The organism is Geodermatophilus sp. SYSU D00965 (genome assembly GCF_054050075.1).
Genome location: NZ_JBJGYQ010000031.1, coordinates 1 through 46,375 on the forward strand (window position 1 = coordinate 1; position 46,375 = coordinate 46,375).

The window sequence follows — 46,375 nt, forward strand, 5'->3', positions numbered from 1 at the left end:
CCCCCCCCCGCCCCCCCCCCCCCCCCCGCCCCGCCGCCCCCGCCCCCCCCCCCCCCCCCCCCCCCCCCCCCCCCCCCCCCCCCCCCCCCCCCGCGACCGCACATCCGCGTCGCGTGCACACCCCGTCGCCGCCGCAGCCCTCGTGACACGTCTCCGGGCGCGATTGCGCCGTCAGGTTGTTGCGTAGAGCGCGACGCGCTCTGTAATGTGCAACACACCGGTCGTCCTGAGCTCGCTGGCGGACGACGACCGTGGCTAGTCGCAGACCTGTGTTGTCCGACTTCCGGCGTCCCGCAGATCGCCGACGGAACCCCGAGGTGCCGTATGACCACCACCGAACAGCCCGCGAGCCTCATCTCCACGCTGCCGGGCCACTACTACACCGACCCCACCGTCTTCGCGCTGGAGCAGTCGCACGTCTTCGAGGACATGTGGTTCTGCGTGGTGCGGTCCAGCGACCTGGCCAAGCCCGGTTCGTTCAAGAAGGTCCAGGTGGGCAGCGAGAGCGTCCTCGTCGTCCGCGGCCGGGACGGGCAACTGCGCGCGTTCCTCAACATCTGCCGGCACCGCGGTGCGCAGATCTGCACGGAGGACTCGGGCGCGACCAACCGCGCCTTCCGGTGCCCGTACCACGCGTGGACCTACGACCTCGAGGGCAAGCTCATCGCGGCCCCCAACCTGACCAAGATGCCCGACATCGACCGGGTCGAGTACGGCCTGGTCACGGTGGCGCTGCGGGAGTGGCTGGGCTACGCGTGGGTGTGCCTGGCCAAGGAGCCCCCGTCCTTCGAGGACAGCGTCATGGGCGAGATCGTCGAGCGCCTCGGCAGCGTGGAGGCGATCGACCACTACGACCTCGACTCGCTGTCCGTGGGCCGCCGCGTCACCTACGACGTCAAGGCCAACTGGAAGCTGATCATCGAGAACTTCATGGAGTGCTACCACTGCGCGACGATCCACCCCGAGCTCACCGAGGTGCTGCCCGAGTTCGCCGACGGCTACGCGGCGCAGTACTTCGTCGGGCACGGCGCGGAGTTCGGCGACGACGTCAAGGGCTTCACCGTCGACGGCAGCGAGGGCTTCGACCGGCTGCCGGGCGTCGACGAGGACCAGGACCGCCGTTACTACGCCATCACGGTCAAGCCGACGGTCTTCGTCAACCTGGTGCCCGACCACGTCATCTTCCACCGCATGTTCCCGGTCTCGGTCGACCGGACGATCGTGGAGTGCGACTGGCTGTACACCCACGAGGTCGTCGAGTCGGGCCGGGACGTGTCGCGGTCGGTGGAGCTGTTCCACCGCGTGAACGAGCAGGACTTCGCCGCCTGCGAGCGGACCCAGCCGGCCATGTCCTCCCGGGCCTACGCCAAGGGCGGCGTGCTGGTGCCCTCCGAGCACCACATCGGCGCCTTCCACGACTGGCTGACGCAGCGCCTGGCCCGCTGATGGGAGGGCCTCCTGCCCCCGCCGGGGGCGGGAGTGCCCCCGTCCACCCGGTCCCGCGGCGCGCTCACCGGCGCGCCGCGGGACCGCGTCGCTCAGACGGCGAGGTAGCCGTCGTCGGTGACGACGACGGCGCCCAGGCGCACCAGCCGCTCCAGGTGCAGGCGGGCGGTGCGCCGTTCCACCGCGTCGACCAGCGGCAGCTGCACGTGTGGCCGGTACACCAGCCGGTGGGCGACGACGTCCTCGAGGGTCCGCGGCTGCCGGAGCAGCTCCAGGAGCACGTCGTCCCGACGGCGGATGACCGCCGCGAACCGGTCCAGCGCGGCGAGGAAGGCCGGGCGGCCCTCGACCACGCCGACGTGGTGGGAGGTCCCGTACCAGCGGGCCTCGACGTCGCGCAGGCGCGCGATCGAGGCCGCGAAGTCCTCCAGGTTGCTCGACAGGTCGCCGTAGTAGGGGCCGAACGACGTGAGGTCGACGTCCCCGAGGAACAGGAAGCCGTCGGGCTCGACGAGGAAGCCGCAGTGGCCCGCTGTGTGCCCCGGCAGGTGCAGGACCGTCACGGTCCGGCCGCCGAGGTCCAGGACGTCGCCGTCGTCGAACGTGCTGACGTCCCGGCGCTCGGCGAGGTGGAAGGTCTCGCGGAGCCCCTCCGCGACGTCCCCTGACTCGCGGGGCCCCATCCCGAACCCGGCCAGCAGGACGTCGGGGGAGCGGACGGCGCCGACCTCGGCCGGGTGGGCGAGGACCGGGGAGTCCGGGAACAGGTGCAGCCCGGCCAGGTGGTCCTCGTGGGCGTGGCTGACGGCGACCAGGTCCACGTTGCCGGGCGCCCCGCCGCGCCGGTGGACCTCGAGCGAGGGGTCCACCAGCACGGTGCCCCGCGTCCCGCGGATCAGCAGGGAGTTGCCGGCGGGGTAGCGGCCTGCCTCCGGGGAGCCGAGGACGGTGACGGCCCCGTACGACACGTCCAGGTCGGATCCGGCCGCGCTGCGCTCACCGGTCATCGCACCCGGCGTCCGACAGGCGGGCCAGCCACGCCCGCCGCCAGGCCTCGGTCCGCGCCACCTCGTTGAACGTGAAGAAGTGCAGGCCCTGCAGGCCGTGCCCGGGCTGCCCGAGGGCGGGCGCGAGGCGCTCGACCAGGCGGTCGGGCCGGTAGCCGTGCGGGAGGAAGAAGCGCCAGAAGAGGCTGTGCTGCTTGGCGAGGAAGCGGGCGGACTGGCCGAGACCGAGCCCGGCCGAGATGCGCACCAGCTTCTGCCGCGTCACCGCGCCGGGGAGTCCGACCCGGATCGGCAGGGCGACGCCGCGCTCGTGCACCTGGCGCGCCCAGGCCGTCGTCGTCGCGGGGTGGAAGCACAGCTGGGTGATGACGTGGGTCGCGTGCGGCGCCTTCCGTTCCAGCGCCCGCTCGATCAGCTCCGCGCTGATGTGCCCGTGGCCCTCGGGGTAGCCACCGATCCCCACGTGCCGGAAGGGGCGGCCGGCGGTCTCCAGCTCCTCGAGCAGGCTGAGCGCGTCGGGGAACGACCCGGCGGGCTCGGCGGCGTCACCCCCGACGACGAACACGCCGTCGACGCCGGCGTCGCGGAGCCGTGCCACGACGTCGGTCAGGTGCGCCGCGTCGCGGACCAGCCGAGCGGCCAGGTGGGGGCTGACCGCGAACCCCTGGCGGGAAAGCCGCTCGGCCAGCTCCAGCGTGGGCGTCAGGCCCTTGGCCTCGGTCACCGTCACGGTGAGGGGCACGGTCCGGGGGACGTGCTCGACGACCGACTCCTCGGCGCCGCGCAGCGGCAGCACCTCGTAGCTGGCCTCGCGCAGCGCCCGGGCCAGCGCGGCCCGGGCCCGCCCCCGGGCCGGCCGGCCGTCGTCCGGGGTCACCCGGCTCGGGCCGGGGACCTCAACGCACACGGGACGCCTCCGCGGCGATGGTGGTGTCCTCGCCCTGACCGGGCATGACCACCGTGTCCGCAGGGAGGGTCAGCAGGCACGAGCGGACCGAGCTGCGCAGGGTCGGCGCGTCGGTGGCGGAGTGCCCGGCGGCCCCGGGCAGGGTGCCGCCGGTGAAGACGGTGCCCAGGTCCCGCGAGTAGAGCGAGGTGCCCCCCGGGCTGTGGCCCGGGGTGTGCATCGAGAGCAGGAGCGTCCCGGCCACGGAGAAGGGCGTGCAGTGGCCGACCGCGGAGTCGGGCAGCGCACCCGGGTGGACGGCGCTCCAGAGCTCGAGGTCGGCGGGGTTGAGCCAGATCGGCGCGCCGGTGGCCTCGCGCAGGGCCACGGCGCCGCTGGCCTGCGCGCCGTGCCCGGAGGTGAGCACGATCGCCGTCACCGTCCGCCCGCCGACCGCCTCGAGGATCGGGGCGGCGTCGTGCGGGGCATCGATGACGAGCACCTCGTCATCGTCCCCGACCAGCCAGACGTTGGTCTCGGCCTGCCCGTCGGCACCGGAAGTGACCAGTCGGTCGACTCGCGCAGCCGTGCTGTACCTCGGTGAGCTCGCACGCTCGCTCACTTGTCCAACACCACCACGGAACGCAGCACCTCGCCCCGGCGCAGGTTGTCGAACGCCTCCTCGACGTCGTCCAGGCCGATGGCCTCGGTGACGAACTGGTCCAGCGGGAAGCGGCCCTGAAGGTACAGGTCGACCAGCATGGGGAAGTCGCGGCTGGGCAGGCAGTCGCCGTACCAGGAGGACTTCGTCGCGCCGCCGCGGCCGAAGACCTCGATGAGCGGCAGCTCGATCGTCATGTCCGGGGTCGGGACGCCGACCAGCACGACGCGGCCGGCCAGGTCGCGGGCGTAGAAGGCCTGCTCGAACACCGCTGGGTGGCCGACGGCGTCGATCGCGACGTCCACGCCGAAGCCGTTCGTGTGGCCCTTGATCGCCTCGACCGCGTCCGTCTGCCGCGAGTTGACCGTGTGGGTGGCACCGAACTGCCTCGCCCACTCCAGCTTCCGGTCCTCGATGTCGACGGCGACGATCGTGGTCGCGCCGGCCAGCTTGGCCCCGGCGATCGCGGCGTTCCCGACGCCGCCGCAGCCGAACACGGCGACGCTCTCGCCGCGGCGGACCGCGCCGGTGTTCATCGCCGCCCCGGCCCCGGCCATCACCCCGCAGCCCAGGAGCCCCGCGGCGGTCGCCGGGGCGGCCGGGTCGACCTTGGTGCACTGGCCGGAGTGGACCAGCGTCTTCTCCACGAACGCGCCGATGCCCAGCGCCGGGGACAGCTCCGTGCCGTCGGTGAGGGTCATCTTCTGCGCCGCGTTGTGGGTGTCGAAGCAGTACTGCGGCTGGCCCTTGAGGCAGGCGCGACACTGGCCGCAGACCGCCCGCCAGTTGAGGACCACGAAGTCGCCGACCGCGACGTCGGTGACCCCCTTCCCGACGGCGGAGACCACGCCGGCGGCCTCGTGGCCGAGCAGGAACGGGAACTCGTCGTTGATCCCGCCCTCGCGGTAGTGCAGGTCGGTGGCGCAGACCCCGCAGGCCTGCACGTCGACGACGGCCTCGCCCGGACCGGGGTCGGGGACGACGATCGTCTCGACGGCCACCGGGGCGCCCTTGCTGCGGGCGACGACGCCCTTCACCTCGTAGGCCATGGCGACGGATCTCCTCTCGTGGGGGATGTGTGGGACGGCGCGCGGCCGGGGTCCGGGGGACCGGTGCCGACCCCGGGGAGACCCGGGTCACATCGCTTCCGCTGAACCCTTGACCCCCGCCCGAGCGCCACCCTACGGTGTTGCACGACTGATATACCAGTCCCACGCACTGATTCATGACAGAAGGGACCCCGGCATGGTCGTCCAGGTTGAAGCCGTCGCGGACCGCGTGCTCGACCGATCGCTGGGAGACACCGACCCGGAGGTCTTCGACGCGATCGCCGCCGAGCTGACCCGGCAGCAGACCACGCTGGAGATGATCGCCAGCGAGAACTTCGCCCCCGTGGCGGTCATGCAGGCCCAGGGCTCGGTGCTGACCAACAAGTACGCCGAGGGCTACCCGGGCCGGCGGTACTACGGCGGCTGCGAGCACGTCGACGTGATCGAGCAACTGGCCATCGACCGGCTGAAGGCCCTGTTCGGCGCCGAGTACGCCAACGTCCAGCCGCACTCGGGTGCCCAGGCCAACGCCGCGGCGATGTCCGCCCTGCTCGACCCCGGCGACACCATCCTGGGCCTGGACCTGGCCCACGGGGGTCACCTGACCCACGGCATGAAGCTCAACTTCTCCGGCAAGCTCTACGACGTCGCCGCCTACCACGTGGGCCGCGAGGACCACCGGGTCGACATGGCCGAGGTGGAGAAGCTGGCGCAGGAGCGGCGGCCCAAGCTCATCGTCGCGGGCTGGTCGGCCTACCCCCGCCAGCTGGACTTCGCCGAGTTCCGGCGGATCGCCGACGAGGCCGGGGCCTACCTGATGGTCGACATGGCCCACTTCGCCGGGCTGGTGGCCGCCGGGCTGCACCCGTCGCCCGTGCCGCACGCGCACGTGGTCACCTCGACCACCCACAAGACGCTGGGCGGCCCGCGCGGCGGCGTCATCCTCGCGACGGCGGAGCTGGCCAAGAAGTTCAACTCGTCGGTCTTCCCCGGCCAGCAGGGGGGCCCGCTCGAGCACGTGATCGCCGCCAAGGCCGTCGCCTTCAAGCTGGCCGGCGAGCCCGCGTTCCGCGAGCGCCAGGAGCGCACCCTGGCCGGCGCCCGAATCCTGGCCGAGCGCCTGCTGGCCCCCGACTCCCGCGAGGCCGGCATCGACGTGGTCAGCGGCGGCACCGACGTGCACCTCGTCCTGGTGGACCTGCGCGAGTCGGCCCTCGACGGCCGGCAGGCCGAGGACCGGCTGCACTCCATCGGCATCACCGTCAACCGCAACGCGGTGCCCTTCGACCCCCGCCCGCCGATGGTCAGCTCCGGCGTCCGCATCGGCACCCCCGCGCTGGCGGCGCGCGGCTTCGACCTCGACGACTTCGCCGAGGTGGCCGACGTCATCGCCACGGCGCTCCGGCCCTCGACCGGGGACGACGAGCTCGCCGAGCTCCGCGCGCGGGTCACCCGGCTCGCCGACCGCCACCCGCTCTACCCCGACCTGACGGAGGTCCCCCGATGAGCCTCGGTTCCTCCCACGCCCCCCGCACCCCGCGCACCCCCGGCGCGGACCTGCCGGAGCACCCCGACGCCCTCTGGCGCGACGCGGAGCCGAAGCGCTCCTACGACGTGGTGATCGTCGGCGGCGGCGGACACGGCCTGGCCACCGCGCACTACCTCGCGAAGAACCACGGCATCACGAACGTCGCCGTCCTGGAGAAGGGCTGGCTGGCCGGCGGCAACATGGCCCGCAACACCACGATCATCCGGTCCAACTACCTGTGGGACGAGAGCTCGGCCATCTACGAGCACGCGCTCAAGCTGTGGGAGGGGCTCGAGGAGGACCTCGGCTACCCGATCCTGTTCAGCCAGCGCGGCGTGCTCAACCTCGCCCACACCCTGCAGGACGTCCGCGACAGCGTGCGCCGGGTCGAGGCCAACAAGCTCAACGGCGTCGACGCGGAGTGGCTGGAGCCCGACGAGGTCCGCAAGGTCTGCCCGGTCGTGAACACCTCGACCGACATCCGCTACCCGGTCCTGGGCGCGACGTACCAGCCGCGCGCCGGGATCGCCAAGCACGACTACGTGGCCTGGGGCTTCGCCCGCCGGGCCGACGAGGCGGGCATCGACCTCATCCAGGACTGCGAGGTCACCGGCTTCGCCACCGACGGCAACCGGGTCACCGGGGTGCAGACGACCCGCGGCACGATCGCCGCCGGCCGGGTCGCCCTGTGCGCGGCCGGCCACACCTCCGTGCTCACCGACATGCTCGGCATCCGGGTGCCGGTGCAGAGCCACCCGCTGCAGGCCCTGGTCTCCGAGCTGCTCGAGCCGGTGCACCCCACGGTGGTCATGTCCAACGCCGTCCACGTGTACGTCTCCCAGGCGCACAAGGGCGAGCTGGTCATGGGCGCCGGCGTCGACTCCTACAACGGCTACGGCCAGCGCGGCGCGTTCCACGTCATCGAGCGGCAGATGGCCGCCGCCGTCGAGCTGTTCCCGGTGTTCGCGCGGGCGCACCTGCTGCGCACCTGGGGCGGCATCGTCGACACCAGCCCCGACGCCTCGCCCATCGTGGGCCGCACCCCCTACGACAACCTCTACCTCAACTGCGGCTGGGGCACCGGCGGGTTCAAGGCCACCCCCGGCATCGGCTGGGCCCTGGCGCACACCATCGCCCACGACGAACCGCACCCGACCGTGGCGCCGTTCAGCCTCGACCGCTTCGTGACCGGCGCGCTCGTCGACGAGCACGGCGCGGCCGCCGTCGCCCACTGACCCAGGGAGTCCCCGTGCAACTCATCGCATGCCCGTGGTGCGGCCCCCGCGAGGAGGTCGAGTTCTCCTACGGCGGCCAGGCCCACGTCCCCTACCCGGAGAACCCGGCGGAGCTCTCCGACGAGGAGTGGGCGCACTACGTCTTCTTCCGCGCCAACCCCAAGGGCCGCTTCGCCGAGCGCTGGAACCACAGCGCCGGCTGCCGCCGCTGGTTCAACGCCGTCCGCGACACCGCCACCTACCGCTTCGAGCGCGTCTACCGCCTCGACGACCCCAAGCCGGTGACCCCATGACGAGCCCGTTCCGCACCGCCGAGGGCGGCCGCATCGACCGCACCACCACCGTCGAGTTCACCTTCGACGGGCAGACCCTCCCCGGCCACCCCGGCGACACGCTGGCCTCGGCGCTGCTCGCCAACGGCCGGCACCAGGTCGCCACGAGCATCAAGCTCGGCCGCCCCCGGGGCATCGCCGCGGCGTGGGCCGAGGACCCGGGCGGCCTCGTGCAGATCGAGGAGCCCTTCCCCGAGCCGATGCTGCTGGCCTCCACCGTCGAGCTCGCCGACGGGCTGGTCGCCCACGGCCTGCCGGGCCAGGGCCGGCTGGCCGACGTCCCCGACTCCGCGCGCTACGACGCCGTCCACGCCCACGTCGACGTCCTGGTCGTGGGGGCCGGGCCCGCGGGCCTGGCCGCCGCGCTCAGCGCCGCCCGGGCCGGGGCGCGCGTCGCCCTCGTCGACGAGCAGTCCGAGGCCGGTGGCTCGCTGCTCTCGGGCACCGACCGGCTCGACGGCGCTCCGGCGCTGCAGTGGGTCGCCGCGGCGGTCGCCGAGCTGGCCGCCTGCCCGGAGGTGCTGCACCTGCAGCGCACCACCGCCTTCGGCAGCTACGACGACGGCTTCGTCCTGGCGCTGGAGCGGCGGACCGACCACCTCGGCGCGTCCGCGCCCAAGCACCTGTCCCGCCAGCGGGTGTGGCGCATCCGGGCCCGCTCCGTCGTCGTGGCGACCGGAGCGCACGAGCGCCCGGTCGTGTTCGCCGACAACGACCGCCCGGGCACTCTGCTCGCCGGCGCCGCCCGGACGTTCCTGCACCGCTACGGCGTGCTGCCCGGTCGCGAGGCCGTCGTCTTCACCACCAACGACAGCGCCTACGACGCCGCCCTCGACCTCTTCCGCGCCGGGGTGCGGGTGCAGGCGGTGGTCGACGCCCGGCCGGAGGGCTCGCCGCGCCGGCGCGAGGAGTGCGAGCAGGCCGGCATCCGCGTCCTGTCCGGAGCCGTCGTGACCGGCACGCATGGCGTCGAGCGGGTCACGCACGCCCTGGTCGCGCCGTTCGCGGGCGGGGAGGTCGGCGCCGCGAGCGCGATCGCCTGCGACCTGCTCCTGGTGAGCGGGGGCTGGAACCCCGCGGTGCACCTGTTCAGCCAGGCCCGCGGCCGGCTGCGCTACGACGAGGGCCTCGGCGCGTTCGTGCCCGGCGAGGAGCTCGACGGCCTGTCGGTGGCCGGCTCGGCCGCCGGCGTGCTCGACCTGGCCGGGTGCCTGGCCGACGGGCAGCGCGCGGCTCGCGCGGCGTTGTCCGCGCTGGCGATCGCGCCGGCGGACGACGACCGGCTGCCCGCCGCCCCGGAGCCCGTCGTCCCGACCCCGCCGCTGGTGCTGTGGCGGGTGCCGGACACCACCGGCGCCGAGGGGAGCACCTCGTTCGTCGACCTGCAGCGCGACGCGACGGTCGCCGACATCGTCCGCGCGGTCGGCGCCGGCCTGCGGTCCATCGAGCACGTCAAGCGGTACACGACGATCGGCACCGCGCACGACCAGGGCAAGACCTCCGGCGTCCTCACCTCGGGGATCGTGGCCGAGCTGCTGGGGGTGCCGGTGCAGGACACCGGGACGACGACGTTCCGGCCGCCCTACACCCCCGTCGCCTTCGCTGCCCTGGCCGGCCGCGACCGCGGCCGGCTCTTCGACCCCGAGCGGGTCACCGCCCTGCACGAGTGGCACGTCGCGGCCGGGGCGGTCTTCGAGGACGTCGGCCAGTGGAAGCGGCCCCGCTACTACCCGCGGCCCGGCGAGGACATGGAGACCGCGGTCCTCCGCGAGTGCGCCGCGGCCCGCACCGGCGTCGGGATCCTCGACGGCTCCACCCTCGGCAAGATCGACGTCCAGGGCCCGGACGCCGCCGTCCTGCTCGACCGGCTCTACACCAACCTGATGAGCAGCCTGAAGGTCGGGTCGGTCCGCTACGGCGTCATGTGCGGCGTCGACGGCATGGTCATCGACGACGGCACGGTGCTGCGCCTGGCCGAGGACCGCTTCCTGGTCCTCACCACCACCGGCGGCGCGGCGAAGATCCTCGACTGGATGGAGGAGTGGGTCCAGACCGAGTGGCCGGACCTGCGGGTCCACTGCACCTCGGTCACCGAGCAGTGGGTCACCTTCCCGGTCGTCGGCCCCCGCTCCCGCGACGTCGTCGGCGCGGTGTTCCCCGGCGTGGACGTCGCCAACGAGGCGTTCCCCTTCATGACCTGGCGGGACACCACCCTGGACGGCGTGCCGGTCCGGCTGGCCCGGATCAGCTTCTCCGGCGAGCTCGCGTACGAGGTCTACGTCAACCCCTGGTACGCGGTCGCGGTGTGGCAGCGGCTGCTCGAGGCCGGCCGCCCGTACGGCATCACGCCGTACGGCACCGAGACGATGCACGTCCTCCGCGCGGAGAAGGGCTACCCGATCATCGGGCAGGACACCGACGGCACGGTCACCCCGCAGGACCTCGGCATGGGCTGGGCGGTGTCGAAGAAGAAGCCCGACTTCATCGGCAAGCGCAGCTTCTCGCGGCCGGCCAACTCCGACCCGCTGCGCAAGCAGCTGGTCGGGCTGCTGCCCGTCGACCGGCGGACCGTGCTGCCGGAGGGCTCGCAGATCGTCGAGTACCGCGCGGACGGCCAGCTGCCGCCCCCGCCGGTCCCGATGCTGGGCCACGTCACCTCCAGCTACCGCAGCGCCGAGCTCGCCCGCCCCTTCGCCCTGGCGCTGGTCAAGGGCGGCCGGGAGCGCATCGGCGAGACCGTCCACGTCCCCGTCAACGGCACCCTCGTCCCGGTCGAGGTCACCGGGTCGGTGCTGGTCGATCCCGAAGGAGCCCGTCGCGATGGCTGAGCTGCTGCGCACGCACCCGCTCGAGGCGTGGAGCAGCGCCTTCGAGCGCCTGCCCGACACCGTCGGCATCGCCGCCGAGCCGTACGTGGCGATGGTCGACGTCCGGCTCGGCTCGGTCGGCCCCGAGGCGTCGGCGGCGCTGGGCGTCGACCTGCCGACGGCGCCCAACACCTGGGTGCCGGCCGGGTCGGGGCGGGCGGTCTGGCTCGGCCCGGACGAGTGGCTGCTCACCAGCACCACCGAGGCTCCCGAGGAGCTCGAGGCCCGGGTGCGCGCGGCCGTCCTCCCGCTCGGCGGGTCCGCGACCGACGTCTCGGCGCAGCGGATCGGCCTCCGCCTGACGGGGGCCCGGGTGCGCGACGTCCTTGCCAAGGGCTGCTCCATCGACCTGCACCCGCGGGTGGCCGGCCGGGGGAGCAGCGCGCAGACCACGCTCGGCCAGGCCGGCGTCGTCCTGCTGGTCCTCTCCGACACCGGCGACGACGTCGTCGTCCTCGTCCGGTCGTCCTTCGCCGGCTACCTGGCCGAGTGGCTGCTCGACGCGGCCCTCGAGTTCACCCCCGTTCCCACCCACGACCGCTGACGGTCCGTCAGTCAGGAGCAGAGCAATGTCCAGCACCCCTCGTGTGGTCATCATCGGAGCGGGGATCGTCGGGGCCAACCTGGCCGACGAACTGACCGCCCGTGGCTGGGACCGCGTCACCGTCGTCGACCAGGGACCCCTCCCGCTGACCGGGGGCTCCACGTCGCACGCACCCGGGCTGGTCTTCCAGACCAACGCCTCCAAGACGATGACCGCGTTCGCCAGCTACACCGTCGAGAAGCTGCTGAGCATCGACGTCGACGGCGCCTGGTGCTTCAACCAGGTCGGCGGGCTCGAGGTCGCCACCACGCCCGAGCGGCTCGCGGACCTGCACCGCAAGCAGGGCTGGGCCACCTCGTGGGGCGTCGAGGCTCAGGTGGTCGACGTCGACGAGTGCGTGCGGCTGCACCCGCTGGTCGACCGCGACCGCATCCTCGGCGGCCTGCACATCCCCAGTGACGGCCTGGCCAAGGCGTCCCGGGCGGTCGTCGCCCTGGCCCGCCGCGCCGAGGCCCGGGGTGCCCGCTTCCAGGGCTCGACCCGGGTCACCGGCATCGAGCAGTCCGGCGGGCGGGTCACCGGCGTCCGGACGCCGGACGGCGTCATCCCCGCCGACCTCGTCGTCTCCTGCGCCGGCTTCTGGGGCCAGGAGCTCGGCGCGATGGTCGGCATGGACGTGCCGCTGCTGCCGCTGGCCCACCAGTTCGTCTGGACCGGCCAGGTGCCCGACCTGGTCGGCCGCAACACCGAGCTCGGCGAGGCGAGCCTGCCGATCCTGCGGCACCAGGACCAGGACCTCTACTACCGGGAGCGCGGCGACACCCTGGGCATCGGCTCCTACGCCCACCGGCCGATGCCGGTCGACCTGCGGGAGCTGCCCCAGGGGGACGGCGTCGGGGAGGAGTCGATGCCCTCGATGCTGCCGTTCACCGAGGAGGACTTCGCCGCCCAGTGGGAGGAGAGCCAGCTGCTGCTGCCCTCGCTGCGCGCCTCGAAGATCGACTCGGGCTTCAACGGCGTCTTCTCGTTCACGCCGGACGGCGGCCCGCTGATCGGGGAGTCGCGGGACGTGGCCGGCTTCTGGATCGCCGAGGCGGTCTGGGTCACGCACTCCGCCGGGGTCGGCCGGGCGGTGGCCCAGCTGCTCGTCGACGGCCGCAGCAAGGTCGACCTGCACGGCTGCGACGTGCACCGGTTCGAGGACGTCCAGCTCGCCCCGGAGTACGTCAGCGAGACCTCGCAGCAGAACTTCGTCGAGATCTACGACGTGATCCACCCGCTGCAGCCCCGCCTGTCCCCGCGCGACCTGCGGGTCAGCCCCTTCCACGCCCGGCAGCAGGAGCTCGGCGCGGTCTTCCTCGAGGCCGGCGGCTGGGAGCGGCCGCACTGGTACGAGGCCAACGCCGGCCTGCTCGACGAGCTGCCCGCGGAGTGGGTGCCGCCGGAGCGCGACGCGTGGGCGGGGCAGTTCTGGTCCCCGATCGCGGCGGCCGAGGCGTGGAAGACCCGCACCGCCGTGGCGATGTACGACATGACGCCGCTCAAGCGGCTCGAGGTCAGCGGCCCCGGGGCCCTCGCGCTCCTGCAGCGGCTGACGACGGGGGAGATGGACAAGTCCGTCGGGTCGGTGACCTACACCCTCGCCCTCGACGAGGCCGGCGGCATCCGCAGCGACCTCACCGTCGCCCGGCTCGGCGAGCAGCTGTTCCAGGTCGGCGCCAACGGCCCGCTCGACCTCGACCACCTCCTGCGCGAGGCGCCGGACGACGGCAGCGTCCAGGTCCGTGACATCACCGGCGGCACCTGCTGCATCGGGCTGTGGGGCCCGCGGGCCCGGGACCTGGTCGCGCGGGTCAGCGCCGACGACTTCTCCAACGACGGGCTGAAGTACTTCCGCGCCAAGCGGGCGCGGATCGGCGGGGTGCCGGTGACGGCGATGCGGCTGTCCTACGTGGGCGAGCTCGGCTGGGAGATCTACACCAGCGCCGACACCGGCCGGCGGCTGTGGGACGTGCTGTGGCGCGCAGGCCAGGACCTCGGCGTGATCGCCGCGGGCCGTGCCGCCTTCAACAGCCTCCGGCTGGAGAAGGGCTACCGCGCCTGGGGCCACGACATGACCACCGAGCACGACCCGTACGAGGCCGGCCTCGGGTTCGCCGTCCGCAAGCAGAAGCAGGGCCACATCGGCAGTCGGGCCCTCGCCGGGAAGAGCGCGGACACGGTCAGCCGCCGGCTGTCCTGCCTGACGATCGACGACGGCCGCAGCGTCGTCCTCGGCCACGAGCCGGTCCTCGTCGACGGCCGCCCGGCCGGCTACGTGACCAGCGCGGCCTTCGGGCACACCGTGGGCCGGCCGATCGCCTACGCCTGGCTGCCCGCCTCGGCGACCGTCGGCACGCAGGTGGAGATCGAGTACTTCGGCACCCGGATCGCGGCCACCGTCGCCGCCGAGCCGCTCGTCGACCCGGAGATGGCCCGCATCCGCGGCTGAAGGAGGGACAGCACGTGCGCACCGACAGCATCGAGACGTTCCTGGCGCAGCTCGCCGCCAGGGTGCCCGCACCGGGGGGAGGGGCCACCGCCGCGCTGCACGCGGCCCAGGCCGCCGCCCTCGTGGCGATGGTCGCCCGCTACAGCGACTCGGCGAGGTACGCCGAGCACGCCGAGGAGATCACCACCATCATGCACACCGCCGACCGGCTGCGCGTGAACGCGCTGGGCCTGGCCGAGGAGGACGCCGCGGCCTTCACCGCGGTCACCGAGGCCTACCGGCTCCCGAAGGGGACCGCCGAGGAGGCCGCCGCCCGGTCCGACGCCATCGCGACGGCCCTGGTCGCCGCCGCGCACGTGCCGGCGATCGTCGTGGCCGTCGCCGAGCAGGTGCTGGACCTGGCCGAGCGGCTCCTGCCGATCGGCAACCGCAGCGTGGTCAGCGACGTCGCCGCCGCGGCGGAGGCGGCCCGGGCCGCGGCCACGACGGCGCGGGTCAACGTGGAGGTCAACCTCGGCGGCATCAAGGACCCGACGGCCTGGGGTGAGCTCGCCGCGGTCGTCGACACCGTCGACGACCTGGTGCTGCGCGCGGAGAAGGTCACCGCCGCCGTCCGGGACGGGCTGGTCCGGTGACCGCGACGCTGAGCGGCACCGAGCTGGCCGCCCGCATCCGCGCCGAGGCGGCCACCGCTGCCGCCGAACTGGCCGCGGCCGGGACCCCGCCCCGGCTGGCCGTGGTCGTCGCGACGGCGGACGAGTCCAGCGCCTGGTACGTCCGCTCCATCGCCCGGGCCGCGGACCGGACCGGCATCGCCTGCGCGGTGGTCGACCTGGGGGAGACCGCGACGCCGGACCGCATCCGCGCCGAGCTGGCCGCGCTCAGCGCGGACCCCGCGGTGCACGGGATCATCCTGCAGACCCCGCTGCCGGCCGGCGCCGTCGTCGAGGACCTGGCCGCGTCGATCGACCCGGCCAAGGACGTCGACGGCGCCAACCCGCTCAGCCTGGGACGGCTGGCCGCCGGCCTGCCCGCGCACCCACCGGCGACCGCCGAGGCCGTGCTCGCGCTGCTGGACGCCCACGGGGTCCCGCTGTCCGGGGCGCACGCCGTCGTCGTGGGCCGCTCGACCGTCGTCGGCAAGCCCGCGGCGCACCTGCTGCTGCAGCGGGACGCCACCGTGACCGTCTGCCACAGCCGCACCAAGGACCTGGCCGCGGTGACCCGGTCCGCGGACGTGCTCGTCGCGGCCGTCGGGCGGCCGGAGCTCATCACGGCCGAGCACGTCGCCGAGGACGCGGTCGTCATCGACGTCGGGACCAACCCGACGGCCGACGGCGGACTGGTCGGGGACGTCGACGCCGGCTCGGTCACCGGGCGGGCGGCCGGCCTGACCCCGGTGCCCGGCGGGGTCGGCCCGGTGACCACCGCGCTGTTGTTGCAGCACACCGTCGACTCCGCGCGCGGGTCGACGTGACGGCCACGGCGCTGGTGGAGGCCCCGCACTCGACCGCCACCGCCGACTCGCTCGGCCGGCTGCTCCGCGGGGGGCGGCCCCTGGTCTGCGGCATCCTCAACGTCACCCCCGACTCCTTCTCCGACGGCGGGCGCTTCGACGACCTCGAGCGGGCCGTCGAGCACGGCCGCCGCCTGGCGGCCGAGGGCGCCGACCTGATCGACATCGGCGGGGAGTCGACCCGGCCGGGCTCGCGGCCGCCGTCCCCGGCCGAGGAGCTGGACCGCGTCGTCCCGGTGGTCGAGGCGCTGGCCGGGCAGGTCCCCGTGCCGCTGTCGGTCGACACCTCGCGGCCCGAGGTCATGCGCGCGGCGGTGGCCGCCGGCGCGAGCATGGTCAACGACGTGCGGGCGCTGCAGCGGCCGGGCGCCCTCGCGGCCGCCGCGGAGCTCGACGTGCCGGTGTGCCTGGTGCACATGCAGCGCTCGCCGGAGTCCATGCAGGAGGACCCCCGCTACGGGGACGTCGTCGCCGAGGTGCGCGCCTGCCTCGCCGAGCGGATCGCCGCCTGCCTCGACGCCGGCGTCCGCCCGGAGCACCTGGTGGTCGACCCGGGGTTCGGGTTCGGCAAGACGCTGGCGCACAACGTCGCGCTGCTGGCGTCGCTCGACGCGGTCGCCGGCCTCGGGGTGCCTGTCCTGGTGGGGCTGTCGCGCAAGTCGATGCTCGGGCAGCTGACCGGGCGGGCCGTGGGGGAGCGGCTGCCCGGTTCCCTGGCCGCGGCGCTGGTCGCGGTCCAGCGTGGAGCGTCGGTGCTTCGCGTGCACGACGTCGCGGCCACGCGCGACGCCCTGGCGGTCCTGTCCGCCGTCGGCTCGGCCTGAGCGGCCCGCGCCGGCGGCGCCCCGACCGCGCGTCAGCAGTCGAACACCGACCAGCAGATGTCGTTCCGCAGCCGCTGGTCGTCGAGCACGAGCGCGCGGATGGCCTCCGGGAGCCGGTCGCGCTGCCACTGGCACTCGCGTCGCCCGGCGCGCTCCGCCTCTCCGTCCGGCGCGGCGGCACGTGCGGCCTTGATCGCGTAGGCGGCCGCGCCGAGCTCGTGGGCGGCGACGTGCGCGACGACTGCCGCCTGGCCGGCGGCGTAGGCGGCATGGCGCGCTGCTCCACGCAGGTCTCTGGCCGCGCCCATCGCGTGGCCGCCCGCGGTGCGGGCCCGGGACATCGGAATCTCGCCCCGCGCCCAGGCGCGGGCGTGCTGGATCGCCTGACGCGGTCGCGGGTCACCGGGCCGAGCCGACTCGAACAGGTCGAGGACGTGCTCGGCGCACGAGGCCGCCCACAGGGCCAGGAGCTGGTGATCGGGGTCGGTGAGGGTCCCACCGCGGCGGATCGTCACGAACCGGGGGTCGCGCTCCTTCGGGAGGATCACCGCGACACCCCTCAGATGACCGCGCGGATCGCCCGCTCGAAGCCGAGGACGTGCTCACGGGCGAGGTCGTCGGCCCGATCGGCGTCGCCGGCGGCGATCGCCCGCAGCAGCTCCACGTGCTCGCCGACGTGCTCGTCCACCGTCGGCAGCCGGTCGAGGAACAGGCAGAAGATCCGCGTGGCCAGGTTGTCGTAGCGGATGAGGACGTCCTCGAGGTGCGGGTTCCCCGAGGCCCGGTAGATGGCCCGGTGCACCGCGAGGTCCCAGCGCATCAGCTCGGTGCGGTCGATCCCGGTGACGTCGAGGTCCTCGATGCCCGTGGCCAGCTCGTCGAGCTCGGCGTGGCCCACGCGGGAGGCCCGCTCCGCGGCACGACGGGCGGCCAGCGGTTCGAGCTGGGCGCGGATCTCGGAGATGTGCGCCAGGTCGGAGATGTCCATGCCGGTCGCGAACGTCCCGCGCCGCGGATAGGAGACGACCAGCCGGTCGCCCTCGAGTCGCTTGAGCGCCTCGCGCACGGGGGTGCGGCCCACGCCGAGGTCCTTGGCCAGCTCGTCGTCGTCGATCGGGTCACCCGGACGGATGGCCAGCATGATCAGCCGGTCCCGGATCGCCACGTAGGCCTTGTCCGCCAGCGACGTGGCGGCGGACGGGTCGAGCTCCAGCGGTGCGAGGGTCACGAGCAGATCGTAGAGGTTGATGGCCAGAGGGCCTTGCCTCTTCAGAGGGATCGACATACCTTCACAGTACATCTGATATACCAACTGTGTACCTGTCTACACGGTTGCAGTTGACACACCGCGGGGAGAGGGAGGCACCGGGTGACGATCAGCGCCTTCGACCTGTTCAAGGTCGGCATCGGGCCGTCCAGCTCCCACACCGTCGGCCCCATGCGGGCGGCCTGCACCTTCGCCTCGCGCCTGTCCGAGGAGGGGCTGCTCGGGCGGGTGGCCGGCGTCCGGTGCGAGCTGTTCGGGTCGCTCGGCGCCACCGGGCACGGCCACGGCAGCGTCAAGGCCGTCGTCCTCGGCCTGGAGGGGGAGCGGCCCGACCTCGTCGACCCCGTCGCGGCCGAGCCGCGGGTCGAGACGATCCGCCGCGAGGGCAGGCTCCGGCTGGCCGGCGAGCACCCGATCGCGTTCTCGGTGGACGACGACGTCGTGCTGCACCGGCGCAAGCGGCTGGAGTTCCACAGCAACGGGATGCTCTTCTCGGCCGTCGACGCCGACGGGGTGGAGCTGTGCCGCCGCGAGTACTACTCGGTGGGCGGCGGGTTCGTCCTCGACGAGGACGAGGCCGGCAACCCGGTCGTCGTCGAGGACAGCACGCCGGTGCGGTACCCCTTCCGCACCGGCGAGGAGCTGCTGGCGCGCACCCGGGAGACCGGGCTGCGGATCAGCGACGTGATGCTGGCCAACGAGCTCTCCTGGCGCACCGAGGCCGACGTCCGCGCCGGCCTGCTGCACATCTGGTCGGTCATGCAGGAGTGCGTGGAGCGCGGCACGCGGACCACCGGCGTCCTGCCCGGCGGCCTCAAGGTGCGGCGGCGCGCGGCCGCGCTGCGGGACCAGCTCGAGGCCGCCCGCGACGAGGCCGACCCGCTGCGCGCGATGGAGTGGGTGACCCTCTACGCCCTGGCGGTCAACGAGGAGAACGCCGCCGGCGGGCGGGTGGTCACCGCACCCACCAACGGCGCCGCCGGCATCGTGCCCGCGGTCCTGCACTACTACCGCGACTTCGTCGACTCCTACGGCGAGGACGGCGTCGTGCGGTTCCTGCTCACCGCCGCGGCGATCGGGCTGCTGTTCAAGGAGAACGCCTCGATCTCCGGCGCGGAGGTCGGCTGCCAGGGCGAGGTCGGCTCGGCCTGCTCCATGGCCGCCGCCGGGCTCGCCGAGGTCCTGGGCGGGACCCCGGAGCAGGTGGAGAACGCCGCCGAGATCGGCATCGAGCACAACCTCGGGCTCACCTGCGACCCCGTCGGCGGCCTGGTGCAGATCCCGTGCATCGAGCGCAACGCCGTCGGCTCGGTCAAGGCCATCACCGCGGCGCGCATGGCCGTGCGCGGGGACGGCCGGCACCACGTCCCCCTGGACAAGGCGATCAAGACCATGCGCGAGACCGGCGCGGACATGAAGGACAAGTACAAGGAGACCGCCCGTGGCGGGCTGGCGCTCAACATCGTCGAGTGCTGAGGAGGCACCCGTGTCCCACCCCTTCACCCTCACGCTGAGCTGCCAGGAGCGTCCGGGGATCGTGCACGCGGTCAGTTCGTTCCTGTTCGAGCACGGCTGCGACATCGTCGAGCACCAGCAGTTCGACGACGCCGTCCGCGGTCAGCTGTTCCTGCGGACGGCGTTCGTCTGCTCGCAGGACACCGACGCCGGCCGCCTGTCGGAGGACTTCCGGACGGTGGCCGACGAGTTCGGCATGAGCTACTCCGTCACGGGTGACCAGCCGCAGCGCGTGCTCGTCATGGTCTCCAAGCTCGGCCACTGCCTCAACGACCTGATCTTCCGCTGGCGGGCGGGCAGCCTCGGCGCCGACCTCGTCGCCGTGGTCTCCAACCACGAGGACCTGCGCCCGATGGCGGAGGCGGCCGGGCTGCCGTTCCACCACGTGCCCGTGACGCCGGCGACCAAGCGGGAGGCCGAGGCGCGGCTGCTCGAGCTGGTCGACGAGCACCGCGCCGACCTGGTCGTGCTCGCCCGGTACATGCAGGTGCTCTCCGACGAGACCTGCGCCGCCCTGCACGGCCGGGCGATCAACATCCACCACTCGTTCCTGCCGGGCTTCAAGGGCGCCAAGCCCTACCACCAGGCCTTCGACCGCGGCGTGAAGCTGGTCGGCGCGACCGCGCACTACGTCACCCCCGACCTGGACGAGGGTCCGATCATCGAGCAGGAGGTCATCCGCATCGACCACACCTACGACCCGCGCGCGCTGGCCACCGTCGGCCAGGACGCCGAGGCGCTGGCCCTGTCGCGGGCCGTCCGGTGGCACGGCGAGCGGCGGGTGCTGCTCAACGGCCACAGCACCGTCGTCTTCCGTTGACCCGGCCGGTCTGATGGCACCCGTCGCGGCTCCACCGTCCCCGGCAGCGCTCGACCGGGTCCTCCGGTACCTGCTGGAGGAGCTCGGACCGCAGCGGGGTCCGGCCGGCGCGGGCCTGGCCCGCGCCCGCGCGCTGTTCGGGGCGCTGGGGGACCCGCAGGACCGCTTCCGCGCCGTGCACGTCGCCGGGACCGCCGGCAAGGGGTCGGTGAGCACCGTCGTGGCGAGCCTGCTCCGGTCGCACGGGTTCCGGGTCGGCGCCCACGTCTCACCCCACGTGTACAGCCTGCTCGAGCGGTTCCAGCTGGACGGGGCGCCGGCTGCCGCCGAGCTCGTCGACGCGGAGCTGGACCGGGTCCGGCCGGCCGTCGAGGCGGTGGAGCGCGCCGGGCACGGCCGGCCGTCGTTCTTCGAGGTCACCAACGCCGTCGCCTTCGGCCTGTTCGCCGACCGCGTCGACTACGGGGTCGTCGAGACCGGGGTCGGGGGACTGCTGGACTCCACCAACACCATCGCCCGGGCGGACAAGCTCGCGGTGATCACCCCGATCGGCCTGGACCACCAGGACCTGCTGGGGACCACGCTGGGGGAGATCGCGGCGCAGAAGGCCGGCATCCTGCCCTGGGGCGGGCGCGCGGTCGCGGTTCGCCAGGACAGCCCCGAGGTGGAGGACGTGCTCGCCGCCGAGGCGGCCCGCCGCGGCTGCGCTCTCCGGTGGGTGGACCCGGGACCCCCGGCGGTGCGGGCCTGGACCGGGGCGGGCGGCACCGAACTGCGCCTGCGGGGCCAGCCACCCCTGTCCCTCGGGCTCACCGGGCGGCACCAGGCCGGCAACGCCCACCTCGCACTGCGTGCCGTCGAGGCGCTGGCCGCGCGCGACGGGTGGGCGCTCGACGCGGACGCCGTGTGGGATGGGCTGCGCAGCGCCACGCTGCCCGGCCGGTTCGAGCGCCGGGTGATCGGGAGCCGCCCGCGGTCCTCGACGGGGCGCACAACCCGATGAAGCTCGCGGCGCTGGTCGGGACCCTCCAGGAGGTGTACCCGGGCGCCCGGTTCCCGTGGGTGCTCGCCCTCAAGCAGGACAAGGACCTCCGCGCCGTCCTGCAGGTCGTCGCCCCCGCGGCATCGCTGGTGGTCGCCACGCAGTTCAGCACCGGGGACGGCGACCACCCGGCCGGCACCTCCATCGCCGCCGAGCGGATCGCCCGGGCCGCGGAGGAGTGCGGGGTCGGGGCCGTGGTGGAGGAGGACCCCCTGTGCGCGGTGGCCCGTGCCGCGGAGCGCGCCGGTCCGGGGCTGCCGGTCGTGGTCAGCGGCTCGTTCTCCCTGCTCGCCGCGGTGCGCCCGGGGACGACGGCACCGTGACGTCGGGGACGCCGTGGGCCCGGTTCGACGACCTCCGCGCCGGGACCGCCGTCCGCTGCCCGCCGCCGCACCGGGTGCTGGTCGCCGAGCGGCCCGACGAGGTCCTCGGCGTCCTGACCGAGGTCGAGCGGGCCACCGACGCCGGCTCGTGGGCGTTCGGGTACCTCGCCTACGAGGCCGCGGCGGGGCTGGACCCGCGGCTGGCCGTGCACGCGGCCACCCCCCTGGGCGAGCCGCTGGCGTGGTTCGGGCTCTGCGACGAGCCGGTGCCCGTGCCCCCGCTGGAGGCGGCCGGCCCGGCCGCGGCGGCCCACTGGCGACCGACGTGGACACCGGCCGGGCACGCCCGTGGCGTCCGGGCGGTCCGGGACCGGATCGCCGCCGGGGACACCTTCCAGTGCAACCTGACCGTGCGGCTGTCGGGCCGCGTGGCCGGCGACCCCGCCGTCCTGTACCGGGACCTGGCACTGGGCCAGCGCGGGGCCTACAACGCCCACCTCGACCTCGGCCGCTTCGTCGTGGCCAGCGCCAGCCCCGAGTTGTTCTTCGAGCGCCGCGGCGACGACGTGCTGCTCCGCCCGATGAAGGGGACGGCGCGGCGGGGGCGGGACCGGGACGAGGACCGGCGCCTGGCCGACCGGCTGCGCTCCAGCCCCAAGGAGCGGGCGGAGAACGTCATGATCGTCGACTTGATGCGCAACGACGTCGGCCGGGTCGCGGAGATCGGCAGCGTCGACGTGCCCGCGCTGTTCACCGTCGAGCGCTACGAGACCGTGCTCCAGCTGACCTCCGACGTCACGGCCCGCCTCCGCCCCGGGACCGGCCTGGTCGAGCTGTTCCGGGCGTTGTTCCCCTGCGGCTCGGTCACCGGGGCCCCGAAGGCGAGCTCGATGCAGGTCATCCGGGCCCAGGAACCGGATCCCCGCGGCGTCTACTGCGGGGCCATCGGCCTGGTCGGCCCACCGGACGCGCCGGTGCGGGCCCGCTTCAGCGTGGCCATCCGGACCGCGGTGGTCGACACGTCCTCGGGACAGGCCGTGTACGGCACCGGGAGCGGCATCACCTGGGGGTCGGACGAGTCGGCCGAGCACGCCGAGGTCCTCGCCAAGGCCGCCGTCCTGGCCGCCCGGCCCCGGGAGTTCGAGCTGCTGGAGACGATGCGGCACGACCCTCCGCGCGGCCTGCGCAACGAGGACCGGCACCTGCAGCGGCTGGCGGCCTCGGCCGAGCACCTGGGTTTCCGCTTCGACCCGTCCGCGGCGCGGCGCGTGCTGGACGCGCGGCTGGCCGGGGAGCCGGCGGCACGCGTCCGCCTGCGGCTGCGCCGCGACGGGGGTCTCGCCGTCGACGTCGAGGCGCTCCCTCCACCCGCTGCCGGCCCGGTGCTGCTCGCGGTCGACGACGAGCCGGTCGACCCCGGGGAGACCTGGCTCCGCCACAAGACGAGCTCGCGGGAGCCGTACGACCGGCGCCGGGACCGGCGGCCCGACGTCGACGACGTGGTCATGGTCAACACGCGAGGGGAACTCACCGAGACCACCCGGGCCTCCCTCGCGGTGGAGCTCGACGGGTCGTGGTGGACGCCGCCCCTGGACTCCGGGTGCCTCCCGGGTGTCGAGCGCGGGCGGCTGCTGGACCTCGGCGTGCTGCGCGAGCGGGTGCTCCGCGTGGCCGACCTCGACCGGGCGGAGGGGGTGGCCGTGCTCAGTTCGCTGCGGGGATGGCGGGCCGCGGAGGTGCGGGACCGGCAACCGGCCGTCCCCGTCGCCGGGGATCGCCCCGCGCTCCCCGTTCCCCAGCGGTCGCCAGGGTCGCTGCCGGGTCAGCGGTGCGCCGTCTCCAGGTAGACGTCGAGGATCGCGTCGACCCGGGCGCGGCTCTCGAGGACGGCGTCGCGGTGCGCCGGCGTGTCCTTGGCCTGCTGGTGCCGGCGGGCCTCGGCGTACTCGGTGCAGGCCTGCGCGAAGTCGGACTGCAGGTCGTCGAACAGCCCGGTGATGGCGGAGAGGCTGTCGCTGATCGGCTGGTGCGCGCTGAGCGTGGTCACGGGGGGCTCCTCGGGATCTGGACCGTGCCGGTCACCGGGTCATCCGACTGGCTGACGTATCTCAGCCGGCCAGCCGGGCCAGGGCCACCGGGTGCGGTCGCGGATGTCGAGTTCTTCGTCCGGGCGGCGGGACCGCTGTTCGGTTCCGTCCTCCCGATACGAGGATCGGCGAGCGGGGACCGTCGCGACAGCGAGCCACCCCCCGGCCCCGTCGTCCTCCGCCCCCGTTCTCGAACGGGGGTCCACCCCATCCCGACGGGGGGGGGGGGGTGGTCGACGGGCCCTCCACGGTGTGGAGCTCGACCGGCGCCGCGCGGCCCGCTGACCGGGCCCGGCTTCCTTGACCCCGTGGACGCCGCAGGGCTAGCGTCCGCCCACCTCGGTGGCTCGGAGGTGGGCCGTGTCTCAGGCGGACGTGGAGCACGTCGGCGGAGGACGATCGCCAGGACTCCACACTCGAAGCGCAGCGGTGCGGCGATGACCCCGCCGACGACGGCGCAGGACATCTGTCGCATGGACGCGGTCACCGTGGCGCGCGAGATCCGCGGCAGGCGGATCTCCCCGACCGAGGTGGTCGACGCCGTCCTGGACCGGATGGACCGCCTGGAACCGACCCTGCACGCCTTCTGCACCCCCGCCCCCGAGCAGGCCCGCGCCGATGCCCAGCGGGTCGAGAAGGCCCTGATGAGCGGCGAAGACGTCGGGGTGCTGGCGGGCGTGCCGGTCGGCATCAAGGACCTCGTGTGCACCAAGGGGCTGCGGACCGTCTCCGGGTCGCGTCTCTACGCCGACTTCGTCCCCGACGAGGACGACGTCGTCGTGGAGCGACTGAAGAACGCCGGCGCCATCGTGATCGGCAAGACCAACGTCCCCGAGTTCGGCTACAGCGGGGTCGGGCACAACCCGGTCTTCCCGGCCACGCGCAACCCCTGGGACACCACGAAGACCTCCGGCGGGTCCAGCGCCGGGTCGGGCGCGGCCGTGGCCACCGGCATGGGCCCGTTCGCCATCGGCAGCGACGGCGGTGGATCGATCCGGATCCCCAGCAGCTTCTGCGGGCTGTTCGGCATGAAGGCGTCCATGGGTCGCGTCCCGCTGTACCCGGGCACCAAGGACGAGCGCTACCCCGGGGTGTCCAGCTGGGAGTCCCTGGAACACATCGGCCCCATGAGCCGGACCGTCGCCGACGCCGCTCTCGTGCTCTCCGTCATCTCGGGCCCCGACGACCGCGACCGGTTCTCCCTGCCCGGCCCCGAGTTCGACTGGACGGAGGTGCTGCACGGCGACCTCCGAGGCCGGCGCGTGGCCTACAGCCCCGACTGGGGCTACGCCGCTGTCGACCCGGCGGTGCGTCGCATCGTCGGGAACGCCGTCCGGGTCTTCGAGCAGGACCTCGGGTGCGTCGTGGAGGAGGTCGCTCCCGGGTGGCCGCACCCGTACGAGGCGTTCTGGGCCATCGTCGCCAACGAGACCGACCTGACCGGCCTGCGCCGGGAACTGGACCGGGTCGGCGAGGAGAACATGACCCCTCACGTGGTCGACTTCCTGCGACGCCGGTGGACGGCGGAGGAGTTCACCGACGCCCTGATGGTGCGCAAGGCGGTCACCAACACGATGTGGCGGCTCATGCGCGACTTCGACCTGCTCCTCACCCCCACCCTCGCCGTCCCGCCCTTCGAGGTGGGGATCCAGGGACCGACCGTCATCGACGGGCGAGAGGTGGAACCCTTCGAGTGGCTCCACTTCACCTATCCCCTCAACTTCACCGGGCAGCCGGCGGCCACCGTGCCCGCAGGCTGGACCGAGGACGGCCTCCCTGTGGGCCTGCAGATCATCGGACGCCATCTCGACGACCCGGCCGTGATGCGTGCCGCAGCGGCGTTCGAGGCCGCCGCTCCCTGGAAGGACAGGTGGCCGGCGATGGTGGCCGACACGGGGCCGTGATCCACGGAGGCGGTACGTCTCCACGCCGGCGAGCTGGCCCGGGAGGACGGATGGCCGACTTCACCGCGACGGCGGTCTGCGAGGGTGACCACTGGGTGATCGACGTCCCTGGTGTCGGCACCACGCAGGCCGACGGCGTCGACGACCTGGAGGAGATGGCCGTCGACCTGGTCGTCGCGATGACCCACACCGCCCCGCAGGACGTGCACCTGCAGATGCGCATCGTCTGACCCCGGACCCGCTCAGCGACGTCCCCGGGTCAGCGACCCGGGGCCAGCGAGTACACCCGGCGGGCCGTGCCGGCGAAGACGTCGTCCCGGACGTCGGCCGGCTGGTCGGCGAGGGCCCGTCGCCAGGCGGCGACCAGGGGCGGCAGCTCGGTCCAGATCTTCTCGATCGGGAAGTTGCTGCCCCACGTGCACCGGTGCGAGCCGAACAGCTGCAGGCAGGTGCCGGTGACGAGGTCGATGAGGCCCTGGTCGACGCGGTGGACGAAGGTGCCCTGGCCGGTGAGCTTGACCACCACGTTGGGCTGCTCGGCCAGGAGTGCCATGCCCCGGCGCCAGGCGTCGACGGTCGCCGGGTCGGTGTCCTCCAGCATCCCGGCGTGCACCAGGACGAACGTGGTCTCGGGGAAGTCGGCGACCAGTTCCGCGGCCAGGGCCATCTGGGGGCTGAACACCTGCAGCTCGAACAGCCACCCGAGGTCGGCGAGCGCGGCGATGCTCCGGCGGAACACGGGGTCGCTCATCCGGTCGGGAGCCGAGGCGAACCGGTACTCCGGGCGCTCGTGCCAGTGCAGCTGCAGCCGGGTGCCCCGGACCAGGGGAGTGAGCGCCGCCTGCCGGCGCATCACCTCCACCGCACCCGGGTCGAACAGGTCCGCCGAGCCGACGAAGGCCATCGGCCAGCCGGTCGCGGCGTGGACGTCGGCCAGCCACCGGACCTCGTCGAGCGACCGGTCCAGCGGCCAGTTGGCCTGCACGTAGACCGACGAGGTGATGCCGACCGCGGTGGCCTCGGCGATGTACTCCTCGGCCAGGTAGTCGCGCCGGATGGGCTGGTACGGGCCGAAGATCCGCGGTACCGGCTCGCCGCTGAGCCAGGGCAGGTCGGCCGCGCGCCAGATGTGGTGGTGGCTGTCGACCAGCTCGGCCGGCCCGGCGGAGGTGTGCTCGGTGGTCATCGTGGGCTCCTGCTCCGTCGGGGGTCGTTCCGCTCGGTGCCGCGCGCTCGGCGACGACACACGAGTGCCGCACCCGCGCCGGCGGGAGCGGCTCACCACGACACATCGTGGCCCGACGCGGTCACGCGGCGTGCCAGCTGCGGGTAGTCGAGCACGAAGCCGTCCTCGTCGAGCAGCAGGTCCGCGGCGAACGAGCCGCTGCTGAAGCGGACGACGGCGCCGTGGGACGTCGTCCGGACGTGCTCGTAGCGCTGTGACGACGCGCGCACGGCGAGGTCGGGGACGGAGACCCAGGCCATCGTGAGGTCGACCGCGCCGGAACAGCGGTGCAGCCCGTGCCGGAGGACCGGCATGGTGTTGGTCAGCGGCGAGAACCCCAGGTCGCAGTCGAGCGCGGCGCCGATGGCCCGCGTGTCGCAGACCGGGTCCGGCAGGGCGACCTCGCCCTCGGTCCCCGACCGGTACGTCCAGCCGCCGGCCTCGTGCCGCGCGAGCCGCGCCCACCTCCGCCAGCCCGCCCCCTCCGCGGTCAGCTCCAGGGCCCGGGTCACCCACCCGGGCCCGGTCTCCAGCCGGTGGTCGAGCCGGTAGGGGGCCGGCGCGGCCCCGAGCTGGACACCGCCCGCCGTGAACTGCTCCGGGGCCATCCGGACCAGCGCCGACTCCGCGCGCCAGTCGTCGGTCCCCGCCCAGACCAGACACCTCTCCACGGCCACTCCAGGGGATCGGGGAGGTCATGGTGTCGGCCTCCCGCCTCGCCGTCCACGGCGCGCGCGACCGACGACACGGATTGCTATACGTAGACATATACGTATACTTGCAGCCGTGACTACGATCGTCCCGTGCCGAACAAGACGATCTACGTCTCCGACGCCGACCTGCCGGTCTTCCAGCGCGCGCAGGAGCTCACCGGGGGCAACCTCTCGGCGGCCATCTCCCAGGCCCTGCGCCGGCTCGTCGAGGTCGAGGAGGGCCGCCTGGCCGGCTTCGAGGAGATCACCGTCGGGGTGGGCGTCGGCGCGAAGAAGCTGCAGCGCTTCCAGGGTGTGCTGCTGGCCGAGTGGAGCCGGACCACCGGCGGCGGCGAGGAGCGCTTCCGCGTCTACCGCACCCGCACCGGCCGGTTCGCCGTGCACCTGGCCCGCCCCGAGGGCTTCGTGCACACCGCCGGCAAGGACGGCCAGCTGACCGGCTGGCGCAAGCACTTCACCGCCGACCAGCAGTGGGGCCAGGTCCCCGCCTCGGCCACCCTCGAGGTCTTCGAGACGTTCGAGGCGCTGCGGGAGGCGGTCCCGGCCGAACTGGCCGCGCTGGTGGAGGTCCACGCCACCGAACCCGAGGTCGAGGACCTCGACATCTGACGCTCCCGGCGCCGCCGGGAGCCCCCGGCAGCGCCCCGAGGAGCGAGCATGCCCACCCACCCCACCCCGGCGGTCGAGATCGCCGGGCTGTCCAAGCGATACGGCGACCACGTCGTGCTCGCCGACCTGGACCTCACGGTGCCCGCCGGCACCGTGACCGCACTGCTGGGCCCCAACGGGGCCGGCAAGACCACCACCGTCTCGATCCTGTCCACGCTGCTGCCCGCCGACGGCGGGACCGCCCGCGTCCTGGGCTACGACGTGGCCCGCGAACCGCAGGCGGTGCGGCGGGTGATCGGGGTGACCGGCCAGCTCTCCGCCGTCGACCCGCTGCTGACCGTGACCGAGAACCTGCGGCTCATGGCCGACCTGTTCCACCTGACCCGCGCGGAGGGCCGCCGCCGCACGGCGGACCTGGCCGGACGCCTCGGCCTGGCCGACGCCGCGCGCAAGCCGGCCCAGCAGCTGTCCGGTGGCATGAAGCGCAAGCTCGACCTGGCCATGACGCTGGTCGGCGGCCCGCGGGTCGTCTTCCTCGACGAGCCCACCACCGGCCTGGACCCGCGTGCCCGCCACGACCTGTGGGACCAGGTGCGCGCCCTGGTGGCCGACGGCGCGAGCGTGCTGCTGACCACCCAGTACCTGGACGAGGCCGACCAGCTCGCCGACTCCGTCGCCGTCCTGCACGAGGGCCGCCTGGTCGCCCACGACACCCCCGCCGGCCTCAAGGCCGCCCACGACGCCGGCTCCCTCGACGACGTCTTCCTCGCCCTGACCGCCCCCGGCCGGCCCGGCTCCGGCTCCGACCTGACCGAGGAGGTGGCGCGATGACCGCCGCCGCTCCCGCTCCGGTGCGCCTCCCGACGGCGCCCTCCGGCCCGGCCCGCGCCGCCCGCGACCTCGCGACGATGACCCGCCGCAGCCTGGTGCGGATGCTCCGGTACCCCTCGATGACGGCGCTGCTGGTGGGCACGCCGGTGGTGATCCTGCTGCTGTTCGTCTACGTGTTCGGCGGCGCGTTCGGCACCGGCGTCGGCTCCGGCGCCACGCCGGGCGCGGCGGGGCGGGCCGCCTACCTGGACTACACGACTCCCGCCGTGCTGGTGATCGCGGCGGCGAGCATCGCGCAGTCCACCGCGATCAGCGTGGCCATGGACATGACCGGCGGGATCGTCACGCGCCTGCGCACCATGCCCATCGCCCCCGTGGCCGCGATGGGTGGGCACGTCCTCGGGGCCGTCGTCCAGACGCTGCTGGCCGCCGCGGCCGTCCTGGGCGTGGCCGTCCTGCTGGGCTTCCGGCCCGGCGCCGACGCCGCCGGGTGGCTGGCGCTCACCGGCTTCGCCGCCCTGTTCGGCCTCGCCCTCACCTGGCTGTCGGTGGCGATGGGGGCCGCGGCCCGCTCGGTCGAGTCGGCGTCGAACACCCCGATGGTCTTCCTGCTGCTGCCCTTCTTCGGCAGCGGTTTCGTGCCCGTGGACACCATGCCCACCGCGGTCCGCCTGTTCGCCGAGCACCAGCCCTTCACCCCGGTCATCGAGACCGTCCGCGGCCTGCTCACCGGCAGCGCCGTCGCGGCGGCGACGCTGTGGACCGCCGTCGCCTGGTGCCTGGCCCTGAGCGTCGTCGGCTGGCTGTGGGCCCGCGCCGCCTACCGCCGTCCCCGCGTCGTCTGAGCCGCTCCCGCCGGCCGGCCCCGAACCGCTTCCCCGGGCCCGGCGCCGGGTCTAGGACCTCTCCATGACCACGAGACGAGGCTTCCTGCTCGGGGCCGGAGCCGGGGCGGCCGGCCTGGCGGTGGGCGCGGCCGGCGGCGCGCTCGTCACGAACGAGGACGACGCGGTGCGGCGCCGGGCGACCGCCCGGGCCGAGCAGCGCTTCCTCGAGGCCGGGGGCGCGGCGGACGAGGGCGAGGGGGTGGCCCGGCTGGGCACCCGCCGGGTGGTGTGGAACACGACGGTCACCGAGCCGGTCGCGGCGATCACCTTCGACGACGGGCCGACGACGGAGTACACCCCGCGCATCCTCGACGCGCTGGACCGGGCCGGGGTCACGGCGACGTTCAACGTGATGGGCTGGAACGGCGTCCACCACCCCGAGGTGCTGCGCGAGGTGGTGGCCGCGGGGCACGAGATCGGCAACCACACCTGGACCCACCGGGACCTGACCACGCTCACCCAGCGGGAGACCCGGGACGAGCTGGTGCGCTGCAAGGACGAGGTCGAGGCCCTGCTCGGGCAGCCGTTCACCAGCTTCCGGCCGCCCCGCGGCGAGCTCACCGGGTACGCGCTGCGCATCGCCGCCGAGCTCGGCTACGACACCTTCATCTGGTCGGTCACCCGCGGCCCGGGGGACAGGACGGAGGTCGCCGAGATCGGCGACTACATGGGGCAGACCGTCGAGGCCGGCGACGTCCTGGGCCTGCACGACGGGATCGGGCGGGGGACGTTCGACCCGCAGGCGGCGTTCGCGGTGGCGCTGGCCCAGCGGCGCGACCTGGAGGTGCGGGCGCTGCCGTCGGCGCTGCAGCAGATCGCCGACCGCGGGATCACCCTCGTCAGCGCCAACCGGCTGCTCGAGCGCAGCGTGCCCGAGCCGATCGGCGGCAGCGCGCCACCGGCGGCGCCGGACGGCGACTGAGCGGCGTCAGACCCGGACGACGACGCCGCGGCGCACCAGCACGGCGCAGACGCCCCCGATCGCCGCGACCGACAGCACCGGGTAGAGCCAGGCGGACACGACCGGCCCGGCGACCGAGCTGACCCAGCCGTCGACCGCCGGCTGCACCGTGTGCGACAGGACCGCGCGGAACACGACCTCGGAGACCACGAACGCCACGATCGCGTTGAGTCCCAGCACCTCGAACGGCCGGAACGGGCGCACGACGCCGCGCTCGTCGACCAGCCAGTGCAGCAGCGCCAGCGCCAGCAGCGCGATCCCGCCGGTGACCAGCACGAACGACGGCGACCACAGGCGCTTGTTCACCGGCACGACCGCGGCGAGCGCCAGCCCGGCGACCAGCAGCGCGGCGCCGCCCGCCGCCAGCCGGGCCAGGGCGGCCCGCCCGGCGCCGGACTGCAGCGCCCGCCCGGCGAGCACGCCGAGGAAGACGGTGACCGCGCTGCCCGGGTAGCCGTGCGGCGCCTCGGCGGAGAAGGGCATCCCGAGCGCGGCGTCGACGGGATGCGCCCACGACCGGTCCGGGTCGCCGCCCCCGACGACGGTGAGCAGGCTCAGCGCGGCCAGCACCCCGGCCGCGGTGGGCACCTGCGCCGGGCGGGGCAGCCGGAGCAGCAGCCAGCACAGCAGGTAGGCGCCGGCGATGTGGCCGAGCACGCCCACCCCCGTGCCGACCCCGTACTTGGCCGTGACGACCAGCCAGCCCAGGACGGCGAGCTTGGCCACCCGGGTCAGCGCCGGCCGCCACCGGTCCGCCCGTCGGGAGAACGGCACGGACACGCCCACGACCAGCAGGAAGACCGGGAAGACGACGTCGGCGGCGTGCAGCCCGTTCCAGGCCGCGTGCCGCGCCTGGCCCCAGATCGCGCCGTTGCCGCGGTTGTCGACGACCAGCATCCCGACGACGGCGAGGCCCCGCAGCACGTCCACCCCGCGCAGCCGCGGCCGGGATCGCGCCTGTTCCGGCTCCGGCCGTACGGCCTCCCGGCGGGGTGCCGGATGCGTCATGCACCCACGGTAGGACCGGCCGGCTGACCCCTCCGGAGACGCGGGGCGCTCGGTGGCGTGCGGCCGGAGCCGCCGGCACCCGCGCACGAGAGAGGGGCACGGCGAGTCGTCGCCGTGCCCCTCTCCCGGTGCTCAGATCGCGCGGACGTTCTCCGCCTGCGGGCCCTTCTGGCCCTGGGTGACGTCGAACTCGACGCGCTGCGCCTCGTCCAGCGAGCGGTAGCCGCTCCCGGTGATCGCCGAGAAGTGGCAGAAGACGTCGGGGCCGCCGCCGTCCTGCTCGATGAAGCCGAAGCCCTTCTCCGCGTTGAACCACTTCACAGTGCCCTGAGCCATGTCGCTTCTCTCTCCGTGCTGTCGCGTCAGGACCGACCGGTGCCGGTCCTGGGTCGCCGCACCGACCGGCAGGACCGAGAGGAACGTCAGGCAGAGACGACTGCGGACGTTCGAGAACGAAGCAGAGGCACAACAGCGACCGGACCCGACTCTACGGGCCCGATGACGGATCTGGTCCCCTCTGTGAGGCGACCCTCACCCGAGGGCCGACGCTCGGTCGCGGCCGGCGGCGACGCCGGTCACCAGCGCAGCGGATCGACCACGCGCGACTGCGCCGTGCGGCACGCCCGGCAGTTGCCCCACGTGACGATGGCCAGCGGCGTCGTGGGGGAGCCGCACTCCGGGCAGTCGACGGGCTCACCGGACCGGGCGCGAGCCTCGGTGATCTCGCGGGACCGCTCCTCGTGGATGCTCGCGTCCCCACGGCAGGGGCACCCGAGATGAGCGTCGGCGCACAGTCCACGGTGTGTCGTGATGGGGTCTCCTCTGTCCGCGTCGAACCTACGCCTCGCCGGGCGCCGCCACGCCGACCGCGCCCCCTCGGCGCGTCCGACGATCAGGCCCCCCGCCGGGCTCCGCGTCACCCGGGCCCCCGCTGCCTGCGCCGACCGAGGTCGGTGAGGGCACCCTCCACGGCGGCCAGCGCCTTCGGATCGGCGAACAGGAGGGCGGTGCGCAGCGTCGAGCCGGCCTCGTAGCGGAGGGCGCCGGCGAACGCCCGGGCCCGGCCGGGGTCGTGCTCGCCCAGGACCTGCCGCACCCGGCGCAGGGCGTCGGGGTCGTCGACGAGGTCGGCGAGGTCGGTGTCGAGCCCGGCGAGCACCGGGCGGGGGCGGTCGGGAGACCACGGCACCGCCCAGGAGTGCGTCCCGGAGCCGACGTCGTCGGTCGACCCGTCGGGCAGGACCACCTCGGCCGTCGTTCCCGGCGGGACGACGGCGGTGACGGTGACCGTCCCGTCCGCGAGCTCCCAGCCGGCGGCGGCGCGGCCGTACGGGGTGAGCTGCTCGCTGCGGGCCCGGGTGATGCCGTCGAGCACGGTCGGCGCGATCCGGGTGCGGCGGTAGCCGGGGGCCGCCGGTGCCAGCCCCGCGAGCCCTCGGTGCAGCCAGTCGGCCACCGCACCCAGGGCGTAGTGGTTGAACGAGGTCATCTCGTGCGGGTTGACCGAGCCGTCGGGCAGCAGCGCGTCCCACCGCTCCCAGACCGTCGTGGCGCCCACGGTCACCGGGTACAGCCAGGACGGCGCCTCGGTCTGCAGCAGCAGGCGGCCCGCCGCGTGCAGCCCGCCGGTCGAGCAGAGCGCGTCCATCACCAGCGGCGTCCCGACGAAGCCGGTGCCGATCCGGTAACCGTCCTCCCGGACCATCTCGGCCAGCCGCCGCCCGAGCGCGGCGCGCAGGTCCGGGTCGGTCACCAGCCCGAAGGTCAGCGCCATCGCGTAGGTGGTCGGCCCCTCGGACACCATCCGGCCCCGCGGCGTCACGTAGGTCTCGACGAACGACCGGCGGGTGCGCTCGGCCAGCGCGGCGTAGCGCTCGGCGTCCGCCTCGTCGCCCAGCACGCGCGCGGTCCGGGACACGACGTCCAGGGACCGGAACAGGTACGCGGACGCCACCAGCGACGGATGGGTGCGGCCCTCCCGCGGCCGGTCGGCCGGCGCGCGCGGGTCCAGCCAGTCGCCGAGCTGGTAGCCGCGGGTCCACAGCCCGTCGTCGTCGGCCTGCGCCAGCTCGACCTCGACCCAGGCGCGCATGCTCGGGTACTGCCGGGCCAGCACGTCGCGGTCGCCGAAGCGCTCGTACAGCGTCCACGGGACGACGGTCGCCGCGTCGCCCCAGGCCGCCACGACGCCGTCACGGTCCTCGTCCATCGCCGTCGGCACGATGATCGGGACGATGCCCCCCGAGCGGGCCTGCTCGAGCGCCAGGTCGGCCAGCCAGGAGGTGAGGAAGGCGTCGCAGCCCACCAGCGACGCCGCCGCACCGGCGAAGACCTGCAGGTCCCCGGTCCAGCCCAGCCGCTCGTCGCGCTGGGGGCAGTCGGTGGGGATGGACAGGAAGTTGCCCCGCGTGCTCCACACGACGTTCTCGTGGAACCGGTCGAGCAGGGGGTGCGAGCTCTCGAACCGGCCGGTCCGCCGGAGGTCGGAGGAGCAGACGACGGCGGTGACGGCCGACGGGTCGAACGGGCCCGGCCAGTCGTCGACTTGCAGGTAACGGAAGCCGTGGAAGGTGAAGCGGGGCTCCCACTCCTCGACGCCGGTGCCGGCCAGCGTGTACCGGTCGACCGAGTACGCGTGGCGCAGCTGGCGGGTCGCGAGCTCGCCGTCCTCGAGGACCTCGGCGTGCCGCAGGGTGACGGTGTGCCCGCGGGGGCCCTCGACCCGGATCCGCACCCGGCCGACGAGGTTCTGCCCGAAGTCGACGACGGTCGCCCCCGACGGCGAGGTCAGGACGGCGACGGGCGCGACCTCCGCCACCCGGCGCACCGGTTCGGCGATCGCGGGGGAGAGGAGGGCGTGCGGCACGTCGCGGACGGCGACCGGCACCCACCCCTCGGACGTCCCGTGCCCGCTCGACCAGGACGGGTCGGACCGCGTGGCGTCGAACTCCTCGCCGGCGTAGATGCCGCTGGCGACGAGCGGGCCGTCGGGACGGCACCGCCACTCCGGTGAGGTGCCGACCACCTCGCGGCTGCCGTCGGCGAAGGTGAGCTCGAGCTGGGCCAGGACGGCGGCCGGCCCGTCGTACGCCCGCTTCGCCCGGCCGAAGAACCCGTACCGCTCGGTGAACCAGCCGCCGGCCAGCCAGATGCCCACGGTGGTGGGCCCGTCCTGCACCAGTGCGGTCACGTCGTGGGTCTGCACGAGGACCCGGTCCCGGTAGCTGGTCCAGCCGGGGGCGAGGACCTCGTCGCCGACGCGCGTGCCGTTGACCTCGACCTCGTGGACCCCGAGGGCGGTCACGTGCAGCCGGGCGCGCACCGGGCGGCGGGTCGTGCCGACGGTGTGCCGGAACTGGCCGGGCCGGTCCTCCGGGTGGCCGTCGGGCAGCGACACCCACGACGCGGTCCAGTCGATCGGCTCCAGCAGGGGCGCCTCGAGGACGACCGACGCCGGCGCGGCGGTCACCCCGTCGGTCCCCACCGTCGTGACCTGCACCCGCACCCGCTCGCCGGACCGCAGCGGCGGGAACGGCCACGGGACGGCGACGCAGTCCGGGCCGGCCAGCTCGACGGTCTCGGGGGAGTTCTCGCGGTCGAGCCAGGTCACCGCCACGGAGGCGGACGCCTGGTCCCAGTCGGGGGCGGTGGTCTCCGTCCGCCAGGACAGCAGCGGCGTCGCCGAGTCCACCCACGGTGCGCCGTCCCGGCGGCGCCCTCCGCGCAGGTCGCGGACGGTGGCGGGGTCGGGCACGGGACCTCCCGGGTGGAGTGGAGATGCGCTGGGCGTCGGCCGATGGGAGAACCGGGACGGGACCGTGCCACGTCGGTTCCGTTCGGCCGGGCAAGCACGTAACTTATGTGCCGTCGGCGCAGATGGCAACGACGTCGGTGTCTCCCTCGGAGGTCGTCCATGAGCAGCACGTCCCCTTCTCCGCAGGAGGCGTTCGTCCACGGTCAGCTGATCAACCTGGTCCGCACCGGGCGCGCGGTGACCCGTCCGGCGCTGGAGCAGGAGACCGGCCTGGGCCGCAAGCTGGTGGCGCAGCGGGTGCAGCAGGCCATCGACGTCGGGTTGCTGGAGGACGGCGACCTCGCGCCCTCCAGCGGCGGGCGCCCGTCCCGGGTGCTGCGCTTCCGCGCCGAGGCCGGGCACGTCTACGCCGGGATGGTCGGGGCGACGGAGATGACCGCCGCCGTCGCCACGCTCGACGGCACGCTGCTCGCCTCCCTCCACGAGGACTGGGACGCCGCCGAGCGGCCGGAGGCGACCCTCGAGGTCCTGGACACGCTGTTCACCCGCCTCGCGCGGAGGACGCGCACGGAGCCGTGGGCCTTCGGCATCGGCGTCGCGGGGCCGGTCGACTTCGGCACCGGCCGGCTCGTCGACCCGCCGATCATGCCCGGCTGGGACGGCTGCAGCGTCCGCTCCTGGCTGCGGGAGCGCTACGACGCGCCGGTGTGGGTCGACAACGACGTGAACCTCATGGCCCTCGGCGAGTGGCACGAGGGCGAGCCGCGCGACGGCCGCGACCTGCTCTACATCTTCGTCGACGAGGGCGTCGGGGCCGGCCTGGTCAGCCGCGGCACGGTGTTCCGTGGGGACACCGGTTCCGCGGGCGACATCGGCCACATCCAGGTGACCGACGACCCGGCCGTGGTGTGCCGGTGCGGCCAGACCGGCTGTCTCGAGGCGGTCACCGGCGGGTGGGGGCTGGTCCGCCGGCTCACCGCGCACGCCGCCGAGAGCCCCCTGCTGTCGGCGCGGCTGGCCGAGCGCGGCCACCTCACCGCCGAGGACGTCGGGCTCGCGGCGCGGGCCGGGGACCGGCTCGCCGGCGAGGCCGTCCTGGACAGCGCCCGCGTCGTCGGCCGCACCGTGGCCGACCTGGTCAACTTCGTCAACCCCGGGACCGTCGTGCTCGGCGGCGGCGTGCTGCGGGTCGGCGACGAGGTGTTCGCGACGTTCGAGGAGACCGTCCGCCGCCGGACGACCAGGCTCGCCGGGCAGCGGCTGCGCATCCGCCCCGCCTCCCTCGGCTTCCACGAGGGCGTCACCGGCGCGGCACTCCTGGCCATCGAGCAGCTCTTCGGGCCGGCGTCGGTGGGCCTGTGGATCGACAACGGCAGCCCCGTCGGCCACGCCGTCCCCCTCCAGCGCACCGTCGTCGTGTGAGGGTTGACATATGTTCCAGCGGCACTAAAGTCTCCCGGCAGAGGGGTGACCCGCCCCACAGCACCTCCCGCGCCCCCGACCGGGGCGCGCCCGTCCTCCACCTCTGCCACTGCGGCGCTGGCCGCCCGGGACCGGCACCGGTCCCGACGTCTCTGGAGCTCACATTGCGAAGGTCTCTCGTCGCGGCCGTGGCCGCGTCCGCCCTGCTCCTCGCTGCCTGCGGCGGCGGCTCGTCCGCCGGTGGGGCCGCCGCCGGCGACGGCGGGGGCGGGCTCACCCTGTCCACCATCACCCCGCCGACCTCGTTCGCGATCGGTGAGATGGCCCAGAGCGGTCCGGAGGACCACTACTACCAGGCGGTCTACGACAAGCTGCTCACCCTGGACGACGAGGGCCAGCCGGCGGCGAACCTGGTCACCGAGTGGAGCTACGACGAGGCCGGCACCCGGCTGAGCCTGACCCTGCGCGACGACGTCACCTTCAGCGACGGGACGCCGTTCGACGCCGAGGCGGTCAAGGCCAACCTGGAGGCGGCCAAGAGCAAGACCGGCGAGGCCGGGACGGCGCTGGGCGCGATCGACCACGTCGAGGTCGTCGACGCCGCGCACGCCGACGTCGTCCTGAGCCGGCCGGACCCCTCCCTGGTGCCCAGCCTGGCCCGCAGCTCCGGGTACGTCGCCAGCCCGGCCGCCCTCGGCAACGCCGACCTGGCCACCAACCCGGTGGGCTCGGGCCCCTACGTCCTCGACCAGGGCGCCTCGACCGCGGGCAGCACCTACGCTTTCACCCGCAACGAGGACTACTGGAACGCCGAGCAGTACCCGTACGACACCCTCGAGATCCGCTTCCTCGACGACACGACCGCCGGCCTCAACGGGCTGCGCTCCGGCGAGCTCAACGGCCTGTACGGGCCGACCAGCGACGTCGTCAAGGGCGCGGAGAACGCCGGCCTCACCGTGACGACCTACACCAACGGCGGCATCGAGGGCATGTACCTGTGGGACCGCGACGGCGCCCTGGCCCCCGCCCTGGCCGACGTCCGGGTGCGCCAGGCGATCAACCTCGCCACCGACCGCGAGTCGATCGTCGACGTCGTCAAGGGCGGCCTCGGCACGCCGACGGTCCAGGTGTTCACCCCCGGATCCGACGCCTACGACGAGTCCCTGGACGCGACGTACGACCACGACGTCGAGCGGGCCGAGGAGCTCATGGCCGAGGCCGGCTACGCCGACGGCTTCACCATGACGCTGCCGGACGCCTCGCCGGTCTTCCCGGACGAGCAGGCGGCCATGACCGAGGCGCTGGCCTCGATCGACATCGACGTCACCTACGCCCCCATCACCGGGGACCAGTTCATCGGCAGCATCATCGGCGGTCAGTGGCCGGCCAACTGGCTCACCCTGACCGCGGGGTCGCCGTTCGAGATGATCGGCCTGACCCTCACCCAGCAGTCGCCGTTCAACCCGCTCAAGACCGCCGACCCCGAGGTGGACCGGCTCGTCGAGCAGGCCCGCACCGCGAGCGGGGAGGAGCAGGCGGCCATCCTCCAGGAGCTCAACGCCCACCTGGTGGACCAGGCCTGGTTCGCGCCCTGGTACGCGTCCGAGGGCGCGTACGTCACCACCGACGACGTCGCGGTCGAGCCCGTGCCCGGCGTGAGCGTGCCCCCGCTGTCCGGCTTCGCCCCCGCCGGCAGCTGAGCCCCGGCTCGTGCCCGCGGGGGACCCCCGCGGGCACGAGCGCCCGGCACCGACCCCACGTCCCCCGGAGGTGCGCCCGTGCTCCCGTTCCTGCTCCGCCGCATCGGCGCGGGCGTCGTCCTGGTCTTCGTCATCGCGACCGTGACGTTCCTGCTGACCGACCTCACCGGCTCCGACCCGGCCCGGCGCATCCTCGGCCCGACGGCCGGCGTGGCGCAGATCGAGGCCAAGCGGCAGGAGCTGGGGCTCGACCAGCCGCTGCTGACGCGCTACTGGGACTGGCTGTCCGGCGCCCTGACCGGCGACCTCGGCTCGTCCTGGTTCACCAACCAGCCCGTGGGCCGGCTGATCGCGGACGCGCTGCCGGTGTCCCTCTCCCTGGTCCTCGCCGCCACCGTGCTGACCGCCGCGGTGAGCATCGCGCTGGGCGTCGTCGCCGCCGTCCGCGGCGGCTGGCTGGACGGCCTGCTGCAGGGCGTCTCGATCGTCGCCTTCGCCGTTCCGAACTTCCTCGTCGGCCTCCTCCTCTCCCTGGTCTTCGCCGTCCAGCTGGGCCTGTTCCCGGCCCTGGGCTACACGCCCTTCGCCGAGGACCCCGGGCTGTGGCTGGCCTCGATCACCCTCCCGGCGATCGCCCTGGCCGTCGGGGCCGTCGCCACGGTCGCGACCCAGACCCGCGGCTCCATGATCGACGTGATGCAGCAGGACTACGTCCGCACGCTGCGCAGCCGGGGTCTGCCGCCGCGGAGCATCGTGCTGCGGCACGCGCTGCGCAACGCCGCACCGGCGTCGCTCACGGTGCTCTCCCTGCAGTTCATCGCGCTGATCAGCGGCGCCGTGGTCATCGAGAAGGTCTTCGGCCTCAACGGCATCGGCGAGCGGGCCACGGCCGCGGCGAACCAGGGCGACGTCCCGCTGATCCTCGGCATCGTCGTGGTCACCGTGGTGGTGGTCGTCGTCGTCAACCTGCTGGTCGACCTGGCGCTGGGCTGGCTCAACCCGAAGGTGCGCATCTCATGACCCTCCTGTCCGAAGGCGGCCTCGTCGGGGGGCCGGCCGACCCGGCCCCGGCCGACGCCGTCGCCCGTCCCCGCCGCGGCACGGCCCGCCGGCTGCTGCGCAACCCGGTCGCCGTCGTCTGCGTCGCCTGGCTGGTCGTCGTCGCGGTCCTGGCCGTCCTGGCCCCGCTGCTCACCTCGGCCAGCCCGACGGCGTCGCAGATCACCAACGCGCTGGCGCCCCTGGGCGGCGACAACCCCCTCGGCACGGACGGCGTGGGCCGGGACGTGCTGGCGCAGCTGCTGTACGGCGCGCGCACCAGCCTGGTCGGCGCCCTGATCGTCGCGGTCGTGTCCGTGGGGCTGGGCCTGCCCGCCGGGATCGTGGCCGGCTACTACCGCGGGCGCTTCGACGCCGTGGCTGCCTGGGTGGCCAACCTCCTCATGGCGCTGCCGGCGATCATCGTGCTGCTCGTGGTGCTGGCGCTGTTCGGCCGCAGCACCGCGCTGGCCATGGCCGTCTTCGGCCTGGTCATCGCGCCGGGGGTCTTCCGGCTGGTCCGGTCCTCGGTGGTCGCCGTCCGCGAGGAGCTGTTCGTCGACGCCGCCCGGGTCTCCGGCCTGGGCGACGGGCGGATCATGCGCCGGCACGTCCTGCCGGTGGTCGTGGCGCCGACGGTCATCCAGGTCTCGCAGCTGCTCGGCATCGCCATCGTCGTCCAGGCCGGGCTGGAGTTCCTCGGCCTGGGCTCGGCCAACCAGGCCAGCTGGGGCGGGATGCTCAGCGACGCCTTCCAGAACATCTACGCCGAGCCCCGCCTGCTGCTGTGGCCGGCCCTGGCGATCGTCCTGACCGTCACCGCCCTCGCCCTCCTCGGCAACGCGCTGCGCGACGTCCTCGGGGTCACCGGCCGCACCCCCCGGGTGCGCCGCCGACGGCCGGCGCCGGCGGTCTCCACGCCGCGGGCGGCCGGGCGCACCGCCGACCGGCCGGTCCCCGACGACGCGGTCCTGGTGGTCGACGACCTGCGGGTGGCCTACCCGCGGCCGGACGGCACCGAGACCGAGGTCGTCCGCGGGGTGTCGCTCACCGTGCGGCGCCGGGAGGTCCTCGGCCTGGTGGGGGAGTCCGGCTCCGGCAAGTCCCAGACCGCCTTCGCCGTCCTCGGTCTGCTGCCGCCGCAGGCACGGACGTCGGCCGCGCGGCTGACCTTCGACGGCGAGGACCTGCGCGGCCTGTCGCCCTCGGCGGTGAACCGGCTGCGGGGTCGCCGCATCGGCTACATCCCGCAGGAGCCGATGTCCAACCTCGACCCGTCCTTCCGGATCGGCACCCAGCTGACCGAGCCGATGCGCCACCACCTCGGGCTGTCCCGGGCCGCGGCCCGCGCGGAGGCGCTGCGGCTGCTCGCGCGGGTCGGGATCAAGGACCCGCAGCGGGTCTTCGACTCCTATCCGCACCAGGTGTCCGGGGGCATGGCGCAGCGGGTGCTCATCGCCGGCGCCGTCTCCTGCGACCCCGACCTGCTGATCGCCGACGAGCCCACCACCGCCCTCGACGTCACCGTCCAGGCCGAGGTCCTCGACCTGATCCGGGAGCTGCAGGCCGAGCGGGGCCTGGGCGTGGTCCTGGTGACCCACGACTTCGGGGTGGTGGCCGACCTGTGCGACACCGTCGCCGTCATGCAGTCCGGGCGCATCGTCGAGGCCGCCCCGGTGGGCCGGCTCTTCGCCGCCCCGCAGCACGAGTACACCCGGATGCTGCTCGCCGCCACGCTCGAGGACAGCCCGGCCCGGCAGGCGCTGCGGCCCGCCGACACGTCCCCGGCCGGCGCCGAGCCGCTGCCCCTGCCCTCCCCGGGAGGACCCCGATGACCGCCGTCCCCACCCCGCGCGGCAGCGCCCCCGAGCCGCTGCTCGTCGCCGACCGGGTCGTCGTGGACTACGTGGGCAAGGGCTGGCGCCGCCGGCCGGTCCGGGTCCTCAAGGGCGTCTCCCTGGACGTCCACGCCGGGGAGACCGTCGGCCTGGTCGGCGAGTCGGGGTCGGGGAAGACGACCCTGGGCCGGGCCGTCCTCGGCCTGGCGCCGGTGACCGGTGGCCAGGTCCGCTTCGACGGGCGGGTCGTCTCGGGCCTGGACAAGCGGGCCCGCCGGGCGCTGAGCAAGGACATCCAGGTCGTCTTCCAGGACCCGTACTCCTCGCTGAACCCGGCCAAGACCGTCGAGGACATCCTCACCGAGCCGCTCCTGGTCTCCGGGACCTCCCGCACCGACGCCCGGCGGCGCGTGCGGGCCCTGCTCGACGAGGTGCACCTGCCCGCCGACGCAGGGCAGCGCCTGCCGCGCGAGTTCTCCGGCGGGCAGCGGCAGCGGATCGCCATCGCCCGGGCCCTGTCCCGGGACCCGAGGCTGGTCGTCTGCGACGAGCCGGTCAGCGCGCTGGACCTGTCGACGCAGGCGCGGGTGCTGGACCTGTTCATCGAGATCCAGGAGCGGACCGGGGTCGCCTACCTGTTCATCACCCACGACCTGTCCGTCGTCCGGCACGTCAGCCACCGGGTGGCGGTCATGTACCACGGCGAGCTGGTCGAGACCGGCGACGCCGTCCCGGTCACCACCGCGCCCGAGCACCCCTACACCCGGCGGCTGCTCCTGGCCGCCCCCGTGCCCGACCCCCGCCGCCAGGCCGAGCGCCGCGCCGAGCGGCACCGCCTCGCCGGGCGGATCCCCACCGGGGCGCCCGCCGCCTCCTGACCCGTCCCGCCTCCCGAACCCGCGGCCGACCGGCCGTGGGGCGGGCGAGCACGTCCTCGTGGCCCCCACCGGCCACGCCGTCCACCAGTGAGAGGAGCGACGCGTGTCCGATCGCGTCCGTGCCGGCATCGTCGGCGTCGGCTTCATGGGCACCGTCCACGCGCGGGCGATCCGGCGCGCCGGGGGAGTCGTCTCCCGGGTCGCGGGATCGTCGCCGGAGTCGTCCCGCGCCGCGGCCGAGCGGTTCGCCCCGGAGGTCCCCACCGGGACCGTCGAGGAGCTGGTGACCGCCGACGACGTGGACGTCGTGCACGTCTGCACCCCCAACGCCACGCACTCGCCGCTGGTGCGCGCGGCGATCGCGGCCGGCAAGCACGTGGTCTGCGAGAAGCCGCTCGCGGTGGACCCGGTCGAGGCCGAGGAGCTGCTGGCGCTGGCCACCGCCGCCGGCGTGACCGCGACCGTGCCGTTCGTCTACCGCTTCTACCCGACGGTGCGCGAGGCGCGGGCCCGGGTCGCCGACGGCAGCACCGGGCCGCTGCGCCTGCTGCACGGCTCCTACCTGCAGGACTGGCTGGTCGAGGACACCGACGACGACTGGCGGGTCGACCCTGCGGCCGGCGGGGCGTCCCGGGCCTTCGCCGACATCGGCGTGCACTGGTGCGACCTGGTGGAGTTCGTCTCCGGCCACCGGATCACCCGGCTCGCGGCGCGCACCGTCGTCGTCGTCCCGGAGCGCGGCGGCCGGCCGGTGACCACCGAGGACGCCGCCGTCCTGCTGTTCGAGACCGACCACGGCGCGTTCGGCAACCTGACCGTCAGCCAGGTCAGCCCCGGCCGCAAGAACCGGCTGTGGTTCTCCCTCGACGGCGCGGCCGAGAGCCTGTGCTTCGACCAGGAGAACCCCGAGTCGCTGTGGATCGGCGGCCGCGAGGTGAACCGGCAGCTGCTGCGCGGCACCAGCGAGCACCCGGCGGCCGCCCGCTACGCGGTCGTGCCCTCCGGGCACCCGCAGGGCTACCAGGACGTCTTCGACGCCTTCGTCGCCGACACCCACGCCGCCGTCGCCGGCGAGGCCCCCGACGGCCTGCCCACCTTCGCCGACGGCCTGCGCGCCGCCCGGCTGACCGCCGCCGTCCTCGAGTCCTCGGCGCGGGGCTCGTGGGTCGACGTCGCGGACTGACCCCACCACCGCAGGAGAGACGAGACCGAAGATGACCAGGACCTTCCCCGACCGCGTCGATGTCGCCATCGTCGGCAGCGGTCCCTGCGGGGCGGCGTACGCCCGCGTCCTCAGCGAACGGTGCCCCGACGCCACGATCGCCACCTTCGAGGTCGGCCCGCTGCTGGCCGACCCGCCCGGCGTGCACGTGAAGAACATCGTCGACGCCGACGAGCGGGCGCTGGCCCAGCGCCGCTCCGAGGGCCCGGCGCCGCTCGGCGCGGACACCCCCACCGACACGATGGAGGGCTACGCCGACGAGGCGCCCCGGCTGGTCCGCCCCGGCACCTTCCTGCTGGCCACCGGGTACCAGCAGCCGGGCGAGGACGGCCTGCCGGGCGCGGCGATGTCGAGCAACGTCGGCGGGATGGGCGCGCACTGGACCGGGGCCTGCCCCCGCCCCGGGGGGAGCGAGCGGATCGCGTACCTGCCCGACCTCGACGAGCTCCTCGCCGAGGGCGAGCGGCTGCTCAGCGTCGACGCGCACGCCTTCGACGACGCGCCGTTCGCCGACGAGGTCCGCAAGCGGCTGTCCACCGCCCTCGACGGGGGGCGGGACGACGACCGCCGGGTGGCGCCCATGCCCCTGGGCGTGGTCCGGCACGACGACGGCCGGGTCACCTGGTCGGGCTCGGACGTCGTCTTCGGCGAGGCCACGCGGGCCAACCCGAACTTCACCCTCGTCCCGGAGGCGCTGGTCACCGAGGTGGTCGTCACCGACGGCCGCGCCACCGGGGTGCGGGCCCGGGACCTGCGGACGGGGGAGGAGCACGTCGTCCGGGCGCGGTTCGTCGTGGTGGCCGCCGACGCGCTGCGCACCCCGCAGCTGCTGTGGGCCTCCGGCGTACGGCCGCAGGCTCTCGGCCGGTACCTCAACGACCAGCCCCAGACGGTGTTCGCCGTCCGCCTGCGCGACGTCGCGCCCACGCCCGAGGAGCAGGTCGACCCGCGCGACGAGCCGGAGATCGTGCCGCAGAGCGGCGTGAGCTGGGTGCCCTACACCGACGAGGAGCCCTTCCACGGGCAGGTCATGCAGCTCGACGCCTCCCCGGTGCCGCTCGCGCCGGACGACGTCCCGGCGCCCGGGTCGATCGTCGGCCTGGGCTGGTTCTGCGCCAAGGACCTGCAGGAGAGCGACCGCGTCGAGTTCGACGAGACCGCGGTCGACCCGTACGGCATGCCCGCGATGCGGATCCACTACCGGCTGACCGACCGCGACCACGCCTCGATCGAGGCCGCGCGGGCCGCCGTCCGCCGGGCCGCCGAGGCGCTGGGCGACCCGCTGGGCGGCGAGCCGCTCACCTTCCCGCCCGGTGCCTCCCTGCACTACCAGGGCACCGTGCGGATGGGCCGGACCGACGACGGCACGTCGGTGTGCTCGCCGACCTCGCAGGTGTGGGACGTCGAGGGCCTCTACGTCGCCGGCAACGGCGTCATCCCCACGCCGATCGCCTGCAACCCGACCCTCACCGCGGTCGCCCTCGCCGTCGGCGGGGCCCGCGACATCGCCGCCCAGCTCACCCCCGAGAGGAACTGACCCGTGCTCGACTTCGCGATCATCCAGGGCCGCGGCTTCCGCAACGTCGTGGAGGGCGGCCGGGTGACCGGCTTCTCGTTCCAGCTGCGCAACCCCAACTACCGCGGCGTCGCGGCCAGCCTGCTCGACGGGATCGACGTCGTCATCGACGGCGAGCGGGTCCCCGGCCACGTCCCGCTGTGGACGCTGCAGGGCCGCACCTGCACCGCCGACGAGCTGCGCGCCTCGACCGACCTGCGCTGGCAGCTCGACGAGCCGGCGACCATCACCGTGCCCCGGCCCGGTGGGCTGGCGGCCGGGGTCCACCACCTGGAGGTCGTCGTCCACCTGCGGCGGTCGTACTTCCCGCCGCTGGTCTCCCGGACGCCGTTCACGGCGACGGGGACGGGGGTGATCGTGCCGCCGGCACCCGAGGGCGGGCTGCGCTTTGGCGTCTCCACCTACAGCTACACCGGCGACATCCACACCTCGATGACGCTGGAGGACGTCTTCGCCGACATCGCCGACCTCGGCGCCACCGGCATCGAGATCCTGGGCGAGGGCAACGTCCCGGGCTACCCGACGCCGGACGCCGCCTGGGTCGACACCTGGCACGGCCTGCTCGAGCAGCACGGGTTGACGGCGACGAACTTCGGGTCCTGGGTGGACACCACCCGGTGGGCCGACCGCGCCCTCACCCCCGAGGAGGGCGCCGAGCAGCTGCAGCTGGACCTGCGGCTGGCCAAGCGGCTGGGCTTCACCTCGGTGCGGCCGAAGTTCGGCGTCACGTCCTGGGACCTCGACCCGCACCCGATCTGGCAGGAGACGGTCGAGCGCTCGCTCGACCTGGCCGCCGACCTCGACGTCGTGATCTGCCCGGAGATCCACGCCCCGACGCCGATCCGGCACCCGGTCACCCAGGGCTACGTGGACTTCATCGAGAAGACCGGCACCGAGCACTTCAAGCTGCTCATCGACACCGGCATCTTCAACACCGCTCCGGTCCTCGAGCTCTCCGAGGAGATCGAGTCGGGCGACGGCGGGGACGTGCCCGAGCACCTCCGGCCACTCGCCGTCCCGATGACCGACCTGGTGGAGGTGCTGCCGCACGTGCACTTCATCCAGGCCAAGTTCGCCGAGGTGGACGACGACCTGCGCGACCTGCACGTCCCGTGGGGGGAGATCATCCCGACGCTGCAGCGGGCCGGCTGGTCGGGCTGGCTGTCCAGCGAGTACGAGGGCCGCCGCGAGCCCCACCGCGGCCGCGACCAGGTGCGCCGCCAGCACGCCCTGCTGCGGACGCTGGCCGCCGCGCGCTGACGCCACCGGCGGGGCCCGGGCGGCGCGGGGGGCGTTACGGGGCCCGCCCGTCCTGCCGGAGATCCTAACCAGTTGGTCCGGGGGCAGAACACGTGTTCATGGTGCGCGA

At 74.4% G+C, this 46,375-nt stretch carries 41 protein-coding genes; 29 read left to right on the plus strand and 12 right to left on the minus strand.

Going from position 1 to position 46,375, the window contains the following annotated elements; translation table 11 throughout:
* Positions 1-324: 324 nt before the first annotated feature.
* On the plus strand, positions 325-1,446 hold the full coding sequence (locus tag ACI789_RS22470) for an aromatic ring-hydroxylating oxygenase subunit alpha (RefSeq protein WP_457011692.1): 1,122 nt from the start codon (positions 325-327) through the stop codon (positions 1,444-1,446).
* Between the two features lie 92 nt (positions 1,447-1,538).
* On the opposite strand, the gene ACI789_RS22475 is transcribed toward ACI789_RS22470, so the two are convergent.
* Genes ACI789_RS22475 through ACI789_RS22490 form a run of 4 tightly spaced genes read right to left on the minus strand, consistent with a single transcriptional unit; the run spans position 1,539 to position 5,049 of the window.
* Positions 1,539-2,453: an MBL fold metallo-hydrolase gene (locus ACI789_RS22475; RefSeq protein ID WP_457011694.1), complete on the minus strand. Its 915-nt coding sequence runs from the start codon at positions 2,451-2,453 to the stop codon at positions 1,539-1,541.
* The gene (locus ACI789_RS22480) at positions 2,443-3,360 is read right to left on the minus strand and encodes a methylenetetrahydrofolate reductase (RefSeq protein ID WP_457011695.1); all 918 of its coding nucleotides are present in this window, start codon (positions 3,358-3,360) and stop codon (positions 2,443-2,445) included. The genes ACI789_RS22475 and ACI789_RS22480 overlap by 11 nt, the downstream gene beginning before the upstream one ends.
* Positions 3,350-3,961 (minus strand): MBL fold metallo-hydrolase, encoded by a 612-nt coding sequence (locus tag ACI789_RS22485; RefSeq protein WP_457011696.1) that lies wholly within the window; start codon positions 3,959-3,961, stop codon positions 3,350-3,352. Before ACI789_RS22485 ends, ACI789_RS22480 begins: the two co-directional genes overlap by 11 nt.
* The gene (locus ACI789_RS22490; protein WP_457011697.1) at positions 3,958-5,049 is read right to left on the minus strand and encodes an S-(hydroxymethyl)mycothiol dehydrogenase; all 1,092 of its coding nucleotides are present in this window, start codon (positions 5,047-5,049) and stop codon (positions 3,958-3,960) included. Before ACI789_RS22490 ends, ACI789_RS22485 begins: the two co-directional genes overlap by 4 nt.
* Positions 5,050-5,245: 196 nt before the next feature.
* Here ACI789_RS22490 and glyA point away from each other — a divergent pair, with 196 nt between their 5' ends.
* Genes glyA through folP form a run of 9 tightly spaced genes read left to right on the plus strand, consistent with a single transcriptional unit; the run spans position 5,246 to position 16,386 of the window.
* Positions 5,246-6,556 (plus strand): serine hydroxymethyltransferase, encoded by a 1,311-nt coding sequence (gene glyA, locus ACI789_RS22495; protein WP_457011698.1) that lies wholly within the window; start codon positions 5,246-5,248, stop codon positions 6,554-6,556.
* Entirely contained in the window at positions 6,553-7,812 is a 1,260-nt protein-coding gene (locus ACI789_RS22500; RefSeq protein WP_456919584.1) for a sarcosine oxidase subunit beta family protein, read from the plus strand. Before glyA ends, ACI789_RS22500 begins: the two co-directional genes overlap by 4 nt.
* Positions 7,813-7,826: 14 nt before the next feature.
* Entirely contained in the window at positions 7,827-8,105 is a 279-nt protein-coding gene (locus ACI789_RS22505) for a sarcosine oxidase subunit delta (RefSeq protein ID WP_457011700.1), read from the plus strand.
* Positions 8,102-10,972 carry a 2Fe-2S iron-sulfur cluster-binding protein gene (locus tag ACI789_RS22510; protein ID WP_457011702.1) on the plus strand — a complete coding sequence of 957 codons (2,871 nt, stop codon included), beginning with the start codon at positions 8,102-8,104 and terminating at the stop codon, positions 10,970-10,972. Before ACI789_RS22505 ends, ACI789_RS22510 begins: the two co-directional genes overlap by 4 nt.
* Positions 10,965-11,555, plus strand: a complete 591-nt coding sequence (locus ACI789_RS22515; protein WP_457011703.1) for a sarcosine oxidase subunit gamma — start codon at positions 10,965-10,967, stop codon at positions 11,553-11,555. The genes ACI789_RS22510 and ACI789_RS22515 overlap by 8 nt, the downstream gene beginning before the upstream one ends.
* A 25-nt stretch (positions 11,556-11,580) precedes the next feature.
* Complete coding sequence (locus ACI789_RS22520; RefSeq protein ID WP_457011705.1) at positions 11,581-14,046, plus strand: GcvT family protein; 2,466 nt, start codon at positions 11,581-11,583, stop codon at positions 14,044-14,046.
* Between the two features lie 14 nt (positions 14,047-14,060).
* Entirely contained in the window at positions 14,061-14,681 is a 621-nt protein-coding gene (locus ACI789_RS22525; protein WP_457011707.1) for a cyclodeaminase/cyclohydrolase family protein, read from the plus strand.
* Positions 14,678-15,523, plus strand: a complete 846-nt coding sequence (locus ACI789_RS22530; protein ID WP_457011709.1) for a bifunctional 5,10-methylenetetrahydrofolate dehydrogenase/5,10-methenyltetrahydrofolate cyclohydrolase — start codon at positions 14,678-14,680, stop codon at positions 15,521-15,523. The genes ACI789_RS22525 and ACI789_RS22530 overlap by 4 nt, the downstream gene beginning before the upstream one ends.
* Positions 15,520-16,386: a dihydropteroate synthase gene (gene folP / locus ACI789_RS22535; protein WP_457011711.1), complete on the plus strand. Its 867-nt coding sequence runs from the start codon at positions 15,520-15,522 to the stop codon at positions 16,384-16,386. Before ACI789_RS22530 ends, folP begins: the two co-directional genes overlap by 4 nt.
* Before the next feature lie 32 nt (positions 16,387-16,418).
* Here folP and ACI789_RS22540 read toward each other — a convergent pair whose 3' ends face one another.
* Both ACI789_RS22540 and ACI789_RS22545 read right to left on the minus strand, forming a co-directional pair.
* Positions 16,419-16,934: a putative immunity protein gene (locus tag ACI789_RS22540; protein ID WP_457011712.1), complete on the minus strand. Its 516-nt coding sequence runs from the start codon at positions 16,932-16,934 to the stop codon at positions 16,419-16,421.
* Positions 16,935-16,945: 11 nt separating this feature from the next.
* Positions 16,946-17,614 (minus strand): GntR family transcriptional regulator, encoded by a 669-nt coding sequence (locus ACI789_RS22545; RefSeq protein ID WP_457011714.1) that lies wholly within the window; start codon positions 17,612-17,614, stop codon positions 16,946-16,948.
* Positions 17,615-17,755: 141 nt separating this feature from the next.
* Between ACI789_RS22545 and ACI789_RS22550 the strand changes: the two genes are divergently transcribed.
* The 5 genes from ACI789_RS22550 to ACI789_RS22570 are packed head-to-tail and all read left to right on the plus strand — an operon-like array spanning position 17,756 to position 23,200.
* Complete coding sequence (locus ACI789_RS22550; RefSeq protein ID WP_457011716.1) at positions 17,756-19,129, plus strand: L-serine ammonia-lyase; 1,374 nt, start codon at positions 17,756-17,758, stop codon at positions 19,127-19,129.
* A gap of 10 nt (positions 19,130-19,139) precedes the next feature.
* Complete coding sequence (purU, locus tag ACI789_RS22555; RefSeq protein ID WP_457011718.1) at positions 19,140-19,988, plus strand: formyltetrahydrofolate deformylase; 849 nt, start codon at positions 19,140-19,142, stop codon at positions 19,986-19,988.
* Between the two features lie 13 nt (positions 19,989-20,001).
* The gene (locus ACI789_RS22560; protein WP_457011720.1) at positions 20,002-20,991 is read left to right on the plus strand and encodes a bifunctional folylpolyglutamate synthase/dihydrofolate synthase; all 990 of its coding nucleotides are present in this window, start codon (positions 20,002-20,004) and stop codon (positions 20,989-20,991) included.
* A complete protein-coding gene (locus ACI789_RS22565; protein WP_457011721.1) occupies positions 20,988-21,353 on the plus strand; it encodes a glutamate ligase domain-containing protein in 366 nt (121 codons plus the stop codon). The genes ACI789_RS22560 and ACI789_RS22565 overlap by 4 nt, the downstream gene beginning before the upstream one ends.
* Complete coding sequence (locus ACI789_RS22570; protein ID WP_457011722.1) at positions 21,350-23,200, plus strand: chorismate-binding protein; 1,851 nt, start codon at positions 21,350-21,352, stop codon at positions 23,198-23,200. The genes ACI789_RS22565 and ACI789_RS22570 overlap by 4 nt, the downstream gene beginning before the upstream one ends.
* Here ACI789_RS22570 and ACI789_RS22575 read toward each other — a convergent pair.
* Entirely contained in the window at positions 23,176-23,400 is a 225-nt protein-coding gene (locus tag ACI789_RS22575) for a hypothetical protein (protein WP_457011724.1), read from the minus strand. The genes ACI789_RS22570 and ACI789_RS22575 overlap by 25 nt on opposite strands.
* Positions 23,401-23,877: 477 nt before the next feature.
* On the opposite strand from ACI789_RS22575, the gene ACI789_RS22580 reads away from it, so the two are divergent.
* Positions 23,878-25,344, plus strand: a complete 1,467-nt coding sequence (locus tag ACI789_RS22580) for an amidase (RefSeq protein ID WP_457011725.1) — start codon at positions 23,878-23,880, stop codon at positions 25,342-25,344.
* 50 nt (positions 25,345-25,394) lie between these two features.
* Complete coding sequence (locus ACI789_RS22585) at positions 25,395-25,574, plus strand: hypothetical protein (protein WP_457011726.1); 180 nt, start codon at positions 25,395-25,397, stop codon at positions 25,572-25,574.
* A 29-nt stretch (positions 25,575-25,603) separates the two neighbouring features.
* On the opposite strand, the gene ACI789_RS22590 is transcribed toward ACI789_RS22585, so the two are convergent.
* Both ACI789_RS22590 and ACI789_RS22595 read right to left on the minus strand, forming a co-directional pair.
* On the minus strand, positions 25,604-26,530 hold the full coding sequence (locus ACI789_RS22590; protein ID WP_457011727.1) for an amidohydrolase family protein: 927 nt from the start codon (positions 26,528-26,530) through the stop codon (positions 25,604-25,606).
* 92 nt (positions 26,531-26,622) lie between these two features.
* Positions 26,623-27,240, minus strand: coding sequence for a putative glycolipid-binding domain-containing protein (locus tag ACI789_RS22595; protein ID WP_457011728.1), 618 nt, complete (start codon positions 27,238-27,240; stop codon positions 26,623-26,625).
* A 132-nt stretch (positions 27,241-27,372) separates the two neighbouring features.
* On the opposite strand from ACI789_RS22595, the gene ACI789_RS22600 reads away from it, so the two are divergent.
* The 4 genes from ACI789_RS22600 to ACI789_RS22615 all read left to right on the plus strand — a co-directional run bounded on the left by ACI789_RS22600 (position 27,373) and on the right by ACI789_RS22615 (position 30,531).
* Positions 27,373-27,891 carry an EXLDI protein gene (locus ACI789_RS22600; protein WP_457011729.1) on the plus strand — a complete coding sequence of 173 codons (519 nt, stop codon included), beginning with the start codon at positions 27,373-27,375 and terminating at the stop codon, positions 27,889-27,891.
* A gap of 48 nt (positions 27,892-27,939) precedes the next feature.
* On the plus strand, positions 27,940-28,722 hold the full coding sequence (locus ACI789_RS22605) for an ABC transporter ATP-binding protein (protein ID WP_457011730.1): 783 nt from the start codon (positions 27,940-27,942) through the stop codon (positions 28,720-28,722).
* On the plus strand, positions 28,719-29,567 hold the full coding sequence (locus tag ACI789_RS22610; protein ID WP_457011731.1) for an ABC transporter permease: 849 nt from the start codon (positions 28,719-28,721) through the stop codon (positions 29,565-29,567). Before ACI789_RS22605 ends, ACI789_RS22610 begins: the two co-directional genes overlap by 4 nt.
* Positions 29,568-29,631: 64 nt before the next feature.
* The gene (locus ACI789_RS22615) at positions 29,632-30,531 is read left to right on the plus strand and encodes a polysaccharide deacetylase family protein (protein WP_457011733.1); all 900 of its coding nucleotides are present in this window, start codon (positions 29,632-29,634) and stop codon (positions 30,529-30,531) included.
* A 6-nt stretch (positions 30,532-30,537) separates the two neighbouring features.
* Here ACI789_RS22615 and ACI789_RS22620 read toward each other — a convergent pair whose 3' ends face one another.
* From ACI789_RS22620 to ACI789_RS22630, 3 genes are all read right to left on the minus strand, one after another.
* Positions 30,538-31,578 carry a heparan-alpha-glucosaminide N-acetyltransferase domain-containing protein gene (locus ACI789_RS22620; RefSeq protein WP_457011735.1) on the minus strand — a complete coding sequence of 347 codons (1,041 nt, stop codon included), beginning with the start codon at positions 31,576-31,578 and terminating at the stop codon, positions 30,538-30,540.
* Between the two features lie 132 nt (positions 31,579-31,710).
* Positions 31,711-31,914, minus strand: a complete 204-nt coding sequence (locus ACI789_RS22625) for a cold-shock protein (protein ID WP_457011736.1) — start codon at positions 31,912-31,914, stop codon at positions 31,711-31,713.
* A 580-nt stretch (positions 31,915-32,494) separates the two neighbouring features.
* A complete protein-coding gene (locus ACI789_RS22630; RefSeq protein ID WP_457011738.1) occupies positions 32,495-35,332 on the minus strand; it encodes a family 78 glycoside hydrolase catalytic domain in 2,838 nt (945 codons plus the stop codon).
* 159 nt (positions 35,333-35,491) lie between these two features.
* Here ACI789_RS22630 and ACI789_RS22635 point away from each other — a divergent pair, with 159 nt between their 5' ends.
* The 8 genes from ACI789_RS22635 to ACI789_RS22670 all read left to right on the plus strand — a co-directional run bounded on the left by ACI789_RS22635 (position 35,492) and on the right by ACI789_RS22670 (position 46,266).
* On the plus strand, positions 35,492-36,754 hold the full coding sequence (locus tag ACI789_RS22635) for an ROK family protein (protein ID WP_457011739.1): 1,263 nt from the start codon (positions 35,492-35,494) through the stop codon (positions 36,752-36,754).
* Positions 36,755-36,942: 188 nt separating this feature from the next.
* Positions 36,943-38,454, plus strand: coding sequence for an ABC transporter substrate-binding protein (locus ACI789_RS22640; protein WP_457011740.1), 1,512 nt, complete (start codon positions 36,943-36,945; stop codon positions 38,452-38,454).
* Between the two features lie 78 nt (positions 38,455-38,532).
* Positions 38,533-39,474, plus strand: coding sequence for an ABC transporter permease (locus ACI789_RS22645; RefSeq protein WP_457011741.1), 942 nt, complete (start codon positions 38,533-38,535; stop codon positions 39,472-39,474).
* Complete coding sequence (locus ACI789_RS22650) at positions 39,471-41,327, plus strand: dipeptide/oligopeptide/nickel ABC transporter permease/ATP-binding protein (RefSeq protein WP_457011742.1); 1,857 nt, start codon at positions 39,471-39,473, stop codon at positions 41,325-41,327. The genes ACI789_RS22645 and ACI789_RS22650 overlap by 4 nt, the downstream gene beginning before the upstream one ends.
* The gene (locus ACI789_RS22655) at positions 41,324-42,208 is read left to right on the plus strand and encodes an ATP-binding cassette domain-containing protein (RefSeq protein ID WP_457011743.1); all 885 of its coding nucleotides are present in this window, start codon (positions 41,324-41,326) and stop codon (positions 42,206-42,208) included. Before ACI789_RS22650 ends, ACI789_RS22655 begins: the two co-directional genes overlap by 4 nt.
* Positions 42,209-42,311: 103 nt before the next feature.
* Positions 42,312-43,391: a Gfo/Idh/MocA family protein gene (locus ACI789_RS22660; RefSeq protein WP_457011745.1), complete on the plus strand. Its 1,080-nt coding sequence runs from the start codon at positions 42,312-42,314 to the stop codon at positions 43,389-43,391.
* A gap of 31 nt (positions 43,392-43,422) precedes the next feature.
* Positions 43,423-44,967 (plus strand): GMC oxidoreductase, encoded by a 1,545-nt coding sequence (locus ACI789_RS22665; RefSeq protein WP_457011746.1) that lies wholly within the window; start codon positions 43,423-43,425, stop codon positions 44,965-44,967.
* A 3-nt stretch (positions 44,968-44,970) separates the two neighbouring features.
* Positions 44,971-46,266 (plus strand): C-glycoside deglycosidase beta subunit domain-containing protein, encoded by a 1,296-nt coding sequence (locus tag ACI789_RS22670; RefSeq protein WP_457011747.1) that lies wholly within the window; start codon positions 44,971-44,973, stop codon positions 46,264-46,266.
* Positions 46,267-46,375: the final 109 nt, after the last annotated feature.

What these genes read in the sequence shown, in the direction of transcription:
- ACI789_RS22470 (WP_457011692.1), top strand. Translation starts at nt 325, where the DNA reads ATGACCACCACCGAACAGCCCGCGAGCCTCATCTCCACGCTGCCGGGC.
- ACI789_RS22475 (WP_457011694.1), bottom strand. Translation starts at nt 2,453, where the DNA reads ATGACCGGTGAGCGCAGCGCGGCCGGATCCGACCTGGACGTGTCGTAC.
- ACI789_RS22490 (WP_457011697.1), bottom strand. Translation starts at nt 5,049, where the DNA reads ATGGCCTACGAGGTGAAGGGCGTCGTCGCCCGCAGCAAGGGCGCCCCG.
- glyA (WP_457011698.1), top strand. Translation starts at nt 5,246, where the DNA reads ATGGTCGTCCAGGTTGAAGCCGTCGCGGACCGCGTGCTCGACCGATCG.
- ACI789_RS22500 (WP_456919584.1), top strand. Translation starts at nt 6,553, where the DNA reads ATGAGCCTCGGTTCCTCCCACGCCCCCCGCACCCCGCGCACCCCCGGC.
- ACI789_RS22510 (WP_457011702.1), top strand. Translation starts at nt 8,102, where the DNA reads ATGACGAGCCCGTTCCGCACCGCCGAGGGCGGCCGCATCGACCGCACC.
- ACI789_RS22515 (WP_457011703.1), top strand. Translation starts at nt 10,965, where the DNA reads ATGGCTGAGCTGCTGCGCACGCACCCGCTCGAGGCGTGGAGCAGCGCC.
- ACI789_RS22520 (WP_457011705.1), top strand. Translation starts at nt 11,581, where the DNA reads ATGTCCAGCACCCCTCGTGTGGTCATCATCGGAGCGGGGATCGTCGGG.
- ACI789_RS22560 (WP_457011720.1), top strand. Translation starts at nt 20,002, where the DNA reads ATGGCACCCGTCGCGGCTCCACCGTCCCCGGCAGCGCTCGACCGGGTC.
- ACI789_RS22565 (WP_457011721.1), top strand. Translation starts at nt 20,988, where the DNA reads ATGAAGCTCGCGGCGCTGGTCGGGACCCTCCAGGAGGTGTACCCGGGC.
- ACI789_RS22580 (WP_457011725.1), top strand. Translation starts at nt 23,878, where the DNA reads ATGACCCCGCCGACGACGGCGCAGGACATCTGTCGCATGGACGCGGTC.
- ACI789_RS22585 (WP_457011726.1), top strand. Translation starts at nt 25,395, where the DNA reads ATGGCCGACTTCACCGCGACGGCGGTCTGCGAGGGTGACCACTGGGTG.
- ACI789_RS22590 (WP_457011727.1), bottom strand. Translation starts at nt 26,530, where the DNA reads ATGACCACCGAGCACACCTCCGCCGGGCCGGCCGAGCTGGTCGACAGC.
- ACI789_RS22605 (WP_457011730.1), top strand. Translation starts at nt 27,940, where the DNA reads ATGCCCACCCACCCCACCCCGGCGGTCGAGATCGCCGGGCTGTCCAAG.
- ACI789_RS22610 (WP_457011731.1), top strand. Translation starts at nt 28,719, where the DNA reads ATGACCGCCGCCGCTCCCGCTCCGGTGCGCCTCCCGACGGCGCCCTCC.
- ACI789_RS22615 (WP_457011733.1), top strand. Translation starts at nt 29,632, where the DNA reads ATGACCACGAGACGAGGCTTCCTGCTCGGGGCCGGAGCCGGGGCGGCC.
- ACI789_RS22620 (WP_457011735.1), bottom strand. Translation starts at nt 31,578, where the DNA reads ATGACGCATCCGGCACCCCGCCGGGAGGCCGTACGGCCGGAGCCGGAA.
- ACI789_RS22625 (WP_457011736.1), bottom strand. Translation starts at nt 31,914, where the DNA reads ATGGCTCAGGGCACTGTGAAGTGGTTCAACGCGGAGAAGGGCTTCGGC.
- ACI789_RS22635 (WP_457011739.1), top strand. Translation starts at nt 35,492, where the DNA reads ATGAGCAGCACGTCCCCTTCTCCGCAGGAGGCGTTCGTCCACGGTCAG.
- ACI789_RS22650 (WP_457011742.1), top strand. Translation starts at nt 39,471, where the DNA reads ATGACCCTCCTGTCCGAAGGCGGCCTCGTCGGGGGGCCGGCCGACCCG.
- ACI789_RS22655 (WP_457011743.1), top strand. Translation starts at nt 41,324, where the DNA reads ATGACCGCCGTCCCCACCCCGCGCGGCAGCGCCCCCGAGCCGCTGCTC.
- ACI789_RS22665 (WP_457011746.1), top strand. Translation starts at nt 43,423, where the DNA reads ATGACCAGGACCTTCCCCGACCGCGTCGATGTCGCCATCGTCGGCAGC.